The sequence below is a fragment of the Pantoea sp. ANP04 genome (assembly GCF_041982285.1).
Taxonomy (GTDB): Bacteria; Pseudomonadota; Gammaproteobacteria; order Enterobacterales; family Enterobacteriaceae; genus Pantoea; species Pantoea eucalypti.
Genome location: NZ_JAUTYS010000017.1, coordinates 1 through 56,577, shown reverse-complemented (window position 1 = coordinate 56,577; position 56,577 = coordinate 1). Strand labels below are relative to the sequence as shown.

Genomic DNA, 56,577 nt, shown 5'->3' with positions numbered 1-56,577 from the left:
CCCATTGAACAAATTACTGCGGTTGTGTCTCTGGTGCAGGTGTATCTGACGGTCTGACGCGGTGCAGATGCACATCCATCTGCGGATAAGGAATACCAATTCCTTTGCCATCCAGCGTACGCTTGAAGTTCTTCATCAGATCCCAGTAGACGTTTTGCAGGTCTCCACTGTTGCTCCAGCAGCGCACGACAAAATTCATTGAGGATGCGGCTAACTCGTTAAGCCCAATCTGGATACCCATATCTTTTAGTACACGTTCATCTGCTTCAACGACTTCCCGCAGCAGCGTCAGAACCTGATCCACATCGGCATCGTAGGAGACGCCGATAATAAATTCATTGCGGCGTACCGGCTCGCGCGAAAAGTTAACGATGTTTCCGGCAAGGATTTTACCGTTCGGCACCACCACGCGCTTGCCATCCGCTGACTTGAGCGTCGTAGAGAAGATCTGCACGTTCATGACTGTGCCCATGATGCCACCCAGATCCACAAACTCACCGGTGCGGAAGTGGCGGAAGATCACCAGCAGTACGCCGGCAGCCAGGTTTGACAGTGAATCTTTTAAGGCCAGACCCACAGCCAGACCGGCCGCACCGAGGATGGCAATAACCGAGGTGGTCTGTACGCCAATGCGACCCAGCGCCGCGATAAGTGTGAAGGCGATAATGCCGTAGCGCACCAGCGCCGACAAAAAGTCAGCAACGGTCGTATCAATATGACGTGCGCACAGCAGACGATTAACGGTGTTGGAGATGATGCGTGCAACAATCATACCCACAAAGATAATCGCGATAGCTGCGACAATGTTCACCGCATAGCTTATCAGCAGCTCCTGATTGCGTACTATCCAGTTACCTGCGTTGTTAAGCTCATCAAACATACCCGTATCCTGCATGGAACCATCCTGTAATTAAATTCCCAAGGGAAGTAACAACAGATTGTCAGAACAGCTCTGACAATCCCTGACAAAAGGGTAAACAATAAATGCCGGTGTGCCAAACCTGCATGACCTTTGACGCAAATCCGGCGAAAAAAGATCAAAAAAAAGGCCCTTTCGGGCCTTTTTTATACAGAAGACAGTTTATACCGAAACTCAATATCAGTTACAGAACGTCGACAGCGTTGAGCTCTTTGAAAGCCTGCTCCAGACGCACGACCATTGAGGCCTGGGCTGAACGCAGCCAGACGCGTGGGTCGTAGTATTTTTTGTTTGGCTTGTCGTCGCCTTCCGGGTTACCCAGCTGCGACTGCAGATAGCCTTCATTCTTTTTGTAGTACTGCAGGATGCCGTCCCAGGTTGCCCATTGGGTATCGGTATCGATGTTCATCTTGATCACGCCGTAGCTGATAGACTCTTCGATTTCTGCAGCTGAAGAACCTGAACCGCCGTGGAAAACGAAGTCCAGCGCGTTGTGCGGCAGGCCATGTTTTTCACACACGAATTTCTGCGAATCACGCAGAATGGTTGGGGTCAGTTTCACGTTACCTGGCTTGTAAACGCCGTGTACGTTGCCGAATGAAGCCGCAATGGTGAAGCGCGGGCTGATAGCATTCAGTTTTTCGTATGCGTAGTTCACATCTTCTGGCTGGGTGTAGAGAGCAGATGCGTCCATATGGCTGTTATCCACGCCATCTTCTTCACCACCGGTGCAGCCCAGTTCGATTTCCAGCGTCATGTCGAGTTTCGCCATGCGCGCCAGGTACTTGCTGCTGATTTCGATGTTCTCTTCCAGTGACTCTTCTGACAGGTCGATCATGTGAGAAGAGAACAGTGGCTTACCGTTTTTCTGGAAGTACTCTTCACCCGCGTCCAGCAGACCATCGATCCACGGCAGCAGTTTCTTCGCGCAGTGGTCAGTGTGCAGGATAACCGGCACGCCATACTGCTCTGCCATCAGGTGAACATGGTGTGCACCGGCGATAGCACCGAAGATTGCCGCGCCCTGTGGTTTGTCAGTCTTGAAGCCTTTACCGGCGATAAATGCAGCACCACCGTTAGAGAACTGGATGATGATTGGCGCTTTCACTTTCGCTGCCGCTTCCAGTGCCGCATTGATGGAGTCGGTGCCGACGCAGTTCACGGCTGGCAGTGCGAATTTGTTCTCTTTCGCAACTTTGAAGATCTTCTGTACGTCATCACCAGTGACAACGCCGGGTTTTACGAAATCAAAAATTTTAGACATGATTGTGTCCTGTTTCGTGACCGTTGTTCCCTTAAAGGAACGTCGATTTAAACGCCCAGATGGGCAAGACTTCAGACGATGCCGCGAGGCATCGCCCCCAAAGGATTACTGCTTCGCACGCTCTTCCAGCATGGCAACTGCTGGCAGTTTTTTGCCTTCCACGAACTCCAGGAACGCACCACCGCCGGTAGAGATGTAGGAAATTTTGTCTTCAATGCCGAACAGGTCGATAGCCGCTAAGGTATCGCCGCCGCCTGCAACAGAGAAGGCATCGCTGTCTGCAATCGCGTTAGCCACGATCTCGGTGCCTTTACGGAAGTTAGGGAACTCAAACACGCCCACCGGGCCATTCCACAGGATGGTTTTAGCCTCTTTCAGGATGGCAGCCATGGCCTGAGCGGTTTCATCACCGAAGTCCATAATCTCTTCGTTATCTGCTACTTCCGAAACCTTTTTCACGGTCGCTGGCGCAGTTTCAGAGAATTCTGTGCCGACGCGAGAGTCAGTTGGAACCGGGATACCGTGCTGATCGCGCAGGCCTTTAGCCGCTTCAACGAAGTCGGGTTCATACAGTGACTTGCCGACATTGTTGTCGATAGCCACGAAGGTGTTCGCAATGCCGCCGCCGACAATCACGGTGTCCGCGATTTTGACCAGAGACTGCAGCACATCAAATTTGGTAGAGACTTTAGAACCACCAACAACAGCCACCAGCGGACGCTCAGGGTTGCTCATGACCTTACCCAGCGCTTCCAGTTCTGCAGAAAGCAGCGGACCGGCACAGGCGATAGGGGCAAATTTGCCAACGCCGTGGGTAGAAGCCTGCGCGCGGTGCGCAGTACCAAACGCGTCCATCACAAATACGTCGCACAGGGCGGCATATTTTTTAGACAGCGCTTCGTCATCTTTCTTTTCGCCTTTGTTAAAGCGAACGTTTTCCAGCACAACCAGTTCGCCAGCGCCCACTTCAACGCCATCGAGGTAATCTTTTGCCAGGGTCACAGTGGTGCCGCTCAGCTTCTCTTTCAGGTAGTTAACTACCGGCAGCAGCGAGAACTCTTCGTTGTATTCACCTTCGGTCGGACGACCCAGGTGAGAGGTAACCATTACTTTCGCGCCCTGTTTCAACGCCGCTTCAATGGTTGGCAGAGAAGCACGGATACGTGCATCAGACGTCACTTTACCTTCTTTAACTGGTACGTTCAGATCGGCACGGATCAGAACGCGTTTACCAGCCAGATCCAGATCGGTCATCTTAATTACAGACATGGTGAATCCTCTCGTTGATTCTCATAAGTTTTGCCAGACGCAAACCGCGTCTTACCTGAAACCGCTTGCGGCCATCGCTAACGTCGTGTCGAGCATTCGGTTAGCAAAGCCCCATTCATTGTCACACCAGACCAGTGTCTTGATAAGGTGTTGACCGCTGACCCGCGTTTGTGTTCCGTCCACAATGGCACTGTGCGGATCATGGTTAAAATCTACTGAGACTAACGGTAATTCCGTGTAGTCAACTATACCACGAAATGCCCCTTCTGCCGCGCTTCGCAACAAGGTGTTAACGTCACATGCCGTTACCGCGTTATACACAGAAACGCTGAGATCAATGGCCGTCACGTTAATCGTCGGGACGCGAACGGCTATCGCCTCAAAGCGATCGTTGAATTTCGGAAAAATACGGGTGATGCCTGCCGCCAGACGCGTATCCACTGGAATGATGGACTGACTGGCCGCACGGGTCCGGCGCAGATCGCTGTGATAGGCGTCGATCACCTGCTGATCGTGCATCGCCGAGTGGATCGTCGTGACGGTGCCGGATTCGATACCAAACGCATCATCCAGCAGTTTAATGACCGGAATAATGCAGTTTGTGGTGCAGGACGCATTGGAGACGATGCGATCGCTGGCGGTGAGATCCTGCTGGTTAACACCGAACACGACAGTCGCGTCGAGATCGTTTCCGCCAGGATGAGAGAACAGCACTTTTTTGGCACCCGCCTGCAGATGGGCTTCGCCATCAGCCCGTGAGCCATAGACGCCGGTACAGTCCAGCACCACATCCACATCGAGTTCACGCCACGGCAAATCGGCTATGTCTGCACGGTGCAAAATGCGCAGGGTATCGCCACCCACCCACATAACATCGCGCTCCTGACGAACGTCGAAAGCAAAACGGCCATGGCTGGTATCGTATTTCAGCAGGTGCGCCATACCGGTGGCTTCAGCCAGCTCATTAATCGCGACCACGGTAATCTCTGCACGTCGGCCCGTTTCATAGAGCGCGCGCAGGACATTGCGTCCAATCCGGCCAAAACCATTTATCGCTATCCGTACCGTCATTTCTCTCCTGCCACGTCAGACTGAAAAAACGTGCCGTTAGCCTGAGCGCTTCACTGCATTTTGTACAGGAGATTCTTGCCCGGCATTGTCCGAAATCAGGGCGGCTGGCCCGACGACTGAAACGGTTCAGCCAGAATAATAGAAGGAAGGAATAACAGGAATGATTGCGATCAATCTGACTGCATAAATTTGGATCTGCGTCACAAATTTAAGCCAGAAAGTGTTATTACTGCAGGAATAAAAGAGCAAAAGGGACGAAAGGATCGCCCCTTTAATTTCACAACCAGGCGGGAGCAGACCCGCCTGGCCAGTTATTACGCCAGCAGCGCTTTCGCTTTCGCGACGACGTTGTCAACGGTAAAGCCAAACAGCTCGAACAGCTGATCTGCAGGTGCAGATTCACCGAAGCTGGTCATACCCACGATAGCGCCATTCAGGCCCGTGTATTTGAACCAGTAATCAGCGATGCCCGCTTCAATAGCAACGCGAGCGCTGACGGCTTTAGGCAGCACAGATTCACGGTATTCATCGCTCTGCTTGTCGAAAGCATCGGTTGACGGCATCGAGACCACGCGCACTTTGCGGCCTTCGCTGGTGAGTTTGTCCCAGGCACCGACAGCCAGTTCAACTTCTGAACCGGTTGCGATCAGGATCAGCTCAGGGGTGCCGTCGCAATCTTTCAGCACGTAACCACCGCGCGCCACGTTAGCCAGCTGTGCAGCATCACGTTCCTGCTGCGCCAGGTTCTGACGGGAGAAGATCAGTGCCGTTGGGCCATCCTGACGTTCGATAGCATATTTCCACGCCACCGCAGATTCTACCTGGTCACATGGACGCCACAGGCTCATGTTTGGTGTGGTGCGCAGGCTCGCCATCTGCTCAACCGGCTGATGCGTCGGGCCATCTTCACCCAGACCGATTGAGTCGTGAGTGTAGACCATGATCTGACGGATCTTCATCAGTGCCGCCATACGCGCTGCGTTACGCGCATACTCAACGAACATCAGGAAGGTAGCGGTGTATGGCAGGAAGCCGCCATGCAGTGCCAGACCATTGGCGATAGCGGTCATACCGAATTCACGCACGCCGTAATGGATGTAGTTACCCGCAGCATCTTCGTTGATTGGCTTAGAACCAGACCAGATAGTCAGGTTGCTCGGCGCCAGGTCAGCTGAGCCGCCCAGGTATTCCGGCAGAATTTTACCAAAGGCTTCGATAGCATTCTGTGACGCTTTACGGCTGGCGATCTTCGCCGGGTTCGCCTGCAGCTGTTCAACGAACTTCTGAGACTCTTCCTGCCAGTTAGCTGGCAGTTCGTTGCTCACGCGACGTTTAAATTCAGCAGCCAGCTCAGGATGGGCCTGCGCATACGCAGCGAATTTCTCATCCCATGCCGCTTCTTTCGCCTGGCCCGCTTCTTTTGCGTCCCACTCAGCGTAGATGTCTGAAGGAATAACGAACGGTGCGTGGTTCCAGCCCAGCTGTTTGCGGGTCAGTGCCACTTCGTCATCACCCAGCGGCGCGCCGTGTGAATCATGGGTGCCCGCTTTGTTCGGTGAACCGAAGCCGATAACGGTTTTGCACATCAGCAGTGAAGGCTTGTCGCTGACGCTCTTCGCTTCGTCGATCGCTTTAGCAATCGCATCTGCATCATGGCCGTCTACGCCGCGCACGACATGCCAGCCGTACGCTTCAAAGCGCTTAGCGGTGTCATCAGTGAACCAGCCATCAATGTGACCATCGATGGAAATACCGTTGTCATCATAGAAGGCAACCAGTTTGCCCAGCTTCAGCGTACCCGCCAGTGAGCAGACTTCGTGAGAAATACCTTCCATCATGCAACCATCACCCATGAAGACATAGGTGTTGTGGTCTACGATGTCATGACCCGGACGGTTAAACTGCGCGGCCAGTGTGCGTTCAGCAATGGCGAAGCCGACGGCGTTGGCGATGCCCTGCCCCAGCGGACCGGTGGTGGTTTCAACGCCCACGGTGTAGCCATATTCAGGGTGACCTGGAGTTTTTGAGTGCAGCTGGCGGAAGTTTTCCAGTTCGCTCAGTGGCAGATCGTAGCCGGTCAGGTGCAGCAGGCTGTAGATCAGCATTGAGCCGTGACCGTTAGAGAGGACGAAACGGTCGCGGTCGGCCCACAGCGGGTTGGTCGGGTTGTGGTTCAGGTAGCCGCGCCAGAGTACTTCAGCGATGTCCGCCATGCCCATTGGGGCACCCGGATGTCCCGATTTCGCTTTCTGTACTGCATCCATACTTAACGCACGAATGGCGTTGGCAAGCTCTTTACGAGAGGGCATTTTCTACTCCAGGTCGGATTAATGCTTCGCACCTTAACTGATTGTTATTAATGAGTTACCGGGCAAAACAAGGAAAAAGTTGCCCATCAATGTACATGAAAGTCAGGTCAAAAGTACATGTTGTAAAACGCTAAATGTCACCGCTTCGTATGGCTTTTTCGGCCAGGTCTGCTAGCAAAGTGCAGACTGGCACGCTATAACCAAATCGTTTATTCATCTGAGTGAGTTTCAGGTGTTTGTTTTTCTTACCTTGTTATGGATGGGATACAGCATGAAAACCAAAAAAATGGTGTTAGCACTTGGCCTGACAGCGATGCTCAGCGGCTGTCAGGGTTTAGACAATAATGCACTGATGCAATCTGGCGCGCAGGCCTATCAGGCTTATAGCCTGAGCGACGATCAGGTAAAGCAACTGAGCGATAAATCCTGTGAGCAGATGGACAAGGATAATCAGCTGGCGCCCGCTAACAGTGAGTATCAGCAGCGCCTGAATAAGATTGCAGCCGCGCTGGGCGATAATATCAATGGCGTTCCGGCGAACTATAAGGTTTATCAGACCAAAGATGTCAACGCCTGGGCGATGGCAAACGGCTGTATCCGCGTTTACAGCGGCCTGATGGATATGATGACTGACAATGAGGTGGAAGGCGTGCTGGGCCATGAGATGGGCCACGTTGCATTGGGTCATACGCGTAAAGCGATGCAGCTGGCGTATGCCACAACCGCCGCCCGCACGGCAGCCGCATCAGTTGGCGGCGTGATTGGTTCACTGTCGCAGTCGCAACTGGGTGAGATGGGTGAAAAACTGGTTAACGCACAGTTCTCTCAGACTCAGGAATCGCAGGCGGATGATTACTCCTACGATCTGATGAAGAAGCGCAACATTAATCCGGAAGGTCTGGTGACCAGCTTTGAGAAACTGGCGAAGCTTGAACAGGGACGTCAGAGCTCGATGTTTGACTCGCACCCCGCTTCTGAAGCGCGTGCCGAGCACATCCGTGAACGTATTGCGGCTGACGCGAAGAAGTAACGGCTGATGCAGGTGCATGCACGCAGCATGCGCCTGCAGTACGGATCAGGTCAGAATCACTGACCTAACGTTTGAATATCTGATCCACCATCGAACCTAAATCGAGTTTATTCTCGTGCAGCGACGCCTCATCCATATGCCCCTGAGGTGACATTTTGTCGATCAACTGCGGCAGAATAACCGCCAGCGTGCCCGCGGCGCCCTTAACGTCGGTTCCCAGCTTATCCGCCAGTGACTGTAGCTCAGCCTGACCAAATGCAGAGTGGATGTCGCTGTGTTCTACCGGCTGATTTGCCCCGGTTCCGATCCACGAACCAAACACCTCACCCAGCCCACCCTGCTGGAATTTTTGCAGCAGCACTTCAATACCGCCCTGCTCCTGCACCCAGTGCCAGACCGCCTGCAGTTGTCCGGGCAGATGCCCATCACTCTGCGCGCCCTGTAGCGATCCCGCCAGTTCATCAAGAAAGCCCATGATTGCCTCCACGTTGAGAATTGATATCAATGAGTTTAGCTGCTGATGCGCGGTTACGCCTGAGCAGTGAGCGTCGCGATAAAGGGAAACAATCCTGAGGAGGAAAACCGGATGGCGGTCGTTACTGGCACTGTGCCGCATTAGCCGGCGGCGCAAAACCTGCCAGGTTAACCCGGCAGGCTCATGACAGGATTAACCTTTGTTTGCAGCCTGAACATGCAGCATATCCAGCGCCAGCGTTGCCGCCGCCAGTGCTGTCAGATCAGCATGATCGTATCCCGGTGCCACTTCCACCAGATCCATGCCGACAATGTTCATGCCCTGCAGGCCACGGATCAGCTTGGTCGCTTTATCCGTGGTCAGGCCGCCAATCACTGGCGTGCCGGTGCCAGGCGCATGCGCCGGATCCAGACAGTCGATGTCGAAGGTCAGATAGATCGGCAGATCACCAACGGTGCGTTTCACTTCCGCGAGGATATCGTCAACGCTGCGGTCGTTGACCTGCGCCGCATCCAGCACGTTGAAGCCAAGGCTCCTGTCGAATTCGGTGCGGATACCGATCTGCACAGAATGCTGTGGATCGATCAGACCTTCTTTCGGCGCGGTAAAGAACATAGTGCCGTGGTCGAAGGTCGGGCCGTTGGAGTAAGTGTCGGTATGCGCATCGAAATGCACCAGCGCCATCTTACCGAAGTGTTTTGCATGGGCGCGCAGCAGTGGCAGCGTAACGTAGTGATCGCCGCCAAAAGTCATCATGCGCTTGCCACTGGCCAGCAGTTTTTCCGCGTGAGCCTGCAACTTGTCGGAAAGATCCTGCGAATCACCGAAGGCGTAAACCAGATCGCCACAGTCGACCACGTTCAGACGCTGACGCAGGTCGAAATCCCACGGCCAGCGGCAGCCTTCCCAGGCCAGATTGGTGGAGATCTGACGAATCGCGCCCGGACCCAGGCGGCTGCCCGGACGGCCCGATGTTGCAGCATCAAATGGCACGCCAGTGATAACCCACTCGGCGTCGCTGTCGTAAGGCTGGAAATTCAGCGGAAAACGCATGAAACCAAAGGCGTTAGAAACCAGGGAGTTGTCATACTGATTGCCAAGGGTGTTATACATAATTGCTCTCTCTATGTGCGTTAGTCAGGCCAGGCCCGCAAGCCATTAAGGTTGAGATGAAAAAAATCCCCTCCGCGTCGTTAGGCCCGACGAGGAAGGGATTGAGTGGGTCAGATTATCGGCATAGTTAACGGCAACTGCAATATGCGATTGCAGGCTGCCAGCGCCGATTATTCATCTTCTAAATAGGTGTAACCGTAGAGGCCGCTCTCAAACTCTTCCAGGAACTGCGCGCGCAGCTCTTCGTCGACATCGGATGCCTGCACCTGATTACGGAACAGCGCCATCAGCTCGTTGGGATCAAGCTGCACGTAACGCAGCATGTCCGCCACGGTATCGCCTTCATCAGAGAGCTGGACTTCCACATCGCCATTTTCGCGTGCGTAGACATCTACCGCCTCGGTGTCACCGAACAGGTTGTGCATGTTGCCCAGAATTTCCTGATAAGCACCGACCATGAAGAAGCCCAGCATTGGCGGGTTATCCAGGTCATATTGCGGCATCGGCATGGTCGTTGCGATACCGTCGCCATCCACATAGTGATCGATGGTGCCATCGGAGTCACAGGTGATGTCGAGCAGCACGGCGCGGCGCTCCGGCTTCTTGTTCAGCCCTTCCAGCGGCAGTACCGGGAACAGCTGGTCGATACCCCACGCATCCGGCATGGACTGGAACAGCGAGAAGTTAACGTAGATCTTATCTGCCATGCGCTCCTGCAGTTCGTCGATGATCGGACGGTGCGCACGGTTACTGGGATCAAGATGCTGCTGAATATAGTGGCAGATGCTCAGATAGAGCTGCTCAGCCCATGAACGCTGCTTCAGATCGTATGTACCGGAGGCGTAGCCGGTATGGATATCAGACAAATCCATCTGACTGTCGTGCAGCCATTCACGCAGCGAACGGCGGGTGCTTGGCTCATGCATCTCCTGCCAGGTTTCCCACATGCTGAGAATCGGGCGCGGCGCATCCGCATCCGGCGTTTCAGGTTCGCTGAACTCGTTACGCTCGACACCAATGATATTGGAGACCAGTACCGTGTGGTGCGCGGTCACAGCACGACCCGACTCGGTAATGACGGTCGGATGCTCGAGACCGTGCTCATCACAGGCCGCACCAATCGCCCAGATCACGTTGTTGGCATACTCATTCAGGCCATAGTTTACCGAGCAGTCAGACTGCGAGCGCGTGCCTTCGTAATCGACGCCCAGACCACCACCGACATCGAAACATTTGATGTTAACGCCCAGCTTCGCCAGTTCGACGTAGAAACGCGCCGACTCACGCACGCCGGTCGCGATGTCGCGAATGTTGGACATCTGCGAACCCAGATGGAAATGCAGCAGCTGCAGGCTGTCGATGCGACCCGCTTCGCGCATGATCTCAACCAGTTTCAGCACCTGCGTGGCGGAGAGGCCAAACTTCGATTTTTCGCCGCCGCTCGACTGCCATTTACCGGAGCCTTGCGAAGCCAGACGCGCACGGATGCCAAGACGCGGCACGACATTCAGACGCTCCGCTTCTTCCAGCACCAGCCGCACTTCCGTCATCTTCTCCAGCACCAGATAGACCTTGTGGCCCATCTTCTCGCCAATCAGTGCCAGACGAATATATTCGCGATCTTTGTAGCCGTTACAGACGATCACTGAGCGGGTCTGACCGGCATGCGCCAGCACGGCCATCAGCTCGGCTTTCGAGCCGGCTTCCAGTCCCAGCGGCTCGCCAGAGTGAATCAGCGACTCAATAACGCGTTTGTGCTGGTTAACTTTAATCGGGTAAACCAGGAAGTAGTCGCCTTTGTAGCCGTAAGATTCGCGCGCACGTTTAAACGCGGCGTTAATCGAGCGCAGACGGTGTTGCAGAATCTGTGGGAAGCAGAACAAGGCGGGGAGACGCTGGCCCTGTGCTTCGCGCTCTTTAACCAGGCGGGCTAAGTCGACGCGCACATCCGGACGATCCGGATCGGGGCAGACACTGATGTGGCCCAGTTCGTTAACGTCATAATAGTTGTTGCCCCACCAGGCGATGTTGTACGTACGCAACATTTTGCTCGCATCCTGATCGTTCATTGCCACCTCCTGCATGGAGCGGAGTGCACCCTGTTCGCCAGCTGACGAACCTTTGATATTCTTCATGTCGTCAGACATCGCGAACCTCAATTTTCCGTTGAAAGATAGAACTGCTAACCGGCTTTATGGCCGCTAATCTGAAAACCTGTTGCCACATTAAACACAATGTCCTGTTCACCTGACGTTGCCGTCAGCGCGATTCACGCATGAGAGTTAAGTGTAAAACACCCTGGCCATCTCCGTTTAAACAGAGAACATTTAGTTATGTATTGACCATGGATAACCTGCGTCGTTCCGCTACGCGGGCGCAGAGAAGAGACCAAACCAGCAGAACAGAGATAAAGATTAGCCGGCGCCTGTGTCGGTAAAATTACCGCATCGGACATAGTGTCGGCAGGACAAAGAAACAGATGGGAGGCAGGAGAGAGCCAGTGCAGCGCCGCAGCGCAAGGAACCGGAAGAAGAAAAAGCGTGGTTCATTACTTGTATCACCTCCGCATATGCCAGGGGCACATGGAAAACAACCTGGGTGAAAGCCAGACCAGAGTCTGACAGGCGCGACGCAAACAGTGGCGTCATCCTTGCTGCTGCTATCGAAGCAGCGGCGTTTTATACAGTTTACAGCGCTAAAATGCAAAAAGATTATCCGGGAATTGCGTGCAGTGTCAGCAAATTATGCCGATAACGGTTACAGGTTAAGCGCTTAAACAGAAAAAGGGCTGGTAATTGGTTTATCCTCTATCCTAAAATAGCCGTCCAGATGGTTTTCCATCTAAACAGGTTACTATCCAGGCGGTGTCAGCCTGCTGTGCTGATACTACCTCACTGCTCGCGGCTTTGCCTGAAGGGGCGTCAGGTCAGACAACCTCACTGGCGCTATGCAGTCGTACTCAAACCATATTTAAGGTAAAGAACAGAATGGCTAAACACCTTTTTACGTCCGAGTCCGTATCAGAAGGACATCCCGATAAAATCGCCGACCAGATCTCCGATGCTGTGCTGGATGCGATCCTCGAACAGGATCCTAAAGCGCGCGTGGCCTGCGAAACTTACGTTAAAACCGGAATGGTTCTGGTTGGCGGTGAAATCACCACCAGCGCCTGGGTCGATATTGAAGAGATCACCCGTCAGACCGTACGTGACATCGGCTATGTTCATTCCGATATGGGCTTTGATGCCAACTCCTGCGCGGTATTAAGCGCCATTGGCAAACAGTCTCAGGATATTAATCAGGGCGTTGACCGCACCGATCCGCTGGAACAGGGCGCGGGTGATCAGGGTCTGATGTTCGGCTATGCCACCAACGAAACTGACGTGCTGATGCCTGCGCCGGTGACCTACGCGCACCGTCTGGTTCAGCGTCAGGCTGAAGTACGTAAAAACGGGACCCTGCCGTGGCTGCGTCCGGATGCCAAAAGCCAGGTCACTTTCCAGTATGACGATGGCAAAATCGTTGGCATTGATGCAGTCGTTCTGTCTACCCAGCACGCTGAATCCATCAGTCAGAAAGATCTGCAGGAAGCGGTGATGGAAGAGATCATCAAACCGGTTCTGCCAACAGAATGGCTGAGTGCCTCGACTAAATATCACATTAACCCAACCGGTCGCTTTGTGATTGGCGGTCCGATGGGCGATTGCGGTCTGACCGGCCGTAAAATCATCGTCGACACCTACGGCGGTATGGCACGTCACGGTGGCGGTGCGTTCTCGGGTAAAGATCCTTCTAAAGTTGACCGCTCTGCCGCCTATGCAGCGCGTTACGTGGCAAAAAACATCGTGGCGGCGGGTCTGGCTGACCGTTGTGAAATTCAGGTCTCCTACGCTATTGGCGTGGCTGAACCGACCTCCATCATGGTGGAAACCTTCGGCACCGAGAAAATCTCAACTGAACAGTTGACGCTGCTGGTACGCGAGTTCTTCGACCTGCGTCCATACGGTCTGATTCAGATGCTGGACCTGCTGCACCCAATCTATAAAGAGACCGCAGCTTACGGTCACTTTGGTCGCGAACATTTCCCATGGGAAAAAACCGACAAAGCTGCCCTGCTGCGTGAAGCAGCTGGCCTGTAAGGTTAGCGGCTGCTGATAAAAACCCTGCCCCGGTGGCAGGGTTTTTTATCGCCCGATCAGCCCCATTGCTCACCAGAGAATGCTTGCCTCCGCCCGGCACCGGAATACGATAACCCTGCTGTTTATTCCAGACATCTGAAGACGAAAAAAACGAACCTGAATGACATCCTCTTTACTCTGCAGCAAATTTTCAGTTCTCAGCTACACTTCCTTTCGCTTTTTCTGACGACAAAATGTTAACGATTACAAATCGAAATGCTTTGTATATCTGACATTTAAGAATTAACGCACGTAGTTATTATGCTGAAAATGCGTTATTTTCAGCGTCGTCTGATAGCCACTAAATAGAGCATTGTCAGAAACTTAATGAGTGCTATACCTCACTGGTTAATTAATCTTTCCGGGAAAAATATGCTGAATTTCAGGGTTTCAGCGTGTGTAAGCGATTACACTGATGTGATCAGGCTCACTTTTTTCCCGCAAATGGTTTTTTAACATTGATAAAAACAATGATGGATAAACCTGGAGGCTACAATGCCTGGCAATACACACAAAAGCAGAACTTCAAATAAGGCGATGACCTTATTTGTCTGCTTTCTGGCGGCCCTTGCGGGACTGCTGTTCGGTCTGGATATCGGCGTTATCGCCGGTGCTCTGCCGTTTATCGCAAAGGACTTTAACGTCACCCCTCATCAGCAGGAGTGGATCGTCAGTTCCATGATGTTTGGTGCGGCGGTCGGTGCTATCGGCAGCGGCTGGATGTCATCCCGCCTGGGCCGTAAGAAAAGCCTGATGGCTGGTGCGATTCTGTTCGTGATCGGTTCACTCTGGTCAGCAATGTCGCCAAACCCGGAAATGCTGATCAGCGCCCGCGTTCTGCTGGGTCTGGCTGTCGGTATCGCCTCTTATACCGCCCCGCTTTATCTTTCTGAGATCGCACCGGAAAAAATTCGCGGCAGTATGATTTCGCTTTACCAGCTGATGATTACTATCGGTATTCTGGGTGCTTACCTGACCGATACCGCATTCAGCTTTACCGGCAACTGGCGCTGGATGCTGGGTATCATCACGATTCCGGCACTGCTGCTGCTGGTCGGTGTTTTCTTCCTGCCAAACAGCCCGCGCTGGCTGGCGGCGCGAGGCAACTTCCGCGATGCACAACGTGTACTGGATCGTCTGCGTGACACCAGCGAGCAGGCAAAACGTGAGCTGGAAGAGATTCGTGAGAGCCTGAAGGTCAAGCAGTCTGGCTGGGGTCTGTTCACCAGCAGCAGCCACTTCCGTCGCGCGGTCTATCTCGGCATCCTGTTGCAGGTGATGCAGCAGTTTACCGGCATGAACGTCATCATGTACTACGCGCCAAAAATCTTTGAAATCGCAGGCTTCACTAACACCACCCAGCAGATGTGGGGCACGGTGATTGTGGGTCTGGTCAACGTTCTGGCCACCTTTATTGCTATTGGTCTGGTGGATCGCTGGGGTCGTAAACCTACGCTGATTCTGGGCTTTATGGTGATGGCAGCCGGTATGGGCGTGCTGGGTACAATGCTGCACTTCGGTATTCACTCTGCAGGCGCACAGTACTTTGCGATCGGTATGCTGCTGATGTTTATCGTTGGCTTTGCCATGTCAGCCGGTCCGTTGATCTGGGTACTCTGTTCCGAAATTCAGCCGCTGAAAGGCCGCGACTTCGGTATCACTGTCTCTACGACCACCAACTGGATCGCAAACATGATCGTGGGTGCAACCTTCCTGACCATGCTGAATACGCTGGGCAATGCGAACACCTTCTGGGTCTACGCGGCGCTTAACCTGTTCTTCATTCTGCTGACGCTGATGCTGATTCCTGAGACCAAAAACGTCTCGCTGGAGCACATTGAACGTAATCTGATGGCAGGTAAGAAACTGCGCGACATCGGTTCACGCGACTAACGTTACGTCGTAAAAATCGCGGTAATAAAAAGGCGGGGTTTCCAGAGAAACCCCGCCTTTTTTATAGGTTCAGACAGAGACTATGCAGCGGTGACGTGCGTGACCGGCAGCGGCCGCCGTATACAGCAGAGCGCCAGAGCCATAATAAAAATGGTGGCAGTCTGATTATAAGGCAGTACCGAATCGGTCAGTCCGCAGATAAACAATCCCAGCATCGGCAGCGCAACACCGCGCAGATCGCACTTCTTCAGCACGCCTGCCAGCACGGTCAGATAGAGCAGCGCCAGCGACAGCGCACCCAGCCAGCCCTGCAGTGTCGTCACTTCCAGAAACTCGTTGTGCATGTTGTATTTAACGTTGGTATAGCCCTCAGTATTGTGAGGATAGTGCGCCGTGATGAACTGTCGGGCCTCGGTGGTGCGCGCATCCGGCGTCGCAAAACCGCCATGATGCTCAATAAAATTCATCGCCCCGCCCCAGATAGCCACACGTGCGCCCAGGGAGGTTGAGCTGTTTGAGCCATAGTTCTCGATATCCTGCACACCCTCCACCCAGCGGTTACTGGTCATCAGGATCAGCACCGCCAGCACGCCCACCAGCAAAGCACTAATCCGCCAGTTGGTCAGCAACGACAGCCGATAAGTCTGCACCAGGAACAGCAATCCTGCGGCAATCAGCGCAATCAGGGTCACCCGTGTACCGCACAGGTAGAGCAAGGCAAAGGTCACCGCCAGCGCAACGACATCAGCCACCTTCCAGTACGAGTGCGTCTCAAAGCGGCTCAGCCATAGCCAGGCACAGTAGATAAAAAGAATCATGTAGGAGGACATCGAGGCCGCTTCGGTGGTGAGTTTGATGCGGATATTTTCGGTATAAAGATGCTCGTGAATACCAAAGCCCAGCGTAATCAACAGTCCCACCAGAATTAACACTTTTCCGATGCGCAGCGTGGTAGCAGAGACCCGATGACCATAAATCGCCAGACTGAGCAGCACAAAGGCGCCCAGTAACAGTCGCTTCGCCCCCAGCAGATAGTTGCCGATATTGGTGATGGCATCTTTTGAGGGCGCGGTTTCGATCCCTTTAGCGTGTATCGCCCAGAAGAGACGGATCAGGGCAAAAATAATCAGTACAGCAAACAGGGCGATATAAAAACCGTTCTCTTTAAAGTCCTCTCGCCTGCGCACCAGGCCATACAACACGGAGGCAACGGAGAGATAAGAGACCAGATAGAATATTTTTTGCGGCAGGCCGGTAACAAACATATTCAGTGACAGCGCCAGACAGAGCGCAATAACTGAAAAATTAACCATTAACGTTAATCCATCGCGACTGGTTCTATTCGTCATGCTTAACCTCAGTTAGGCGGTTAAACACACTCATCAGGTGCTTCATATAATTTTCCTCATAAAAACCGGTAATGCTCGCTTTAATAACCTGATGATCAGGAAAGTGAAAATCCCCGCTCATGGTGTTGAGAATAGCGGCCAGTGCCATGCTGTCATTAGTGGGATAGAGCTGACCATTGAGACCATTCTGAATAATTTCTGACGGGCCGCTGATGCAGTCGGAGGAGACGCAGTAGACGCCACGCGATATCGCCTCCAGCAGAATCAGCGGGAAGCCTTCGAAGTTAGAGGTCATCACCAGGCAGGTGACCTGTTTAATATGGCGGCTGACATACGCCCAGGCGTTCTCCTGCCAGCCATGCCAGGTAATGCGATCCTGAATCCCGAGTTCCGCCACGTAGTGCTGACAGCGCGTCAGATCTTCGCCGTCCCCCACGATCTCCAGCGTCCAGGGCGTATCGAGTTTCTGCAAGGCATCAAACAGGTCTTTGAGCTGTTTCTGTCGCTGAAAATGGACGCGACCAATATAGAGAAACTTCAGCGCCTGCGGTCTGCCGATAACCTCATCATTGCGCCTGATGGGGTTATAGATGACATCAACGTCAGAGGCATGGGCGCCTAACTCAACCAGTTGCGCTTTGATCTCATTACTGATAGCAAAATGGTGATCGGCCCGCAGCAGATAATGTGGGCGATATCGTTCGCGCGGTGGCAGGTGCATCCAGCTTGAAAGCACGATTTTGCGGCCTGAAAGCGTAATAGCCCGACGCGTCATCAGACAGGGAATGGTGTTGAGGGTCAGAACATGATCGGGTTGATAGCGACGAAAGAAAGCAGCCATTCTCAGCGTGTGAATAAGATTTTTAATTTTCTTATTCCGCAGCGTGCAGACGCTCTCTGCCAGTACGGCATTGGCGGTCCAGGCACGGGAGTGGCTCTCCTCTCCGCTGTTAATAATAAACAGCCCCGCTTCCGTTCCGGCTTCCGCATTCAGGGCGGTGATCAACTGACAGGTCACATTTTCCATACCACCGCGACCGGCCATCAAATCCGTCACCAGCACAATCCGTTGTTTCCTGACGTTATCATTATTTTTCATTGCTTTATCCATGCTCTGTGCCGTTCGCTTTTCATCCATTCACTCGCCAGTGAATGTCTGCAATAGAATATTCTAAAAAAGGCCATAACTATATTTAATCCAGCAATTTCAGCCGATGGGCTTCGCCATTCCCCACCATCGGCAGGACGGCGTATTGCTTATCCGGAGACAGCTGGCGAAGTATAGACTCTGCGCGGCCCTGTTTACGGCTAACGTTGAGTTCCTGCGCGGCGGCGATTATTCTGAGCACCATGAAAACACCTCGTCTCCCCATTGCCCTGCAGCAGGCCGTTATGCGCTCACTGCGTCAGTCGCTTGAGCGCGCAAATCAGGTACTGAAAACCGCTTATCCGGAACCGAAACTGCTCTATCAGCAACGCGGAACGGCGGCGGGCACCGCCTGGCTGACTGCCTGGGAGATCCGCATCAATCCGGTGCTGCTGCTGGAAAATCAGCAGGCATTTATCGATGAAGTGGTGCCGCACGAGCTGGCGCATCTGCTGGTCTGGAAGCAGTTTGGTCGCGTCGCACCCCACGGCAAAGAGTGGAAGTGGATGATGGAGAATGTGCTGGGCGTTCCGGCACGACGCACCCATCAGTTTGAGATCGCCTCCGTGCGCAGCAACACTTTCGCTTACCGCTGTCAGTGCCAGCAACATCAGCTGACGGTGCGCCGCCACAATCGGGTGCTGCGCAAAGAGAGTGAATATCGCTGTGTGCACTGTGGCAGCCTGCTGGTCGCAGGCGAGTTTATCGCCTCCTGAGAACACTCCCCATTCCGCCCTATTCCACATTCTGTTAACCTGCCGCCCTTTTTCGTATTAGGTAGAAGCTGGAATATGTCTCGCATTTTAAGTCTGGCGGTTGCACTGCTGTTTGTCCCCGCCGCTGACGCCCTCAACCTGAATAACTATCATCAGAATAACTTTCAGCAGGCCAAAACCTTTGCGGCGGCGATCAATGCCGATGCGCCAGGTTCGTTTTATTGCGGCTGTAAAATTCAGTGGCAGGGAAAAAAAGGCACGCCCGATCTCAGCAGCTGTGGTTACCAGGTGCGCAAAAATGCGAACCGCGCTGCACGTATTGAGTGGGAACATGTGATGCCGGCATGGGAATTCGGTCATCAGCGCCAGTGCTGGCAGGAGGGAGGCCGCAAAAACTGCAGTAAAGATCCCGACTATCGCCGCATTGAAACTGACCTGCACAATCTGGAACCTGCGGTGGGTGAAGTGAATGGCGACCGTGGCAACTTCGCCTACAGTCAATGGAACGGCAGCGAGAAGCAGTACGGCCAGTGTGAGATGAAGATCGATTTTAAACTCAAACAGGCAGAGCCACCCGCTCGTGCGCGTGGCGCCATTGCCCGCACCTATTTCTACATGCGCGACCAGTATCATCTGCGCATTTCGCGCCAGCAGACGCAGCTGTTTACCGCCTGGGACAGGCTCTATCCCGTCACCCAATGGGAGTGCGAACGCGACCAGCGCATTGCAAAGGTTCAGGGCAATCACAATCCTTATGTGCAGCAGGCTTGCCAGCGCTAAAATCCCTGCCCTACACTAGCTCTTTTTTCCATGACGCCGCTGCAGCGCGGCGTCCGGTCTCAGGAATCTTATGCGCATACCTCGCATCTATCACGCCGAACCCCTGGACATCGGCAGTGAAATTACCCTGGATGAAGATGCATCCAATCATGTAGGCCGCGTGCTCCGGATGACGGCAGGTCAGCGTCTGGAACTCTTTGATGGCACTAATCTGACTTTTGCAGCAGAGATCACGCATGTTGATAAAAAGCGTGTAAAAGTATCCGTCACAGAGAGCCAGCCGGACGATCGCGATTCGCCTTTACATCTGCATTTAGGTCAGGTGATGTCGCGCGGTGAAAAAATGGAATTCACTATCCAGAAATCGATCGAACTGGGCGTGAATATCATTACACCCTTGTTTTCCGAGCGCTGTGGCGTAAAGCTTGATGCTGAGCGTCTGGCGAAAAAAATCCAGCAGTGGCAGAAAATTGCGATTGCCGCCTGCGAGCAGTGCGGACGTAATCGCGTGCCGGAGATTCGTGAAGCGATGACACTGGAAGCCTGGTGTGCGGAAGCTGACAGCGGTTTAAAGCTCAACCTGCATCCCCGCGCCAGTCACAGCATCAACACGCTGCCACAGCCTGTTGAGCGGGTACGACTGCTGATTGGTCCTGAAGGCGGTTTGTCTGCGGACGAAATTGCGATGACGGCGCAGCACGATTTTACTGACATTTTGCTTGGCCCACGGGTATTACGCACCGAAACTACCGCGCTGACGGCCATTACGGCACTTCAGGTGAGGTTTGGCGACCTGGGTTAAGCGATACTTTCAGCGGTCCTGACTCATCGGCCCACTGCAGACCGAACCAGACGAGGCGGTCAATGCCGCCTCACCGAGGAGATAATAATGATTAAACTTGGCATCGTGATGGACCCTATTTCGTCCATCAATATTAAAAAAGACTCCAGCTTCGCCATGCTGCTGGAAGCACAGCGCCGTGGTTACGAAATTCACTACATGGAGATGCACGATCTCTCCATGCGTGGTGGCGTGGCGTCTGCCCGCACCCGCCTGCTGACCGTTGAGCAGAACCCTGAGAACTGGTTCCAGTTCGGCAGCGAGCAGGTGATCCCGCTGGCTGATCTGAACGTGGTGCTGATGCGTAAAGATCCGCCATTCGATACCGAGTTCATCTATGCGACCTACATTCTGGAGCGTGCTGAAGAGCTGGGTACGCTGATCGTGAATAAGCCGCAGAGCCTGCGCGACTGTAACGAAAAGCTCTACACCGCCTGGTTCGCCGAGTTTACGCCGGACACCCTGGTCACCCGCAGCAAAGCGCAGCTGCGTGATTTCTGGCAGGAGCATGGTGATATCATCATGAAGCCGCTGGATGGTATGGGCGGTGCGTCTATTTTCCGCGTGAAGAAAGACGATCCTAACTTTGGCGTGATTACCGAAACCCTGACCGAGCATGAGAGTCGTTTCTGCATGGCGCAGAACTACATTGCGGCAATCAAAGAGGGTGACAAACGCGTGCTGGTGGTGGATGGCGAGCCGGTGCCTTACTGCCTGGCACGTATTCCGCAGGGCGGTGAAACGCGTGGCAACCTCGCGGCTGGTGGGCGTGGTGAAGCACGTGCGTTAAGCGAAAGCGACTGGGAAATTGCACGTCGTGTTGGCCCGACGCTGAAAGCAAAAGGACTGATTTTTGTCGGTCTGGACATCATCGGTGATAAACTGACAGAAGTTAACGTGACCAGCCCAACCTGCATACGTGAAATTGAGGCTGCGTTCCCGATCTCCATCACCGGCATGTTGATGGATGCCATTGAGAAACGCCTGGGCTGAGCAAAACGCCGGGGCGAGGCTCCGTGATCAACCCAATACCGGTGCGGTCGTCGCGTGCCGGTTATTTTTTTGGTACATCGTGTGACAATGAATTTACAACATCACTTTTTGATTGCCATGCCTTCATTGCAGGATCCTTTCTTCAAACGTTCCGTAGTCTATGTCTGTGAACATAACGAAGAGGGTGCAATGGGACTGATCATTAATAAACCCATGGAAAACCTGACGGTTGAAGGCATTCTGAAGAAGCTGAAAATCTCTGCTGAAGATCGCGATCCGTCGATCAAGCTGGATAAACCGGTGTTTACCGGCGGGCCGCTGGCAGAAGATCGTGGCTTTATCCTGCACTCAGCCCAACGCACGTTTACCTCCAGCATTCGTGTGTCCGATAACACGATCATCACCACGTCCCGTGACGTGCTGGAGTCCATCGGCACGGCGTCTCAGCCCACCAATGTGCTGGTCGCGCTGGGTTACTGTGCCTGGGAAAAAGATCAGCTGGAGAATGAGCTGATGGAAAATGCCTGGCTGACGACGCCAGCTAACAGCAACATCCTGTTCCAGACGCCGATTTCAGAGCGCTGGCGCGAAGCGGCGCGCAGTATTGGCGTCGATATTCACAACATGGCCAGCGACGCCGGACACGCCTGATGTCAACTCAAACTCTGTTAGGTTTCGATTTCGGCACCAAAAGTATTGGTGTCGCCGTAGGGCAGCAACTCACTGGCAGCGCCCGACCGCTGACCGCCCTGAAAGCGCAGGATGGCATTCCGGACTGGCTGGTGATCGAAAAGCTGCTGAAAGAGTGGCAGCCCGATTTCGTGGTCGTCGGCTTACCGCTCAATATGGATGGCACTGAGCAGCCGTTAACTGACCGCGCGCGTAAATTTGCTAACCGTCTGCACGGTCGCTTTGGCATTCGTGTAGAGCTTCAGGATGAACGACTCAGCACGGTAGAAGCGCGTGCTGGCCTGTTTGAACGTGGTGGTTATCGCGCGCTCAATAAAGGGTCGGTTGATTCACAGTCTGCTGCCATCATTTTGCAGGACTGGTTCGAAAACCATTACTGACCTTCCGGCTTAATCAGCCCGTCAGCCTGACGCGCCAGCCTGCTCTGCTCAAACGTCTGCATACCGGCCTGTGCGCCGGTCTGTAGCATTGCCGGGATCTGGTGCATCTTGCCTTCCCTGATCAGATTCGTGATGCCAGGCGTGGCAATCAGTAGCTCAAACAGTCCAATGCGCGACCCGGCAGCAGACGGCACCAGTTTCTGTGCAATCACCGCTTTCAGGCTGCCTGCCAGTTGAGTGCGCACCAGATGCTTCTCCTCCGCCGGGAAGACATCCACCAGCCGATCTACCGCCTGTGCTGCGCCACGTGTGTGCAGCGTTGCCAGCACCAGATGGCCGGTCTCTGCCGCCGTTAGCGCCTGTCTGATTGTGTCGCTGTCGCGCAGTTCGCCCAGCAGAATGACGTCAGGATCTTCACGCAGTGCCGCCTTTATCCCCTGGGCGAACGAACTGCAGTGCAGGCCGATTTCGCGCTGCTGAATCAGCGACTGCTGGCTGTGGTGAATAAATTCAATCGGGTCTTCCAGCGTAATGATATGGCGCGCCTGCTGTCCGTTCAGCGCATCGACCAGCGCCGCCAGCGTGGTAGATTTACCGCTGCCCGTGGCACCGGTCACCAGAATCAGCCCATCCTGCTGCGTCAGTAACGTCGGCACAATAGCAGGCAGTTGCAGGCTCTCCAGCGTCGGGCACACAGAGGCAATAATGCGCAGCGCCAGTGACAGGCCGTTACGCTGCTTAAACAGGTTTGCGCGCAGACGCTGGCCGCAGGCCAGGCTCAGGGCGAAATCGAGCTGCCCTGTGCTCGCCAGTTCCTGACACTGCGGGTCACTGAGCCAGCGGGCCATAAACTGCGCCATCCAGTCAGCAGAGAGCACCGCCTGCTGTGGAATCGCCTCCAGCCGTCCCTGCCGTCGCCAGTAGGGCAAATGTCCGCTGCAAAGGTGCAGATCGACGGCATTATGCTTTACACTAAGCTCCACCATTTCATCCAGATTCATAATTTCTCCTGACTATGACCTCAATCCAGCAGAACCTACAGCAAGTGCGGCAGCGAATCGCCGCCGCTGCCGCGCAGTGCGGCCGCGCACCAGAAGAAATTACCCTGCTTGCAGTCAGTAAAACCAAACCTGCGAGCGCGGTCGAAGAAGCCTTTGCCGCAGGCCAGATTGGCTTTGGTGAAAATTACGTTCAGGAAGGGGTTGAAAAGGTCCAGGCACTGGCCGCACATCCTGAGCTGGAGTGGCACTTCATCGGCCCGCTGCAGTCCAACAAAAGCCGTCTGGTGGCAGAAAATTTCGCCTGGTGTCACACCATTGACCGCCAGCGTATTGCGCAGCGGCTCAGCGATCAGCGGCCCGCCTCGCTGCCACCGCTGAATGTGTTAATTCAGGTAAATATCAGTGACGAGAACAGCAAATCTGGCATCATGCTGGAGGCCGTTTCCGGGCTGGCGGAGCAGATTGCTGCGCTGCCGCAACTGCGGCTGCGGGGATTGATGGCGATTCCGGCTGCGGAGAGCGATTATCAGCGTCAGCTGGCAGTGTGTCAGCAGATGGCGGAAGCCTTCCGGCAGTTGCAACAGCAGTATTCGGATATTGATACGCTTTCACTGGGAATGAGCGATGACATGGAGGCGGCAATCGCCGCAGGCAGTACGATGGTGCGTATCGGCACCGCCATTTTTGGCGCACGAGATTATGCGCACAACTCACAACAATAATAGAGGAACTTCATGTTAACACTGACGTTTTTAGTAAAAACGCTGATCGATCTCTACGTCATGGTGCTGCTGTTACGCATCTGGATGCAGTGGTCCCGCTGCGATTTTTACAATCCAGTGGCACAGTTTGTCGTTAAAGTGACACAGCCGGTTGTTAAGCCACTGCGCCGCATACTGCCGGCTCTGGGGCCGATTGATACTGCTTCACTGCTGCTGGCCTTTGTGCTGACCACGCTGAAATACCCGATTTTATTGCTAATCCAGGTGGGTGTGTTCTCGGTCGATCCGACTAATCTGCTGGTCGGTCTGCTGTCGCTGGTCAAATCCGCCGGCTATCTGGTCTTCTGGGTCATCATCGTACGCTCTCTGATGAGCTGGATTAGCCAGGGTCGGGGTCCTGTCGATTATCTGCTGGTGCAGTTAACCGAGCCGATGATGGCACCGATTCGCCGTATTCTGCCTGCGATGGGCGGCATCGATTTCTCAGCGATGATCGTCATCCTGGTGCTGTATGCCCTGAACTTTCTCGGCATGGACCTGTTCCCGGGTCTCTGGTATCTGCTGTAAATGAATCAAACTGGAACTGTTATGCAAAAAGTTGTCCTCGCAACCGGCAATCCCGGCAAAGTGCGTGAGCTGGCGGAGTTACTCTCCGCCTTTGGTCTGGATATCGTCGCGCAGACTGACCTTGGGGTTGAATCGGCGGATGAGACCGGCCTGACCTTTATTGAGAACGCGATTCTCAAGGCGCGTCACGCGGCACAGATCACCGGATTACCGGCCATTGCCGATGACTCCGGCCTGGCCGTGGATGCGCTGGGCGGCGCGCCTGGCATCTACTCTGCGCGCTACGCCGGTGAAGAGGCCAGCGATCAGCAGAACCTGGAGAAGCTGCTGCAGGCGCTGGAAAATGTGCCTGACGGTCAGCGCCAGGCGCAGTTTCACTGCGTGCTGGTCTATCTGCGTCATGCGGAAGACCCGACCCCGCTGGTGTTCCACGGCAGCTGGCAGGGTGAGATTACCCGCTCCGCCTCTGGCACCGGTGGCTTTGGTTACGACCCGATTTTCTTTGTCCCGGCGCTGGGTAAAACAGCGGCCGAGCTGAGTAAAGCGGAAAAAGGTGCAGCTTCTCACCGGGGTAAAGCATTGACGCTGTTGCTGGAAGCCATGCGTAATGCCTAATCTGCCGCCGTTAAGTCTCTATATCCACATTCCGTGGTGCGTACAGAAATGTCCCTACTGTGATTTTAACTCCCATGCGCTAAAAGATGAGGTGCCGCACGTTGAATACGTACAGCACCTGCTGCGCGATCTGGAGATCGACCTGCCGCTGATCGGTGACCGTGAAGTGCGCACGATCTTCATCGGTGGCGGCACGCCCAGCCTGCTGAGCAGCAGCGCGATGCAGATGCTGATGGATGGTGTGCGGGCGCGTCTGACGCTCTCCCCTGATGCCGAAGTGACCATGGAAGCCAATCCGGGCACCGTGGAAGCGGACCGGTTCAGTGCCTATCAGCGCGCCGGTATTAACCGTATTTCGATTGGCGTGCAAAGTTTCAGCCCGCAAAAGCTGCAGCGTCTTGGCCGCATTCATGGCCCGGAAGAGGCCGTCCGCGCCGCTGAACTGGCGGAGTCTCTGTCGCTGCGCAGCTTTAACCTCGACCTGATGCATGGCCTGCCCGATCAGTCGCTGGAAGAGGCGCTTGATGATTTACGTCAGGCGATTGCGCTGAATCCGCCGCATCTCTCCTGGTATCAGCTCACTATCGAACCCAACACCCTGTTTGGCTCACGCCCGCCGGTGCTGCCGGATGATGATGCGCTGTGGGATATTTTCGAACAGGGCGATCAGTTGCTGCAGGCGGCCGGTTATCAGCAGTATGAGACCTCCGCCTACGCGAAGCCGGGTTATCGCTGTGAACACAACCTCAACTACTGGCGCTTCGGCGACTATCTGGGAATTGGATGTGGCGCGCACGGCAAGCTGACGCAGCCAGATGGCCGCATTGTTCGCACGGTGAAAACCCGTCATCCGCGTGGGTTTATGCAGGGCAACTATCGCGAAAAGCAGTACGACGTTGCCGATAGCGACAAGCCGTTTGAATATTTTATGAACCGCTTTCGCCTGCTGGAGGCCGCGCCGCGTGACGAATTCAGCCGCTACACCGGCTTGTCAGAGCAGGTGATTCGTCCACAGATGGATGCCGCGATTGCCGCCGGTTACGTGATAGAAACCGCTGAGCAGTGGCAGATTACGGAGAAAGGAAAACTCTTCCTGAACTCGCTGCTGGAGCTGTTTTTAGCGGAAGAATAGGCGAGGAAGGGTAAAAAAATCGCCTCAGCCCGGCAGGCTGAGGCGATTTTTATTTTTTCAGTGCGCCAGTAAGCTGTTTACGCTGATCTTCCAGCGAAATAACGCGATTACACACCTCGTGACCGAAGTTCTGGAAATCCTGCTCCTGTTTGCTCCACTCAGCCTGAATCGACTGCTGCAAACCGCCAAGATTCCCCATAATCGCCTGCAGCGGATTACTTCCGCCGCTGCCCTGCTTACTGCCCATCTCATTCAGGCTATCCTGCATCACGCCGCCCAGCGTCGACTGCACCAGCCTTTCACCTTCGGCGCGCACCTGATCAATCGCCTGATGGTGGAACGTCAGCCCGTCTTCACGGTGTTCAATAATGCGATTCATCTGCTGTTTCAGCTGGCCATTCAGTGTGGTCAGGCGATTGCGCACGTTGCTGTCGGTGCCCAGTTTCTCAACGATGACCCGATCCAGTGCCGCCCGCCCTTTCTCCAGACGTGACGTCGCCCCGCTGTCGATCCACGGCAGATCGCGACGCAGCGCGTTCTGATAGTCGATCGCTTTCTGGCGCTCAGCATTATCCAGCGTGACCTTCTGTCCATTGAACTGCACGTCGCCCTGCGGCGAGATTTCCATATTGCCGTTGGCACCGACCACCTGCACACTCTGTGGTCTGATGACCACATCGTCCTGAGGCTTAACGCTGCATTCATAGGCTGCCTGAGCCTGAGTTGCTGCTACCAGCAGCACAGCAAGAAGCGTTTTACGCATCATATCTACTCCCTAAGATCGGGTCTGAAACCCTTTGATCGGGCCTCAGCCCGACACGGTGTGACGACTTAGTCCCACCAGACGTCAAAGAGTTCAGTCATCTGCACGTCCTGCAGCTTGCGATCTTCCAGCCATTTGCGAACCAGCGCACGATGTTCATCAGTACATTTGCCGGTTTTCTGCAGGCAAACCAGACCTTCCCACACCATGTAACCGCTGCCATCGAAAGCCAGACCGTTAGGATCGATCGCTTCGTTGATGAACTGGTTCAGCGTCTCATCAATTTCGCTTTCGCTGGTGCCTTCCGGGAAACGCCAGGCAACCGAGAAGCCCAGTTCCTGAAACTCATCGATGTGCAGTTTTTTACGTAAACGGCGGCTGCGTTGTGTGGCCATTATTTCACCCTCTCAAACATTAAATCCCATACGCCGTGGCCTAAACGCTGCCCGCGCTGCTCAAACTTGGTCAGTGGACGCGTCTCAGGACGCGGCACGTAATTGTGTTGTTCTGACTGGTTGCGGTAGCCAGAAATGCTGTTCATCACTTCCAGCATATGTTCCGCGTAGGCTTCCCAGTCGGTCGCCATGTGGAAAACGCCGCCCAGCTTCAGTTTACGCATCACCAGCTCGGCGAAAGGCACCTGAACGATACGGCGTTTATTGTGGCGCGCTTTATGCCATGGATCGGGGAAGAAAAGCTGAACCATACGCAGTGAGTTATCCGGAATCATCTTCTCCAGCACTTCCACCCCGTCATGACACATTACCCGCAGGTTCTGCACATCGGCTTCTTTCGCGGAAGCCAGACAGGCACCTACGCCTGGCGCATGCACTTCAATACCCAGGAAGTTCTGATGCGGCGTGTTCTGCGCCATAGTGACCAGCGAGGCACCCATGCCAAAGCCAATCTCCAGCGTCACCGGGGCTTCGCGGCCAAACAATGCGGGCAGATCGACAGGCTCCGGCTGATATTCCACCCCCATGATCGGCCACAGGGTGTCCAGCGCCTGCTGCTGGCCTTTTGTTAAGCGACCCTGGCGGCGCACAAAGCTACGGATCCGGCGCAATGGCCGCCCGTTCTCATCAAATTCTGGGGTGATGACGTCATTAATCATGTAAAAGCCTGCTGGTTAGCCTGTTCCGGGAAACGGGCATTATGCAAAGTTCATAAGCAGAAGCAAGCCTTTGCAATCTTCCGGTTTACACCCAGGTGCGCATGTGCTGGAATTCCTGCCTGAGTGTAGAGTAAACACGGAAAATTTCCTTCTTATGATGCAAGCGCCGCAGTTCGCGCAACAGGTGCTGGACTGGTATCAGCGCTTTGGTCGCAAAACCCTGCCGTGGCAGCTGGAGAAAACGCCTTATAAGGTGTGGCTCTCTGAAGTGATGCTACAGCAAACCCAGGTTGCCACTGTAATCCCCTATTTTGAACGCTTTATGGCGCGCTTCCCCACGGTTACCGATCTGGCTGCGGCACCGCTCGATGAGGTGCTGCACCTCTGGACCGGGCTCGGCTACTACGCCCGTGCGCGTAATCTGCATAAAGCCGCAAAGCAGATTGTTGAAGTGCATCAGGGCGAGTTCCCACGTAATTTTGATGATGTCTCTGCCCTGCCCGGCGTTGGCCGCTCCACGGCCGGCGCGATTCTGTCGCTGTCACTGGGCCAGCACTTCCCGATTCTGGATGGCAACGTCAAGCGTGTGCTGGCTCGCTGCTATGCCATTGGCGGCTGGCCGGGTAAAAAAGAGGTCGAAAAACGTCTCTGGCAGATCAGTGAAGAGGTCACCCCTGCCGAGGGCGTCAGCCAGTTTAATCAGGCAATGATGGATCTGGGTGCTCTCGTCTGTACCCGTTCGAAGCCGAAGTGTGAAATCTGTCCGCTTAACAGCGGCTGTGAGGCGTACGCCAGCAGCAGCTGGGCGAGCTATCCCGGCAAGAAACCTAAGCAGGTGCTGCCGGAACGCAGCGGCTGGTTCCTGATGATGCAGGATGGCGATGATGTCTGGCTGGAGCAGCGTCCGCCTGTGGGCCTGTGGGGCGGTCTGTTCTGCTTCCCGCAGTTCACCACCGAAACGGCGCTCACCGACTGGCTGACGGCGCGTGGCATCCATGCAAAACCGCAGCAGCTAACCGCGTTTCGTCACACCTTCAGCCATTTCCATCTTGATATCGTGCCAATGTGGCTGTCATGGCCTTCTGCCGGGGCGGCGATGGATGAAGCAGGCGGTCTCTGGTATAACTTAGCGCTGCCACCATCTGTGGGATTAGCTGCACCCGTTGAGCGCCTGTTACACGAGCTGCGCCATCCCCGACAACTGGCTTTGGACAGTTGTGAGATTAATGAGGAAGAGTAATGAGCCGCACCATTTTTTGTACTTTTTTACAGCGCGACGCGGAAGGTCAGGATTTTCAGCTCTATCCGGGCGACCTGGGTAAGCGTATTTACAACGACATCTCCAAAGAAGCCTGGCAGAAGTGGATGGCGAAACAGACCATGTTGATCAACGAGAAAAAGCTCAACATGATGAATCCCGAAGATCGTAAAGTGCTGGAGAAGGAGATGATCAATTTCCTGTTCGAAGGTAAAGACGTTCATATCGAAGGCTATACACCGCCAGAAGCGTAAACATTCCGGGCCTCATCACTGAGGCCGGTTATCCAGGTCAGGCTTGCATTCCCAATGAATAAAAAATTAATCGCCCTGCTGGTGATAGCACCACTTCTGGTTTCCTGCTCCGGGTCAAAGAAGCAGCAGACCCACGAGGAGTGGGTAAAAGACACCAACGCCTTTGATATTCTGATGGGGCAGTTTGCTCATAATATTGAGAATATCTGGGGTATCAATGAGGTCCTGATCGCCGGACCAAAAGATTACGTCAAATACAGCGACAACTATTACACCCGCAGCCACATCAACTTTGAAAGCGGTAAGCTGACCATCGAGACGATTTCTGGCACCGATCCGATGGCCAGTCTGCGTCAGGCGATCGTGACCACGCTTTTGATTGGTGAAGATCCGGGTAATGTCGATCTCTATTCTGACGCCAACGACATCGAGATCAGTAAAGAGCCGCTGCTCTATGGTCAGGTGCTGGATAACACCGGTCAGCCGATTCGCTGGCAGGGCCGCGCGGAAGCTTTTGCTGACTATCTGATCCAGAATAAGTTGATGCGTCGCACTTCGGGTCTGCATGTGATTTACAGCATTTCGATTCCGATGGTGCCGAACCACCTGGACAAACGTGCGCACAAATACCTGCCGATGGTGCGTAAAGCTTCCGAACAGTATGGTGTCGATGCCTCATTGATCCTGGCGATTATGCAGACCGAGTCGAGCTTTAACCCCTACGCCGTAAGCCACTCTGATGCGCTGGGTCTGATGCAGGTGGTGCAGCACACCGCCGGTGTTGACGTCTTCCGCATGAAGGGTAAATGGGGCAAGCCGAGTCGCAGTTATCTGCTGGATCCAGAGAACAATATTGATGCCGGTACGGCTTATCTGTCGCTGTTGCAGCGCAGCTATCTGGGCGGCATTCAGGATCCGGTATCACGCCGCTATGCGGTGATCACCGCCTATAACGGTGGTGCAGGCAGCGTGTTGCGCGTCTTCTCCAGCGATAAAGATCGGGCGTTTTCGATGATCAACGGTATGTCATCCAGCAAGGTTTACTCGACCCTGGCGAACCAGCACCCATCGGCGGAGTCGCGTCGTTATCTGTATAAGGTGAGTACTGCGCAGAAGAGTTATCGGGGATTCTGATCGGCCCGCTGAAGCGGGGTTGTTGTTCGCTGCGCGAACGGGGCTTGAGTACGGAGCTGAAGCTGGTGTTTGTTCGCTGCGCGAACGGGCGCTGAGAAGGTTTCGTTCGCCTGGCAGCGAGCTGGCACTGAGCGGGTTCCGACCGCCTGGCCGATGGTTCGCTGCGCGAACAGGCGCTGAGAAGGTTTCGTTCGCCTGGCATGCTGGGCAGTTTCAGTCACGCCTCTGCAGGCGACCAACAAGGGGGCGCCAGTCGCCGCGCCCCCTTGACCCCGGGCTCCGGCCTGCTTCACCGCCGCTTCGCGATCCCTTCGCTTCTTCAGGTTTTCTCACGGACCGTCGGGACGCGCCATCCCTGGCGCGAACCCGCCTCTTCGCGACATCCCTGTCGCTCGTCCTGAAATCCCTCATCCGCTCAGCGGTTCTGACGGCCTCCCTTTCCCCGCTTTTATCTCTTCTTTAAATGTTGATTCATTGTCGCTGAAAGTTTTCAAAATTAGCTTTGCTTTCGGTCCATCAGACAGCGCCGCACCACAGAAAGCAAAAAGAAATCGCAGGCAGGGGTTTTACCAGAGGCGTCCGAAGCGCTGAGGAACAACCGGAGGCCAGGATGAGCCGACAGGACGTCGGCGAAAGGACGGAACGAGCCAGGGATGGCGAGTCCGGACGGTCCTCGGGCCGCAGGGCGTGACGAAGGCACCCCGCAAAGCGGGGCGCGCAGGCAGCCGGACGCCGGGATTGTTAAGGGGCGGGCGTACGCCCCTTTACACGTCCGCCTGCTCAGGCGAACTGAAACTCCCCCACGCCTGGCGGACGGAACCCGCTCAGCGTCAGTATGCTGGCAGGCGAACGAAAAATTCTCAGCGCCCGTTCGCGCAGCGAACAAAAAGGCCCGGCGGGCCGCTACCCGCCTCTGCCCCCGCTCAGATCAGCGCTCCACTATCATATTCGCCACCAGATACTTCTGTCCCTGGTCATCCTCTTCGGTATAAACACCCTGCAGCTCCGGCGAGAAGCCCGGCAGCAGGTTAAGCCCCTCTTCCAGCGCCAGGAAATAACGCTGCACCGCGCCACCCCACACTTCACCTGGCACAACGCACAGCACGCCAGGAGGATAAGGCAGCGCGCCTTCAGCAGCGACACGCCCGGCTGCATCGGCAATGGGGACCAGCTCCACTTCGCCGCGAATATAAGCCTGATGCGCATCCTGCGGATTGACCCTCACTGGCGGGAACTCCGCAGCGCGGAACATCAGACGCTGCAGATCCTTAACGTTGTGACTGACGTAGAGATCGTGCATCTCCTGACAGAGGCGACGCAGAGTATAGCCGGCATAGCGTTGCGCATTCTTGCGATAAATCGTCGGCAGCACTTCGGCCAGCGGCGCATCCTCTTTTACATGCTGCTCAAACTGCGCCAGCATCGCCACCAGATTCGCCATCTTCTCCGGACTCTCAGCCGGGGTCAGCAGGAACAGGATCGAGTTGAGATCGCACTTCTCCGGCACAATGCCGTTCTCACGCAGGTAGTTCGCCAGTATGGTCGCGGGGATCCCAAAATCACTGTATTCGCCGCTGGCAGCATCGATGCCCGGCGTGGTTAGCAATAGCTTGCAGGGATCGACCCGATATTGATCGCGGGCGTAACCCGCAAAGCCGTGCCACTTCGACTGGGGTTCAAAGCTGAAATAGCGCAGATCGCGGGCGATCGTTTCAGTGGGCGCATCCTGCCAGCGCTGACCCTCTACCGTCTCCGGCACAAACGGCAGGATCATTTCACAGCGGTCCAGGATCGCTTTACGTGCATCAATGCCCACCATGACGCACTCATCCCACATGCGACGCCCCGCTTCGCCCTGATGAATTCTGGCGTTGATATCCAGCGCGGCAAACAGCGGATAGAACGGGCTGGTTGATGCATGCAGCATAAAAGCGTTATTCAGTCGCTTGTGCGGACAGAAACGCCGCTGTCCGCGAATGTGATTATCTTTTTTGTGGATCTGCGAGGTTTGTGAAAAACCTGCCAGCTGCTTATGCACGGACTGCGTGACAAAGATGCCGGGATCGTTCTCATTCAGCTCTAGCGTCAGCGGCGAACAGCCCTCCATCAGGGGAATGAACTGCTCATAGCCGAGCCACGCGGAATCAAACAGGATGTAATCACACAGATGACCAATACGATCTACGACCTGACGTGCGTTGTAAACCGTACCGTCGTAGGTGCCCAGCTGGATGATCGCCAGACGGAAAGGCCGCGCCTCTTCCGCCCGCTGCGGATCCACTGCCGCGATCTGCCCGCGCAGATAAGCCTCATCGAAACAGTGCGCGTCAATGCCGCCGATAAAACCGAAGGGGTTACGTGCCGCTTCAAGATAAACCGGGGTCGCGCCCGCCTGAATCAATGCGCCATGATGATTAGACTTATGATTGTTGCGGTCAAACAGCACCAGATCGCCGCGGGTCAGCAGCGCATTGGTCACTACTTTATTGGCGCTGGAGGTGCCGTTAAGCACAAAGTAAGTTTTGTCGGCGTTAAATACCTTTGCTGCATACTTCTGCGCATCTTTGGCTGAGCCTTCGTGGATCAGCAGATCGCCCAGTTTGACGTCGGCGTTGCACATATCAGAACGGAAAACATTCTCGCCGTAAAAGTCATAAAACTGTTTACCCGCCGGATGCTTTTTAAAAAACGCGCCGCCCTGATGGCCGGGACAGGCAAAGGTGCTGTTCTGCATGTCGACATAGCGGGTCAGCGTCTCGAAAAAGGGTGGCAATAGCTCAGCTTCATACGCCTGCGCAGCCGCTTCCAGCGCTATCCACTCCTGCGGCTCGCCATTCAGCTCACCGCTGACGCCGGGCAGGTGCATCACCTCTTCTTCAAACGCATTTGCGACAAACACCGGCAGATTAAAGCCGGTATGCCGCAGCAGCGCCAGTACACCGCTGCGGGTATCTGCCAGCGAAACGACAACCGCTGCCACATCAGTAAAGTCGGTGTTATCCAGCGTCACTACGTCACGCGAGGTGTTCAGGGTCAGACTGGGCGCGACAGCGGCGCTGGCAGCAATTTTCAGTGGAGTCATAACAGAATCCCTAACGTCAGGGAGGAAGTGCCTGAGGCACAATCATGGGGACAGCGCCCCGGCGAATTATTAACAGAAAGGCATTACGCAGCCCATGGAGAAAAGCCCCACAACCGCGGCCTGGCTGGCCTCACCGCATGAGAAATAACGAAGCGTTCGGCAATGTGGAAAACACGATGTGCGCCGGAGAAAGCGAACGGTAATCCGGGCGAGTGCGCGGTGAACCGGACATGGCGACGTCCTCTGTGATGAAGAAGCAGGGTCAAAAAGTGGCGGTCATAATGTCATCTTTTTTATACGTGGACAACCCGACCCGGACAATTATTCAGTCACCCTGCAAAAATGTAACAACATGATTTTTATAGCCTATTTATCATAAAAAATTCACAATTCGACTAATTATCTGAATTATATGCAAATTTATGCATCAGCCTCTACACTCCTGTCAGCACGCTTTTCTGCGCCAGCCACCCGCTTCACCTGGCGAGGCGGCCATTGCCCTACCGCATTACTGCTGTCAGGCGTAAACTGATCCCTCTTTCCCACTCTGCCGGAGGCTGCATGTTCAAGGCACTGGTCATTGAAAATGACGAACAAGGTTACCGTTCCCTGCTGAAAGATCTCCCCGAATCTCAACTGCCCGACCACGATGTCACACTCGACGTCAGCTACTCATCCCTGAACTACAAAGATGCCCTGGCTATCTGCAACAAAGGCCCGATAGTGCGCCAGTTCCCGATGGTGCCAGGTATCGACTTTGTGGGGCGTGTGACCGCCAGCCGCCATCCCGACTGGAAAGAGGATGATGTGGCGCTGCTGACGGGCTGGGGCGTGGGCGAAAAACAGTGGGGTGGCCTGGCGCAGAAAGCCAGCGTCAGCGGCGACTGGCTGGTCCGTGTGCCCGCAGCGCTGAGTCCGCTGCAAACCATGGCCATCGGTACAGCGGGGCTGACCGCGATGCTCTGTGTGATGGCGCTCGAAAAACAGGGCATCACACCGGAACGCGGACCGGTGCTGGTGACCGGGGCCAGTGGCGGCGTCGGCAGCTACAGCGTCAGCCTGCTGGCGCGTCTGGGCTATGAAGTAGTTGCGTCGAGCGGACGCACCAGCGACCCTGCATATCTGATCGAGACGCTGGGCGCGGCATCGGTCATTGACCGTGAAGCGCTTTCCCAGCCTGGCAAACCGCTGGCAAAAGAGCGCTGGGCCGCCGCGATAGACAGCGTCGGCAGTCATACTCTGGCCAATGTGCTGGCCGCTACGCAGCGTGACGGCGCGGTTGCCGCCTGCGGTATGGCGCAGGGACTCGATCTGCCAGCCAGCGTTGCACCCTTTATTCTTCGTGGTGTTACGCTGGCCGGGGTCGATAGCGTGATGTGTCCGAAGCCACTTCGTGAGCAGGCGTGGCAGCGACTCGGCGAGCTGATGGATAGTGAACGGCTCAATAAGCTGAGCCGGGTCATTCCGCTGAGTGAAGCCAGAGAAGGTGCGCAGGCATTGCTGGAGGGCAATGTGCAGGGCCGCCTTATTGTCGACTGCCGCTAACGCTTTTAAAGGCGCGTGAATCGCGCCTTTATCGATCGGCTCGCTGCAGCCGTTTGATCAGCCCTTCCAGCGCGAACTGCGTGCCCTGCTCCATCACCGATTTTGGATCGCCGCTAAACTGGTGGCACTCCGCCTCATCCCTTCCGTCGGGCAAGACCCAGCCAAACCAGATAGTGCCTGCCGGTGTGCCATCCTCGCCGCCGTCCGGTCCGGCATAGCCGGTGATTGAAAGTCCTACCGGTTCACCAGAGCGGGCGCAGGCTCCCTGCACCATCTCCCTCGCTGTTTTCTCGCTCACCGCCGTGTGCTGTTTCAGCGTGTCTGGATGTACCCCCAGCAGACGCGTTTTGGCATTTTCACTGTAGGTTACGAAGCCGCTGGTATAGAAGTCACCGCTGTTTTCCACAGCGGCCAGCGTCATGCTGATCAGTCCGGCGGTACAGGATTCGGCGGTCGCCAGATGAAGTCCGGAGGAGAGTAAAATATTACCCAGTTGCTCAGCGGTTTGATCTAATGATTTTGCCATTATGGTCTCCTTAAGGCTGCCCGGAACTCCAGGTATAGCGCAAAATCAGCGATTCAAAGCGCGCAACACAATGTTTTTAAAGCGAAACGGTCTAGATACGCAGCTGGATATGCGGCTGTCCACTTTCGGCATGTGCCACTACCTGAAGATCGGCCTGGTACCAGCGCGTCAGCGTCGCTTCCGTCATTACCGCCTGCGGCGAGCCTTGTGCCACCAGTTGGCCTGCGTGCAGCAGCAGTATGCGATCGGCCCACAATGAAGCCTGATTAAGGTCATGTAACACGGTACAGACGGTGAGATCTCCGGCGCGCGTCAGCTGGCGTAGTAAACGCAAGGTTTGCTGCTGCCAGAAGAGATCCAGCGCCGAGGTCGGCTCATCCAGAAACAGCCAGCCGCGTGGTCTTCCCTCCAGCCAGAGCTGTGCCAGCACCCGCGCCAGCTGCACCCGTTGTTGTTCACCGCCGGAGAGCTGGCGGTAATCGCGCTGCGCCAGCCCTTCACAACCGGTCAGCCGCATGACCTCAGCCACAATTTGCGTCGTCTGCGCTTCCGGCCAGGGCGCACGGCCCATCGCCACGACCGACTGCGCTGACTGTGCAAAGGTCAGGTTGTTCTGCTGGCGCATCACTGCCCGACGTCGTGCCAGCTGCTCACGCGGCCATGTCGTCAGCCGTCGGTCGCCCAGCCAGCACTCGCCCCGATCGGGCGACAGAAATCCCGTCAGCATCCGCAGTAGCGTCGATTTACCTGCGCCGTTGGGACCAATCAGCGCCACCAGCTCTCCACCTGACAGCGTGACGTCGAGATTATCGATAACGGTTTTGTCGCCGTGCGCGAGACACAATCCCCTGGCCTGTAAAATTTCCATCACTCCAGCCCTCGCTGTTGACGCAGAATCAGCCAGAGAAACCACGGACCGCCAATCAGGCTGGTCAGTAGCCCGACTGGCATCTCGGCCGGAACCACCAGAGTGCGCGCCAGCGTATCGGCCAGCAGCAGCAGAATAGCCCCCGCCAGTGCTGAGCCGGGCAGCAGCCAGCGATGATCGCCGCCAAGGCAAAAACGCATCACGTGTGGCACCACCAGTCCGACGAAGCCGATCACGCCGCTGACCGAGACCGCTGTACCGACAAGCAGCGCGCTGAGGATCAGCAGCTGATGCTGAGTACGCTTCACATCAATCCCCATGTAGTGCGCATCCTCTTCGCCCGCCTGCAGCAGGTTAAGGTGGCGGGCGCGAGTCTGTAGCAGCAGCAAGGCTGGCAGAATCAGCAGCAGGCAAATCAGCAGTGCGGGCCACTGTGTCTGGCTAAGGCTTCCCATGCCCCACAGCGACAGCTGGCGCAGCTGCTGATCGTTGCTCAGCCATGACAGCACGCCTACCGCCGCACCGCACAACGCATTAATCGCAATACCGACCAGCAACAACCGCGAAAGATTGCCGCGCGCCAGCCGACTGAAACTGAAGAGCAGCAGTGTCACCAGCAGACTGCCGATAAACGCAGCGATCATCGGTAGCCACAATGCCAGTGGTGCCGGCAACGCCAACGGAATAATGATTGCCAGTGCCACCGCCAGTCCCGCCCCGCTGCTGATCCCCAGCAGACCGGGATCGGCCAGTGGGTTACGAAAAACACCCTGCATCACCGCGCCAGAGACTGCCAGCGCCATGCCCATCACCACCGCCAGTAGCACGCGCGGCAGGCGGATATCCAGCCAGATCTGCCAGATAAGATCGCTAAGCGGTGCCTGCCATAGCGCCCGCACTGAAAGCGACATCGCCCCCAGATTTGCCGCCAGCACCATCGCCGCCAGCAGGAAGATCAGCATCAGCAACAGGCCACGCAGCGCATTATCCTTAATCATAGTTCAGCGATTCCGCCGCCTGACGCAATTTCACGATTGCCCGCGGTGTATCAAGGCCAAACCCCAGCAGTGCCATGGTGTCGATCACCAGCAGACGGTGCTGCTGCCCGGCAGGTGTCAGCGTCAGACCCGGTAACTGCCACAGCTGCGCTTCGCCGCCCAGCGTTTTCAAGCCATCCTCGCCGATTACCACCAGATCCGGCGCGGCGGCGATCACCCCTTCCTGCGACAGTGCCTGATAGTGCGGCACCGAGCCCATAGCATTCTCCAGCCCGGCGCTGCGAATGGCGCCATCGGCCGCAGTCTGATTTCCAGCCGCCATCGATTTCATGCCGCTGTTCGCCATGATGTAGAGCACTTTTACCGGCAGCGGTTGCTGCGGCAACTGGCGAATCTGCTGCGTCATTTGCCGTGCCAGAGCCTGAGCTTCGCTTTCACGCTGCAGCGCCTGACCCACAGTGATAATTTTCTGCGGGATCGCCTGCAGGCTGCTGTCGCCGCTGACCGTGACCACCCTGACGCCCGCGCGGGCAATCTGTTGCAGTACCAGCGACGGCTGCGCCTGCTCGCTGGCGATCACCAGCGTTGGTTTCAGTGCCAGAATGCCTTCGGCGTTGAGCTGGCGCATATAACCCACGTCCGGCAGTCGGGTGGCCTGCGCCGGGCGCAGACTGGTGCTGTCGCGCGCCACTAGCTGTGACTGGGCATCCAGCGCATAGATAATCTGGGTGACGTCTCCGCCAATCGACACCACCCGGTCCGCCGCCAGTGATGGCAGCGTCATGAGCAGCCATAACAACATCACTCTTTTCATGCCGCCGCTCCCGGCGTGTGGAGTGCGCCAATCTGCTCGCGCCAGCTTGACTGCTCTGGCGTACCCTCCGTGCGCTGACCGTAGAGCTGGGCGATCTGTGTGCCGTCGGCGGCGAACAGTTCCAGGCTGGTAACAAAGCCATCGCCCGTTGGCTTGCGTGTTACCCAGCTTTCGCTGATCTGATCAGCCATCAGATGCAGTGTGAACTGCGGATTGAAGATGTTGAGCCAGTTTTCCACTGGCTGCAGCTTCTCTACCCTGCCGGTGAAAATCTGAGTACAGCCACGGTTGCCGACAAAAATCATAATTTCATTGCCCGCCTGCTGTGCCATCTGTAGCAGGCGCTCAAGCGCATCGTTACCGGTCTGCCTGGCGAGATCGTCACCCACCGCGCGAAATGCCTGCGGTCGTGACACCTGATGGCGCTTAAGCAACGCGAAAAATTGATGAACATCGGTCATGGCGCGCCATTCACGGTCGATGGCGGTGGCATCAACCGCCTCAGTCAGGGGAGCTGCAGCAGCCGGCTCGACCACAAGCGGCGTCGCCGCGGCGTCGGTAAAGTCGGCAATCAGCGTCTGCCACGCTGCCATGTTGGTCTGCTCCGTGACGTAAACTTTCAGCACCGCATCGCCATGACGATCAAAGATCTGAATACTGTGACGAACGCCCTGCCCGGTTGGCTCCTGCAGAGCAAAGGCGCTGCACCACTGACCGACGAACAGGCGCAGATCGAGTGCACGGGGATTAAGCACCAGGCCACCATGTGCGCCAATCTGCACATTGTGGTATTCACCCAGATGTTCATGTACCGCATAAGCGTTACGCGTAATGTTTTTGGTTTCGCCGACTGCGCCAAGTGCCTTCAGCAACGCCGGAAAATCGCGTTTCAGCGCCACGGCATCAACGCCGATGCGCGCTTCACACAATTCCGCTTCGCTGATGCCGTTCAGCGCAGCCAGGTCGCGGGCATATTTCTTCGGTTGTTCACCTTTAAGGGCAAGATAGTGCTGATAAATCGGGTTCATGACTCAGGCTCTCTTAGTAATGCCCTGCATCAGCGCAGGGCGACGGCTATCAAAAATCGACGTTAACACCTAACTGGAAAGTACGGCCCGGCATCACGGCCAGTGCCTGATCGTTGCGCTCCTGCTGAGTGGCGCTGGTCAGTTCACGACTGCTGAGGTAATCCCAGTATTTGCGATCGGTTATGTTGTAAAGCCCGCCACTCAGCCTGACGTTATGTGCGACGCGCCAGTAAGCGGTCATATCCACCATGCCATAACCTGGTACCCGCATGTAATCGGTGCTGGAGTCGGCCAGGCTGCTGCCGTTGTTAGCGAAGCTTTCGCGGTTAGTCGCGCTGGCTTGCTTACCTTTGACAAAGGTAGCGGTAACGGCGGCCCCGTAGCCACGCGCCTCATCATCCCAGGCGAGTCCGACAATCGCTTTCATCGGAGCAACACTCTCCAGATCGATGTAGCGGTCACCAAGGTAGCGTGACTTTGCCGCGCCCTGCGTGTAACCCAACGCCAGATTGGCGCTCAGACCCTCGACCTCATTGAACCAGCTACCGAAGTTCACTTTACTGCTGATTTCAGCCCCGTAGATGTAGGCTTTATCGCGGTTCTCCGCCTGATAGGTGGTGTAAATGTTGGCGGGCACATTAACGAACTGACCCGGATTAGCCGCCCGGCTGTAACGTGTAAAGGCAATAAAGTTTTTATAGTCGTTATAAAAAGCGGCAGCGTTAAGCGTGACGCCTTTTGCCACCTCTCCTTTTACACCCCACTCGTAGTTGTTGCTGGTTTCGGTTTTCAGGTCTGCATTACCAATCAGCGCATACTGTGCGGTGCCGGCATAGCTGGAGCCAAGGTTCCATGAGCCATAGAGCTGGGTATCGTTGGGGAACTGCGCGCCACGGGTATATTGCAGATAAGTCATCAGCTTCGGTGTCAGATCGAACTGGAAGGCGATCGACGGCAATATCTGGGTGTCGCTGTTTGGCGATCCGTAGAGCGCTGAAACTTCGCTGGCGTCAAGCACGCTACTGTTCGTGGTCAGCGTCGCCACATCACGTGGTCGGGTGTTCTGATAGGCCACGCGCGCGCCCGGCACGATAGCCGCCCGATGTCCGTCAGCATCGAAGCTGATAGTATCCTGCAGATAACCGCCCACGCTGTAGCTGCGGCTGTTAGCCTGCGGCTGCATAATCGCAGTAAAAGCACTGGCTGGCGGTGACTGACGGAAAGGTCGCTCAGTATCCACCAGACGCGCATTCAGCCCGGCACTCAGTTCATGTCGCCCGACGCTTTTAAGCGCTCGGGTGTCAAAACCGTAGCTGTCGCTGTTGTAATCGGAATAGACGGTTTGCCTGGCGGTGGCACTCGACGGCATTAGGGTGTTGTCATGCGCCTGGGTCTGCTGCCAGTAAACGCGGGTCGTCAGGCTGTCGATCAGGTCATTGTAAGGGGTGTACTCATCCGCCAGGCTGATGCCCCAGCGGCGGGTATCACTCTGCTGCTGTGCCGTTCCCCAGACGGTATTGCCGGAAGTGCTCCAGCTGTCGTAATGGCTGTGGTGAGTTTTGTGATAGTAATCGACCGTTGCGCTGAGCTTGTGAGCATCATTGGGCTGCCAGATGCCGGAAGTCATAAAGGCATCGGAGTGCCAGTTGGCCGGATAAGCATCGAGCGTATCGCTGTTGTTACGGGTCTGCTGTCCGTCACGACGGCTGTAAACAAAAATGCCACTCAGCGTGTCATCGCCTGCTGCTGCAGTCATGCCGTTGTGCCAGCTGCGGCTGGCGGAGTCGTAGTCACTTTGATAGCCGAAAAAGGTCGGCTTGCCGGAGTACAGATAGTCGTCCGGGGATTTGTTACGGAACGAGACGTTGCCGCCAATTGAGGTGTTCGACTGATCCACTGCTGTGGCGCCCTTCTCAATCTCAATACGCCCAAACATATAAGGATCGATGTAATCGCGGCCAATGCCAAAGCTGTCGAGACCAGCGCGTCCTACATAGCTGCGGCCAGTGGCCTGCGGCAACGGAATGCCGTCCACATCCAGACCGACGCGGTTGCTCTCGAGGCCTCGAATGTTGTAGCCGGTATAACCAGCCCGATCAAAACCGCTCTTACCGGCTGATGAACCGCCACTAGTACCGGTGGCACTGATCAGCGGTTCATAGCGCATAATCGATCCAAAGTCAGTGGCACCACGCTGTTGCAGATCGCTGGCAGAGAGCGAGGTTTTACTGCCTGCCGTTTTCTTAATTTCCGGCGCCGTCACCGTCATTACCTGTTCGGTATTGCTGTCAGAGCGGTCAGAAAGGGCTAGCGTGGCAGATTCACTGCCCGCAGCATAAGTGCAGGTGGTATTGATGAAGGTGGCGAGCAACGCCAGTTGAGTCAGACGCGGTTGCGTCAATCTCCGAAAACGTGGTGACATAGGCGCGAATTACCTGATTAATTGTTAGTATTCGCTCACTTGTTTGCTGGCAACAGTAAAACGGCTCCGCATAAAAGCCGTGAAAAGTCAGAACATCATGCTGGTGTAGTAATTATCGACTTAAATTTAATGCAACTGATAATCATTATCAATCTTATTTACATTTGGATATAAACCACAGCGCACAAATTGTTCACCCGAATGCATTGGCATTTATCAACACGTAAAGGAATAGAGTTATGGCACAAAAACCTGTGGTTGTTATTCACTACTGTATGCAATGCAACTGGCTGATGCGGTCAGCGTGGATGGCACAGGAACTTCTGCATACTTTCGCTGAGGATCTGGCGGAAGTAACCCTGAAACCAGGTACCGGTGGTATCTTTGAAATTACGCTGGATGAGCACCTGCTGTGGGAACGCAAGCGTGATGGTGGCTTCCCGGATGCGACCACGCTAAAACAGCGCGTACGCGACATCTGTTTCCCGGATCGTACCCTGGGCCACATCGACAAAAACAAAGCCGAAATCAGCTGATTAACTGTGAGTGATTTTTTCAGCCGCGTCGTGCAGCGCCTTAATCAGCGTCTGCAGCGCGGTTTCTGAGATATCTTCCTGCGCCAGCCGCTGGTTCAGCGCGACCTTCAGCCCATAAATCGCCTGCTCTACAGCAGGAATGCTGCGGTTATTGACCAGAATCGCCAGCGTAGAGAGCCGCGTGATCAGGCTGGAGACCGTTTCCAGGTTCTCTGCCAGTTGCGCCTCTCCCGTTGCGGTCAGACGATAGGCTTTGCGCGCTGTCTGCGCATCCACCACCTCAATCGCCTCCATCTCTTCAAGCAGCGTCAGATTGGGGTAAATGATCCCCGGACTAGGCGAATACTCTCCCTTCGACAGCACCTCAACCGACTTGATCAGTTCATAGCCGTGCGCCGCATTCTGCGCCAGGAAATGGAGCATCAGCAGGCGGATCTCACTTGCTTCCAGCATCTTTTCGCGTCGTTTGCGTCGTCCGCCGCAGCCGCCTGCGCGCGTACTCTGATCGTCAGATGAGGTGGAATTCGGATGCTGTTTCATGGCCTGCCCTGCGGGAAAAAGTCGGATTGATGGTAGTCCGCCGTCTGGCAAAACTCAATTGGCAGAGCCGCTTACTTCTGGTGCCAGTAGGCCACCGCCCGCACAAAATCACTGCTGAGGCCGCGCTGCACCGTGAAGTAGTCAGCCAGCGCTTTCACAAACTCACCTTCGCCAGTCAGCCAGATAAAGTAATCTTCCGCCGGAAGTGTGAGCTGATCCAGCCGGGCAATCAGCTGGCTGAGCTGTGCTTTCTGCATCTGACCGCTGCCCAACCAGTTTGTCGTTACGCCAGTCGTATCCGATAAATAGCCGTGGCCCGTCGCGTCATCGGTAAAGGCATAGAGATGCAAAGACTGGGCACTTGCGTCACGCTGACGACGCGCAAACGCTGGCAGCCCGGTTTCATCACAGACGTAAAGCTGAAATGCATAATCGGTCGGCACCACCAGCGAACCGCGTGGCCCACCGATAATTAATTTATCGCCCACCTGTGCCTGCGTTGCCCAGTCACTCGCCACGCCCTGCTGGTGAATATAGAAATCCAGGGTCAGAGAAGAGGCACCATCGAATTCAAGCGGCGTGTAGTCGCGCGCCTGCGGACGCAAACCTTCGGGCCAGACAATGCCCGCGTCGGTCATCTGCGGCAGAGCCAGTGTTTCACCTTCAGCGGAAGGGAAAAATACCTTGATGTGGTCATCAAAGCCTGGCGATGTAAAGCCCGCCAGATCGCTGCCGCTGAACCGTATGCGCCAGAATTTACCGGCAATGTTAGTTTTACTGGCGACCTGAATATGACGGAAACGCAGTTCATTACGGACGCGCTGGGGTAAACGCTGATTAGCTGATGCAGTCAAAATATCTCTCCTCAAGCTATGCCCGTGATTCAGGGGCATGCGCACTGTCATGAAAATTTCATGGAATAACAATCATTCTCATCTCAAGCCGGGAGATTAGCTATGATATATCTTAAGCACAAGAACGAAAAATGCGATCGGACTTGTTAAGATATATTTTACAGAGATGCAGGTGTGCGTATCGCAGGCGTGAAGCGACCCTGACAAGCGTTCAGAGAGAGGTATTTGCGGGTTTTTTAAGGCAGGCAGAGAAGGTTAAATCTGACCGACTCCTGACGAGCCGGTCATGTTGCGCCGCCGGGTCTGGCAGCGTATCAGCATTTACAGCGTGTCGTTAAATCCGGAGAGGGAAGCGTTACTGCTGGTGTGTTCCGGCAGCTCACCGTCACCCAGAATTTCATGCTGGGAGGCCTGAGAGTGCGGATGCAGTCCGGCAGGCGGTGAGAAAGGCTCAGCCTGCTGCGCCATTGCCATAACAGGCAATGCCAGAATCAGTGAAATCATTAAGCGTCGCATAATTATCTTCGTTTTTCGTTTTGGCCGGAAAAGGCCTGAAATGCAGATGAATGTTCCAGCCCCATCACGGATGCACGATGATTCCGGTATGACAGGGTTTCGGAAGAGGATTTTACGCCAGAACGGCGAGTTAGTTTATAGAATCGTGCGGTTTGTCACAGTTTACCGCACAAAATATGCATTAACGGGGCCGGGAATCACTCGCCCTGCCCTGCTGGCTACGCCTGCATCACCGGAATTGAAAATACGCCGCTCAGCCAGTCAGGCTTGCAATGTGCAAAGTCGAGACGCAGCAGGTCTTTGCCAGGACGCCGCGCTACACCCAGTGCTGGCAGATGTTGATAATAAATATCCTCAATAAAACGCGTCAGTTGTTCCGGTCTGCCGCTCCAGCGAATCGACGCATAGAGGCCCGCCGCTTCACTCCAACTGCTGGTGTGGTCACTCAGCAGATCGGCATATTGCGGCTCCAGCGCCTGAAACAGGCTGATATTCTGCTGGTCAGCCGAACTCTGGCCGGGGCCATACTGAAAGCCTAACCAGCCCTGCGCAACATGGCTGCCAGCAAGCGCGACCAGTTGCCGCGCCTGATCAGCCACCTGGTGATCGCGATCGGCAAAATAATCACCGAACTTACACTCCCACTCCTGCGTCTCTCCTCGCAGATGCAGCTCTTCTTCGCGTTCCACCAGCGTGGCGCGCTCTGCCAGCGACCGCACCAGAATGCGGCCATGGAAATTTTTCACCGGCAAATGGGGAATACGCCGAAACGCGCCCGGCGTCAGCGCAAAGTGGCCTTTGAATACCCGGGTAAAGTTTTGCTGGTTATCAAAACCAAAACGCACGGCGATATCGATCAGCGTCATGCGTGTCAGACGTAGCGCCATAGCCGCCATCGTCAGACGCCGTTTGCGGGTATACGCCGCCAGCGTCTGTCCGGTCATCTCCTTGAACATGCGCTGCATGTGCCATTTCGAATAACCTGATTTCAGCGTAATTTGATCGATATTGATATCGTCGGTGAGATGGGCTTCAATCCACTCGACCAGATCGTTGATGTGCTTTTTTTTAATGGCCTGACTGAGCATGATGGCGATTTACGACGCGGGTTAAGACTGAGGTTTTAATGAAAAAAGGATAACAAATATGGCGAATCAGTGTAAGGAAAGGGTAAGCCGTGCACGTCCGTTCGGGGCAATTCCGCATTAATTGCTTAGGTTACTAACTAAAAAAGGCTGACTGCCGTCAGCCTTTTGATTCCTGATAAAAACTGCGCCTGATAACGGTGAGGCGGAGTCTGCGACAATTAATGACTACGCATACCCGCTGCCGTCATCATCATGCGGAACAGCGAGGCGACCACGCCCAGCGCCAGTACGCTGGCGGCATAGATAAACACCAGCCACATTACCCGTTTCCACCACGGCGCTTTCGTCTCTTCACTGTGATTGTGGTCTTTCATGCTGCTGAGGCTTTTCATATCAATGATATCCTTCATCTGCTTTGATTTTTCCACGGAACACGTAGTAGCTCCAGAAGGTGTAACCCAGAATCATCGGGATAATCAGCAGGCTACCCACCAGCATAAAGGCCTGGCTCTGCGGTGGCGATGCGGCATCCCAGATGGTTACGGATGGCGGAATAATGTTGGGCCACACACTGATGCCCAGACCGGAGAAGCCCAGGAAGACCAGCGCCAGCGTCAGCAGGAACGGTGAATAGTGCGCCTCACGCTTAATGGCGCGCACAATGCCCCATGAACAGAGCAGCACCAGCACCGGAACCGGCAGGAACAGGAACAGGTTTGGCTTGCTGAACCAGCGATGTGCGATGTCCTGATGCGTAAACGGCGTCCACAGGCTGACAATACCAATAATCACTAACAGCGCGATGACCAGTGGCGTCGCCAGCGCGGACATCTTACGGTGCAGCTCATTCTCGGTCTTCATAATAAGCCAGGTGCAGCCCAGCAGCGCATAGGCCACCACCAGACCCACGCCGCAGAACAGCGGGAACGGTGCCAGCCAGTCCAGTGCGGAACCGGCGAAACGGCGTCCCTCAACCGGAATGCCATCCAGAAACGCGCCGACTGCGACGCCCTGACTGAAGGTCGCTAAAACAGACCCGGCAATAAAGGATTTGTCCCAGAATGCCCGATGACCTTCAACCGCCTTGAAGCGGAATTCAAAGGCGACACCCCGAAAAATCAGGCCAATCAGCATGGCGGTCAGCGGAATCGACAGCGCATCGGTAATCACCGCGTAAGCCAGCGGGAATGCCCCGAACAGGCCTGCGCCTCCCAGAACCAGCCAGGTTTCATTACCATCCCAGACGGGTGCGACGGTGTTAACCATCATGTCGCGCTCGCCGGCATCTTTATTGAACGGGAACAGCAGACCAATACCCAGGTCAAAACCATCCATCACGATATACATCAGGGTTGCGAAGACGATAATCACAAACCAGATAACGGAATAATCGATCATCTTAGTGGTCTCCATCCTTAAAGGTGGCAGCGGAAAGCGGACGCGCTGGCGTTTTCTTCTGACCCGGTCCACCTTCTTCGGTGATATGACCTTCGCCGACAACCGGTCCCTGCTTAATCAGGCGCATCATGTAGTGGTATCCCACACCGAACACCGAGCTGTAGACCAGAATAAAGGCCAGCAGGCTGATGCTCATATGCATATCGCCATGTGCCGAGACCGCATCAATGGTGCGCTGCACGCCATACACCACCCACGGCTGACGACCGATTTCAGTGGTAAACCAGCCCGCCAGAATCGCAATCAGACCCGATGGCCCCATTAACAGAGCAAACCACAGGAAAGGACGCGACTCGTAAAGACGGCCTTTGAAACGCAGCCACAGGCTGACCACGCCCAGCGTAATCATCAGCAGCCCCAGCGCCACCATCACGCGGAATGACCAGAAGATCACCGTAGAATTAGGGCGGTCCTCTTTCGGGAACGACTTCAGCGCCGGAACCTGTTTATCCAGACTGTGCGTCAGAATCAGGCTGCCAAGGTAAGGCACTTCCAGCGCATATTTGGTACGCTCCTGTTCCATATCGGGAATACCAAACAGGATCAGCGGCGTGGCCTCACCCGGTGGGTTTTCCCAGTGTCCTTCAATCGCCGCGATTTTGGCTGGCTGATGCTCAAGGGTGTTCAGACCGTGTGCATCCCCAATCATCGCCTGAATCGGCGCAACGATCAGCGCCATCCACAACGCCATGGAGAACATCTTACGGATAGCAGGATTGTTATTCCCTTTCAGCAAATGCCAGGCCGCTGACGATCCCACAAAAAAGGCACTCGCCAGGAACGCCGCCACTGACATATGGAAAAGGCGATAAGGGAAAGAGGGATTGAAGACGATTTTCAACCAGTCCTGCGGCACCACAATGCCATTCTCGATGATGAAGCCCTGAGGCGTCTGCATCCAGCTGTTGGAGGCAAGAATCCAGAAGGTCGAAATCAGTGTTCCCAGAGCAACCATGCAGGTGGCGAAGAAGTGCAGACCCGGCCCCACGCGATTCCAGCCAAACAGCATCACGCCCAGGAAGCCTGCTTCCAGGAAGAACGCCGTCAGCACTTCATAAGTCAGCAGCGGGCCGGTGATACTCCCGGCAAACGCAGAGAAGCCGCTCCAGTTCGTCCCGAACTGGTAAGCCATGACCAGCCCTGATACCACACCCATACCGAAGTTAACGGCAAAGATTTTCGACCAGAAGTGGTAGAGATCGCGATAGGTTTGATCGCGTGTTTTAAGCCACATACCTTCAAGTACTGCCAGGAAGCTGGCGAGACCGATGGTGATGGCGGGAAAGATAATATGGAAGGATACAGTAAATGCGAACTGAATCCTGGCCAGATGAAAGGCATCTAATCCGAACATTGCTTACCTCTTTGCCACATAGAACACCATGTATTTACTTATAATTAACAACTTAAGCCTGATGCGCTGACTTCTCTGCGCTTATTGAAATTCCCGCCGCAAATTTAGAGCTATTTGCGACGAGGAAAAAGAAACAGTGGGGTTAATGAAAACTATAACAGTCTTTATTGATTTTGGTCATTGTTTTTGGCGGGAAATTTTTATTTAAAAATAAGGCCGAAAGGTTAATCAGAGGGTGCGTATGTGTCGTTAATGTTACGTATTTTCTCACTTTAAAAGTCGAACGCGCGAAAGCAATGCCTGCACGTAAAGTATCGTCAACGGCCTGTTTTCAGGCACTTTTTTGCTATAAAAATCGGAGTTATTTAAGGTTATAAGTGAGAAGCAAAGATCTAAATACCATTATATTTTAAGAGGTTAAACCCTTAAACCCACATCTCTGCCGGTTTGTTTTCTTTTTTGTTTAATGCTTACTAATCCTGAGGTGAGTATGGATAAAATAAAGTAGGAAACACGAAGTTAAACACACATTAAGATGTTAAATAAATGAGTCAAAAAACGCCTCACTATTAACAGCGCTCAACACACTCTCCTATATTGCGACCCGAAGATTGATAAAACGACTTAATAATCAGCAACAGGACGAAAAGCCTGAAGGATCTATTTCCATTGCTATCGCATGGCTGCGGCATCAGAGAGGCAGTAAACAAAAGTGGGCTCAGAAATTTTCAGGTAAAAATATCGATGCCGTCACATTCTGACGGCTGAGACGGGGTAGCTTTACTCTGCTGCAGATTTTTCGCGCTGCGCCAGAATCCGGCCCAGGTTTAGTTCCAGCCAGTCTGCCAGGCCCACAACCTGCTCACCGACTTCACGTCCAAGCGGGGTCAGGCGATATTCCACGTGCGGAGGCACCACATCGTAAGCAATTCGCTGCACGAAGCCATCTTCTTCCAGGTAACGCAGATTCTGAGCCAGCATTCGCTCACTGACGCCCCCGACGGTGCGGCGCAATTCACTGAAGCGCAGCGTTTGATCCTGAAGGGCCAGCAGAATCAATACACTCCAGCGACTGGTCACGCGTTTCAGCACATCACGCGACGGACAATTAACGTTAAGTAATTCACCGCGACTAAATTTTTCACTCAATTTATCAGACATTTAATCAGCACACCTTAACTAACATTTCTGTAAGTACTTACTAAAAATTAGTTTATATCTTAGTCTGGATTTCAACAACAGCCACAGGAGTCATAGCATGATTGCAATAACAGGTGCCACCGGCCAGCTGGGCCGTTTCGTTATCGAAGCTTTACTGAAAAAAGTGCCGGCAGAAGAGATCGTCGCTGCTGTCCGTACACCCGCCAAAGCGGCCGATCTTGCGGCGCAGGGCATCACGGTCCGACAGGCCGACTACAGTCAGCCAGAAACGCTCAGGGCCGCTTTTGCAGGCGTCGATAAACTGTTACTGATCTCCGGCAGTGAGGTGGGTCAGCGTGAAGCGCAGCATAAAGCCGTTATTGAAGCGGCACAGGCGGCGGGCGTAGGCTTCATCGCCTATACCAGCCTGCTGCATGCGGACACCTCACCACTGGGCTTAGGCGTTGAACATCGCGCCACAGAAGCGCTGCTGAAAGCCTCCGGCATCCCCTTCGCCCTGCTGCGTAATGGCTGGTACACCGAAAACTATGCCGCCAGCATTCCACCTGCGCTGGCGCATCATGCATTTATCGGCGCGGCGGGTGAAGGTCGCATCGCGTCTGCAGCCCGTCAGGATTACGCTGAAGCGGCGGCTGAAGTCATGTCCCGTGAGGATCAGGCGGGCAAAGTGTATGAACTGGCAGGCGACGACAGCTACACGCTGGCGCAGTTTGCTGCAGAGATTGCCGCGCAGAGTGGTGAGAAGGTTGATTACGTCAATCTGTCTCAGGCTGATTTTGCCGCCGCGCTTAAGGGTGCTGGCCTGCCAGAGGGTCTGGCGGAGATGCTGGCAGACTCGGATGCCGGTGCAGAGAAAGGCGGTTTGTACAATGACTCCCGCCAGCTGAGCAAACTGATTGGTCGCCCGACCACGCCCTGGCAGACAGTCGTTCGCGCGGCGCTGGCGAACACCTGATTCTGCTGTCAACGAGCGGGCAACCAGGCCCGCTTAGTTCCCTGCTCCTTTCTGCGCGGCGTTCCGTTACGTATGCCATTTTCTGCACCCTTTTCGGCCCGGCTATCTTTTACAAAATGTGAATAAACGCCAGTTTTCTTCAGTTTGAATTTTTTTATCCATTCCGTTAAGAGATTCATCTGAAATGTATTTTTTGTGAACACTGCTATATTTGGTTGAATTGTCTGGGATTTATCAAAAAACCTCGATTAATAGACAATTTTTATTACGTTCATAGATATTCTGCATTGTTGTTCCGCTGAATGAGAGGTCTATAATTTGTCTTTTGTGCAACCACGACCGCTCAGGAGGCCGTTATTAATACCCATCGCCAGCAACAAAATGCACTTGAAGAGGTTCGTGCCGGGGCGGAAGTTGAGTATCAATACGATCCCCATGAACTGAAACTGGAACGCATGCAGGATTCTGAGCCCGAGCCGGAGTTGATTGAAGGCTTACCGGCTCCGGATGCACTCACCCCTGCCGATCGTTATCTGGAACTGTTTGAACATGTCCAGATGTCGCGGATTTTCGAGGATAGCAAAACCTTCCCCGACTGTTCGCCTAAGTACGATCCGCTGGATGTGCTGATGCGCTATCGTCGACAGAAACGCAGCAGTGATTTCGACCTGTCGCGTTTTGTCGCCGATCATTTTTATCTGCCTGGCGTAAACGAAAGCTTTTATGTCTCTAACCCGGATAAAACCCTCAACGAGCATATTGATGACCTGTGGCCGGTTCTGACCAAAATGCCGCAACAGCATATGCCGCACTCATCACTGCTGCCATTGCCGAAACCTTATGTCGTGCCAGGGGGACGCTTTGGCGAAACGTATTACTGGGACTCCTACTTCACCATGCTCGGCCTGGCAGAATCAGGCCGCGATGATCTGCTCCGTCACATGGCGGACAACTTTGCCTGGCTGATCGATAACTACGGTCATGTGCCAAACGGCAATCGTACCTACTATCTCAGCCGTTCTCAGCCGCCCGTGTTTGCACTGATGGTAGAGCTGTTCGAAGAAGATGGCGTGCGCGGTGCGAAACGCTATCAGGAACAGCTGATGAAGGAGTATCAGTTCTGGATGGATGGCGCGGGTTCACTGATGCCGAACCAGGCTTATCGTCACGTAGTGCGGATGCCAAACGGCTCCCTGCTGAACCGCTACTGGGATGATCGCGATACGCCGCGTGATGAGTCGTGGATGGAAGATGTTGAAACCGCCCGCGAATCTAAACGTCCGGCCAGCGAAGTCTATCGTGATCTGCGTGCTGGCGCGGAGTCAGGGTGGGATTACTCATCTCGCTGGCTGCGAAATCCGAAACGCCTGTCGAGCATCCGAACGACTCAGTTTATCCCCATCGATCTGAACGCATTCCTGTACAAGCTGGAGCTGATGATCGCGACCCTGTCGCACGCCAAAGGTGAAGAGCTGACGGCGCTGGCGTGGCAGAAAAAGGCGGAAGCGCGTAAACGTGCGATTACCCGTTATCTGTGGGACAGCACCGCCGGTGTGTTCCGCGACTATGACTGGCGTCGTGAGCGTTTCGGTGCCTTTACCGTAGCTTCAGTGGTTCCGCTGTTTGTGGGCCTGGCGACGCCGCATCAGGCGCATCTGCAGGCGATCTCGTTGCGTCATCTGCTGCTGAGCAACGGCGGTCTGCTGACCTCAATGGTCGAAAGCGGGGAGCAGTGGGATCGGCCTAACGGCTGGGCACCCATGCAGTGGATGGCAATTGTTGGCCTGAATAACTATGGCGAAGAGACGCTGGCAACAGAAGTGGCTGTGAACTGGCTGAATACGGTCAATAACTTCTATCAGTTGCATCACAAGCTGGTAGAGAAATATGACATCAGCGGTGAGCGTGCGCGTCCTGGCGGCGGCGGTGAATATCCGTTACAGGATGGCTTTGGCTGGACTAACGGCGTGACGCGTAAGCTGATGACGATGTATGGACATTTAATGGCTGACTGAATATCACCAGCCTGAAAAGCACTAACGCAAAAAGCCGGGAATCCCCGGCTTTTTCATGCGCGCTATTCAGCACTACTTCTTCGCTTCCACGCCCGGCTGTGACGCACGCTGCAGAAACTGCTGAGTGATCTCTGGCAGGTTCTGCAGCAGCCACTCAGCCATCGCCACTTCCTGGTCACGGATCTCGTTAAGTATGCGTACGCCCTGCGTATCACCTACCTGCTCTGCCGCAGCAATCAGGCTGGTGTAGCTGGCGATCTCAGCATTCTCGAAGACATAACCACTGATAGCGCCCTTCACGACTTCATCCGAATTGAACATACCGCCAACAGCCTGACCGGCCGCCGCCATTTTGCCCATCGCATCTTTCATCACAGAGTGATCGATACCGTGAGTGTCGAGCAGCTGCTCCAGCAGTGTCAGCTGATGTTTAGTCTCTTCCAGATGCTGCGCCAGACGCTGTTCCAGCGCCGGATAGTGCTCAAGACGGCCAGCCATCTTGCTCAGCATACTTTCAGCCTGCTTTTCCATGGCATGCGCATCGCGCAGCCAGTCATGATAATGTTCTATCGCAGTCATGTATTACTCCTTAAGAGACGGTAATAGACTCGGCTACCTGGGTGAGTTTCTCATCCGTTTGCTTCTCTTCGTTCAGAGTAGCTTCCAGTAGCTCTGCCGCTTTGGTGTAACCCAGCTTCAGTGCCAGCGCATGCAGAGTGCCGTAGGTCGCGATCTCATAGTGCTCAACTTTCTGTGCAGCACCAATCAGCCCCTGATCGCGAATCTCACCTTTTTCAACCGAGTCGATAATTTCCTGTGCTTCTTCAACCAGACCTTCAAGCGCATGACATTTCATTCTTTTAATTTTGACTTCAGGTGTCACTTCCACCAGCTCGTCGAGTCGTTCAATCTGCGCACGGGTCTCTTCCAGATGCTGATTAAACGCAGCGATAAGATTTTCGTCACTGGCTGCACGCGCCATTTTAGGTAATGCACGGGTTATCTGTTTCTCAGCGCTGTAAACATCGGATAGGTCATGGATGAACAGGTCGTTTAACGTTTTCACTGTCATAAGATAGCCTCATTGTTTAAAACGCTGCGTCGGTAATAACGCAACGCCAGTCATATCGTTGACACCTGAAAAGTCTAGTGGAGATTTTTAATATCGCACGCTGCGTCAGTATGAATTTAAGACAAAAGTGGCATGTAAAATGCATTTTCCTTTTTACAGCAGACATTTAGCCGGGGAATGTTTTTATGTTTGCGGCTTCGCTAGCTGCATCGTAATTTGTACAAAGTAATAAAACACTGTATACATTTTTTCAGATTAACTGCATAAAAAAAGAACCAGTCAAAACTTAGTTGTACACGGTTTTATTAAATCGTATAGCTTTAACCTATCGGAAATAAAAAACCGGAAGAGTAAACTCTTCCGGTTCAATTAACAGCTCCCGCTATTGCCAATGATGGAGCAATGACATAATTCAGGGAGTAATTATCTTCGCGAGGAACTAAACAGATTCAAAATGCCCGGCTAACAGAGTAACCCTGCCGTCACAGCAGTGTTAAAGACTTTCAGCTCCGGCGGCTAACCTTACCTCCTTTGCGCCCCGCTTCAATGGCACGTTCAGGATCGTTCTTAAAGTTACCGCCGCTTTTCTGGCCTCCTTTGCGTCCTGCTTCAGCAGCACGCTCTTTGTCGGCCGCAAAATTCCCGGCCCCACCGCGATATTGAGTCATATGCGTCCTCTTTGAATATTAAAAATTGGAATTTGCACAGTTAACACTTCATCAGGCCGATTCAGCAACATAAATGTAGTCAGAAAAACGGACCAATCAAGTGAGATAAATAAAAAACCCGTCACAGTTCTGGTTTATTGCTCGTACTACCCTCAACCGGATTGATAGCGGATTTCAACCAATGCTCCTTTCTATTGATAAAAGAGCCGCGGCATGAAAAAGCTTTATAACTAAAATCGCCGCGCCCTATTAATCGATCATTTTCAAAAAATGTCCAATTGAAAAAAATATAAGCGAAGCGGTAAGTGGATAGTTTAATCAATATCAGGTAGTGAATATGATCAACAAACGATCAATTTCACTAAGCGAAGCGATAAATAGGATTTTAACTTCCCCTTCTTATCGTTGGAAATAAGCGAAGCGTAAACCTTGATCACGATAGCTGAAAACAGCCGAAATTGATCATTAAATGATCAATTATCCTGATTTGAATAAATTTTTAATTTGAAAGAGACTCGGATTTAAGGCGGATATTGCACTTTAACCGAAGCGGTAAGACTTACATATTCTGGCAGTGAAAATTGAATTTTCAGAATAGTACTAAAAGTGATTTTTGCAGCGATACGCGGAAATTGCACACGCAGGCGCAAAACAAAGTACAAAATGTTGTGGGTGAGATTAGGCAGTAACTGAAGATAAAGTCTTTCAACAGGAGCTGGCAAAGCCTATGCCGGGTTAATCGGAGTCAGAGTGGATCCGGGAAAGCGTGATCAAACGCCACGCCGCGCTTGCCGTTTTTCTTAATGCGGTACATCGCTTCATCTGCGCGCGCAAGGGCAGTATCAAAATCATCTCTTCCCTGTACCTGTGACACCCCGACAGAAGCCCCAATCAGGGCGTGACCATTTGCCATATCAAATGGGGCAAGCACCGCGTCCAGGCAGGCATGGGCCAGTTGTCTGACCTGCGGATGGTCAATCGCAAACGGCAATAACAGCACGAACTCATCACCGCCGAGCCGGCCAATCATCACTTCTGTCGGCGCGAGTTCGGTAAACCGATGGCTTAGCTGGATCAGCACTTCATCACCGCTGCGATGACCCAGGGTGTCGTTGACGTGTTTGAAGTTATCCAGATCGATAAAGACAACGCAGAGTGGCCCCTGCGCTTTCAGCTCACAGAAATAGTTCTGCAAAGCATGGCGATTGTTAAGCATCGTCAGGGGATCGTGAAGCGCCAGCAGGGCAAGCTGCTCTTCATATTGCTTCTCTTTGGTCATGTCGATATGCGTGCCAATGACTTTGACAGGCTCGCCATGGGCATTCCACTCGCTGACCCGCCCCCGATCCAGCACCCACGTAATACTGCCGTTTTTGGCAATCATGCGGTGAAGTGCTTCGTAGTAAGGCGCTTTCCCGGCGATGTGATCGTTAAAAGCCTGCAAAACCTCATCGGCATCCTCGGGATGCAGACTCTCCTTCCAGGATTCGAAATTGGCGTCGGTCTCTTTCGGCTGGAACCCGAGCATCGCTCCCCAGCGCCGGTTGAAGATCACCAGCTTGCCACTGGGAATATCAAGCTGCCACAGGAACAGTCCGGTACCATCGAGCGCCGCGTTAAGCTTTGTACGGGCGTCATGCGCTATACGCTTCAGACGCGCATTATGCTTTTTCAGGTTCTGTATCTGCAGACGCAGCGCTTCTTCTGACATGACCGTGACGGAGCTGGAAAAAGGGCTATTGTGCCTGTCAGGTTGATTCTGTAAAGGGTGCCTTATAAAACACGATTAGCCCCGGTCAATTGCAGGCTGGACAGGATTTCAGGCGGCAACGCTCTTGCAATGCAGCACAGAGCCGGGACAGCAAAGTGATTTCGACGTGAAATCTATTTGTATTGCTACTGAATTAAGAGCCGGAATGGGCGGTTAGAGACCAAATTCGGATTGTTCGGGAAGGTATGGAGTCAGGTGGACCGGATTAGCGCTACAAACGCAAAAACCCGCCAGAGGCGGGTTATTTAAAGATGGTGCCCGAACCCGGACAAAAATGCCGGGAGCATTTTTGCATCGCGTGCCAGCGCGACCCGGAGGGCGAGCCACAG

Annotated in this window: 54 protein-coding genes; 20 read left to right on the top strand and 34 right to left on the bottom strand. The window is 54.4% G+C overall.

The annotated features are described in order from the left end of the window. Positions 1–13 precede the first annotated feature (13 nt). The 5 genes from mscS to tkt all read right to left on the bottom strand — a co-directional run bounded on the left by mscS (position 14) and on the right by tkt (position 6,832). On the bottom strand, positions 14–895 hold the full coding sequence (gene mscS, locus Q7C21_RS19740; protein WP_003852840.1) for a small-conductance mechanosensitive channel MscS: 882 nt from the start codon (positions 893–895) through the stop codon (positions 14–16). A gap of 208 nt (positions 896–1,103) precedes the next feature. Further along, complete coding sequence (gene fbaA, locus Q7C21_RS19735) at positions 1,104–2,183, bottom strand: class II fructose-bisphosphate aldolase (RefSeq protein ID WP_003852838.1); 1,080 nt, start codon at positions 2,181–2,183, stop codon at positions 1,104–1,106. Between the two features lie 105 nt (positions 2,184–2,288). Next, complete coding sequence (gene pgk / locus Q7C21_RS19730) at positions 2,289–3,452, bottom strand: phosphoglycerate kinase (RefSeq protein WP_003853361.1); 1,164 nt, start codon at positions 3,450–3,452, stop codon at positions 2,289–2,291. A 51-nt stretch (positions 3,453–3,503) separates the two neighbouring features. Next, positions 3,504–4,523, bottom strand: a complete 1,020-nt coding sequence (gene epd, locus Q7C21_RS19725) for an erythrose-4-phosphate dehydrogenase (RefSeq protein WP_192378100.1) — start codon at positions 4,521–4,523, stop codon at positions 3,504–3,506. A 314-nt stretch (positions 4,524–4,837) separates the two neighbouring features. Then, positions 4,838–6,832, bottom strand: coding sequence for a transketolase (gene tkt, locus Q7C21_RS19720; RefSeq protein ID WP_008925680.1), 1,995 nt, complete (start codon positions 6,830–6,832; stop codon positions 4,838–4,840). A 271-nt stretch (positions 6,833–7,103) separates the two neighbouring features. On the opposite strand from tkt, the gene Q7C21_RS19715 reads away from it, so the two are divergent. After that, positions 7,104–7,862, top strand: a complete 759-nt coding sequence (locus tag Q7C21_RS19715; protein ID WP_003853364.1) for a M48 family metallopeptidase — start codon at positions 7,104–7,106, stop codon at positions 7,860–7,862. Positions 7,863–7,926: 64 nt separating this feature from the next. On the opposite strand, the gene Q7C21_RS19710 is transcribed toward Q7C21_RS19715, so the two are convergent. The 3 genes from Q7C21_RS19710 to speA form a co-directional block, all read right to left on the bottom strand. Beyond that, on the bottom strand, positions 7,927–8,337 hold the full coding sequence (locus Q7C21_RS19710) for a YidB family protein (protein WP_008925681.1): 411 nt from the start codon (positions 8,335–8,337) through the stop codon (positions 7,927–7,929). 192 nt (positions 8,338–8,529) lie between these two features. Continuing rightward, positions 8,530–9,450, bottom strand: a complete 921-nt coding sequence (speB, locus tag Q7C21_RS19705; protein WP_003853366.1) for an agmatinase — start codon at positions 9,448–9,450, stop codon at positions 8,530–8,532. A gap of 170 nt (positions 9,451–9,620) precedes the next feature. Next, positions 9,621–11,597, bottom strand: a complete 1,977-nt coding sequence (gene speA / locus Q7C21_RS19700; RefSeq protein ID WP_039660728.1) for a biosynthetic arginine decarboxylase — start codon at positions 11,595–11,597, stop codon at positions 9,621–9,623. Positions 11,598–12,437: 840 nt separating this feature from the next. Here speA and metK point away from each other — a divergent pair. Both metK and Q7C21_RS19690 read left to right on the top strand, forming a co-directional pair. Beyond that, the gene (gene metK / locus Q7C21_RS19695; RefSeq protein ID WP_003853369.1) at positions 12,438–13,589 is read left to right on the top strand and encodes a methionine adenosyltransferase; all 1,152 of its coding nucleotides are present in this window, start codon (positions 12,438–12,440) and stop codon (positions 13,587–13,589) included. 534 nt (positions 13,590–14,123) lie between these two features. Then, positions 14,124–15,521 (top strand): sugar porter family MFS transporter, encoded by a 1,398-nt coding sequence (locus tag Q7C21_RS19690; RefSeq protein WP_078804938.1) that lies wholly within the window; start codon positions 14,124–14,126, stop codon positions 15,519–15,521. An 80-nt stretch (positions 15,522–15,601) separates the two neighbouring features. Here the strand turns inward: Q7C21_RS19690 and Q7C21_RS19685 are convergent, their stop codons facing one another. From Q7C21_RS19685 to Q7C21_RS19675, 3 genes are read right to left on the bottom strand one after another with little or no spacing between them, the layout of a single operon-like run. Continuing rightward, positions 15,602–16,834: an O-antigen ligase gene (locus Q7C21_RS19685; protein ID WP_192378099.1), complete on the bottom strand. Its 1,233-nt coding sequence runs from the start codon at positions 16,832–16,834 to the stop codon at positions 15,602–15,604. Positions 16,835–16,859: 25 nt separating this feature from the next. Continuing rightward, the gene (locus tag Q7C21_RS19680; RefSeq protein ID WP_375151045.1) at positions 16,860–18,008 is read right to left on the bottom strand and encodes a glycosyltransferase; all 1,149 of its coding nucleotides are present in this window, start codon (positions 18,006–18,008) and stop codon (positions 16,860–16,862) included. Between the two features lie 55 nt (positions 18,009–18,063). Continuing rightward, entirely contained in the window at positions 18,064–18,222 is a 159-nt protein-coding gene (locus tag Q7C21_RS19675; RefSeq protein WP_003853375.1) for a hypothetical protein, read from the bottom strand. Here Q7C21_RS19675 and Q7C21_RS19670 point away from each other — a divergent pair. The 6 genes from Q7C21_RS19670 (at position 18,221) to ruvX (ending at position 22,417) form a co-directional block, all read left to right on the top strand. Next, positions 18,221–18,733: a SprT family zinc-dependent metalloprotease gene (locus Q7C21_RS19670; protein WP_078804940.1), complete on the top strand. Its 513-nt coding sequence runs from the start codon at positions 18,221–18,223 to the stop codon at positions 18,731–18,733. The genes Q7C21_RS19675 and Q7C21_RS19670 overlap by 2 nt on opposite strands. 75 nt (positions 18,734–18,808) lie before the next feature. Next, positions 18,809–19,513 carry a deoxyribonuclease I gene (endA, locus tag Q7C21_RS19665; RefSeq protein WP_008925684.1) on the top strand — a complete coding sequence of 235 codons (705 nt, stop codon included), beginning with the start codon at positions 18,809–18,811 and terminating at the stop codon, positions 19,511–19,513. A gap of 70 nt (positions 19,514–19,583) precedes the next feature. Continuing rightward, positions 19,584–20,315 carry a 16S rRNA (uracil(1498)-N(3))-methyltransferase gene (gene rsmE, locus Q7C21_RS19660; RefSeq protein ID WP_375151044.1) on the top strand — a complete coding sequence of 244 codons (732 nt, stop codon included), beginning with the start codon at positions 19,584–19,586 and terminating at the stop codon, positions 20,313–20,315. A gap of 87 nt (positions 20,316–20,402) precedes the next feature. Next, positions 20,403–21,347 carry a glutathione synthase gene (gene gshB / locus Q7C21_RS19655; RefSeq protein ID WP_003853383.1) on the top strand — a complete coding sequence of 315 codons (945 nt, stop codon included), beginning with the start codon at positions 20,403–20,405 and terminating at the stop codon, positions 21,345–21,347. Positions 21,348–21,434: 87 nt separating this feature from the next. Next, entirely contained in the window at positions 21,435–21,998 is a 564-nt protein-coding gene (locus Q7C21_RS19650) for a YqgE/AlgH family protein (RefSeq protein WP_033762926.1), read from the top strand. Then, entirely contained in the window at positions 21,998–22,417 is a 420-nt protein-coding gene (ruvX, locus tag Q7C21_RS19645) for a Holliday junction resolvase RuvX (protein ID WP_003853387.1), read from the top strand. Before Q7C21_RS19650 ends, ruvX begins: the two co-directional genes overlap by 1 nt. On the opposite strand, the gene Q7C21_RS19640 is transcribed toward ruvX, so the two are convergent. Then, a complete protein-coding gene (locus tag Q7C21_RS19640) occupies positions 22,411–23,418 on the bottom strand; it encodes a type IV pilus twitching motility protein PilT (RefSeq protein WP_003853390.1) in 1,008 nt (335 codons plus the stop codon). The genes ruvX and Q7C21_RS19640 overlap by 7 nt on opposite strands. Positions 23,419–23,432: 14 nt before the next feature. Between Q7C21_RS19640 and Q7C21_RS19635 the strand changes: the two genes are divergently transcribed. Genes Q7C21_RS19635 through hemW form a run of 4 tightly spaced genes read left to right on the top strand, consistent with a single transcriptional unit; the run spans position 23,433 to position 26,454 of the window. Continuing rightward, positions 23,433–24,140, top strand: coding sequence for a YggS family pyridoxal phosphate-dependent enzyme (locus Q7C21_RS19635; protein WP_008925687.1), 708 nt, complete (start codon positions 23,433–23,435; stop codon positions 24,138–24,140). A gap of 12 nt (positions 24,141–24,152) precedes the next feature. Beyond that, on the top strand, positions 24,153–24,707 hold the full coding sequence (locus Q7C21_RS19630) for a YggT family protein (protein WP_003853395.1): 555 nt from the start codon (positions 24,153–24,155) through the stop codon (positions 24,705–24,707). A gap of 21 nt (positions 24,708–24,728) precedes the next feature. Next, positions 24,729–25,322, top strand: coding sequence for an XTP/dITP diphosphatase (locus Q7C21_RS19625; RefSeq protein ID WP_003853397.1), 594 nt, complete (start codon positions 24,729–24,731; stop codon positions 25,320–25,322). Beyond that, positions 25,315–26,454 carry a radical SAM family heme chaperone HemW gene (gene hemW / locus Q7C21_RS19620; protein ID WP_140034089.1) on the top strand — a complete coding sequence of 380 codons (1,140 nt, stop codon included), beginning with the start codon at positions 25,315–25,317 and terminating at the stop codon, positions 26,452–26,454. The genes Q7C21_RS19625 and hemW overlap by 8 nt, the downstream gene beginning before the upstream one ends. Before the next feature lie 49 nt (positions 26,455–26,503). Here hemW and Q7C21_RS19615 read toward each other — a convergent pair whose 3' ends face one another. The 3 genes from Q7C21_RS19615 to trmB all read right to left on the bottom strand — a co-directional run bounded on the left by Q7C21_RS19615 (position 26,504) and on the right by trmB (position 28,331). Beyond that, the gene (locus tag Q7C21_RS19615) at positions 26,504–27,220 is read right to left on the bottom strand and encodes a DUF2884 domain-containing protein (protein WP_003853402.1); all 717 of its coding nucleotides are present in this window, start codon (positions 27,218–27,220) and stop codon (positions 26,504–26,506) included. Positions 27,221–27,285: 65 nt separating this feature from the next. Beyond that, positions 27,286–27,612: a YggL family protein gene (locus tag Q7C21_RS19610; protein ID WP_375151043.1), complete on the bottom strand. Its 327-nt coding sequence runs from the start codon at positions 27,610–27,612 to the stop codon at positions 27,286–27,288. After that, entirely contained in the window at positions 27,612–28,331 is a 720-nt protein-coding gene (gene trmB / locus Q7C21_RS19605; protein ID WP_375151042.1) for a tRNA (guanosine(46)-N7)-methyltransferase TrmB, read from the bottom strand. Before trmB ends, Q7C21_RS19610 begins: the two co-directional genes overlap by 1 nt. A gap of 154 nt (positions 28,332–28,485) precedes the next feature. Between trmB and mutY the strand changes: the two genes are divergently transcribed. The 3 genes from mutY to mltC are packed head-to-tail and all read left to right on the top strand — an operon-like array spanning position 28,486 to position 30,977. Then, positions 28,486–29,571 carry an A/G-specific adenine glycosylase gene (mutY, locus tag Q7C21_RS19600; RefSeq protein ID WP_003853407.1) on the top strand — a complete coding sequence of 362 codons (1,086 nt, stop codon included), beginning with the start codon at positions 28,486–28,488 and terminating at the stop codon, positions 29,569–29,571. Further along, entirely contained in the window at positions 29,571–29,843 is a 273-nt protein-coding gene (locus Q7C21_RS19595; protein WP_003853409.1) for an oxidative damage protection protein, read from the top strand. The genes mutY and Q7C21_RS19595 overlap by 1 nt, the downstream gene beginning before the upstream one ends. A 54-nt stretch (positions 29,844–29,897) precedes the next feature. Continuing rightward, entirely contained in the window at positions 29,898–30,977 is a 1,080-nt protein-coding gene (gene mltC, locus Q7C21_RS19590; RefSeq protein WP_003853410.1) for a membrane-bound lytic murein transglycosylase MltC, read from the top strand. Positions 30,978–31,905: 928 nt separating this feature from the next. Here the strand turns inward: mltC and Q7C21_RS19585 are convergent. Next, positions 31,906–34,059, bottom strand: coding sequence for an ornithine decarboxylase (locus tag Q7C21_RS19585; protein WP_140034090.1), 2,154 nt, complete (start codon positions 34,057–34,059; stop codon positions 31,906–31,908). A gap of 561 nt (positions 34,060–34,620) precedes the next feature. On the opposite strand from Q7C21_RS19585, the gene Q7C21_RS19580 reads away from it, so the two are divergent. Further along, complete coding sequence (locus Q7C21_RS19580) at positions 34,621–35,604, top strand: MDR family oxidoreductase (protein WP_039659320.1); 984 nt, start codon at positions 34,621–34,623, stop codon at positions 35,602–35,604. Between the two features lie 28 nt (positions 35,605–35,632). Here Q7C21_RS19580 and Q7C21_RS19575 read toward each other — a convergent pair whose 3' ends face one another. From Q7C21_RS19575 to Q7C21_RS19550, 6 genes are all read right to left on the bottom strand, one after another. Then, positions 35,633–36,130 (bottom strand): CinA family protein, encoded by a 498-nt coding sequence (locus tag Q7C21_RS19575; protein WP_039659321.1) that lies wholly within the window; start codon positions 36,128–36,130, stop codon positions 35,633–35,635. Between the two features lie 91 nt (positions 36,131–36,221). Continuing rightward, the gene (locus Q7C21_RS19570; RefSeq protein ID WP_082040832.1) at positions 36,222–36,998 is read right to left on the bottom strand and encodes a heme ABC transporter ATP-binding protein; all 777 of its coding nucleotides are present in this window, start codon (positions 36,996–36,998) and stop codon (positions 36,222–36,224) included. Beyond that, positions 36,998–37,996 carry an iron ABC transporter permease gene (locus tag Q7C21_RS19565; RefSeq protein ID WP_039659324.1) on the bottom strand — a complete coding sequence of 333 codons (999 nt, stop codon included), beginning with the start codon at positions 37,994–37,996 and terminating at the stop codon, positions 36,998–37,000. The genes Q7C21_RS19570 and Q7C21_RS19565 overlap by 1 nt, the downstream gene beginning before the upstream one ends. Continuing rightward, positions 37,989–38,810, bottom strand: coding sequence for a hemin ABC transporter substrate-binding protein (locus Q7C21_RS19560; protein WP_375151041.1), 822 nt, complete (start codon positions 38,808–38,810; stop codon positions 37,989–37,991). Before Q7C21_RS19560 ends, Q7C21_RS19565 begins: the two co-directional genes overlap by 8 nt. Then, positions 38,807–39,838 (bottom strand): hemin-degrading factor, encoded by a 1,032-nt coding sequence (locus Q7C21_RS19555; RefSeq protein WP_375151040.1) that lies wholly within the window; start codon positions 39,836–39,838, stop codon positions 38,807–38,809. Before Q7C21_RS19555 ends, Q7C21_RS19560 begins: the two co-directional genes overlap by 4 nt. Before the next feature lie 49 nt (positions 39,839–39,887). Beyond that, on the bottom strand, positions 39,888–42,260 hold the full coding sequence (locus Q7C21_RS19550; RefSeq protein WP_008925696.1) for a TonB-dependent receptor domain-containing protein: 2,373 nt from the start codon (positions 42,258–42,260) through the stop codon (positions 39,888–39,890). A 239-nt stretch (positions 42,261–42,499) separates the two neighbouring features. Here Q7C21_RS19550 and Q7C21_RS19545 point away from each other — a divergent pair, with 239 nt between their 5' ends. Beyond that, complete coding sequence (locus Q7C21_RS19545) at positions 42,500–42,796, top strand: SelT/SelW/SelH family protein (RefSeq protein ID WP_004571230.1); 297 nt, start codon at positions 42,500–42,502, stop codon at positions 42,794–42,796. Here the strand turns inward: Q7C21_RS19545 and Q7C21_RS19540 are convergent, their stop codons facing one another. The 8 genes from Q7C21_RS19540 to Q7C21_RS19505 all read right to left on the bottom strand — a co-directional run bounded on the left by Q7C21_RS19540 (position 42,797) and on the right by Q7C21_RS19505 (position 49,767). Further along, on the bottom strand, positions 42,797–43,336 hold the full coding sequence (locus tag Q7C21_RS19540; RefSeq protein ID WP_004571231.1) for a PadR family transcriptional regulator: 540 nt from the start codon (positions 43,334–43,336) through the stop codon (positions 42,797–42,799). 71 nt (positions 43,337–43,407) lie between these two features. Then, the gene (locus tag Q7C21_RS19535; protein WP_004571232.1) at positions 43,408–44,190 is read right to left on the bottom strand and encodes a siderophore-interacting protein; all 783 of its coding nucleotides are present in this window, start codon (positions 44,188–44,190) and stop codon (positions 43,408–43,410) included. A gap of 321 nt (positions 44,191–44,511) precedes the next feature. Then, a complete protein-coding gene (locus Q7C21_RS19530; RefSeq protein WP_004571233.1) occupies positions 44,512–44,706 on the bottom strand; it encodes a hypothetical protein in 195 nt (64 codons plus the stop codon). Positions 44,707–44,924: 218 nt separating this feature from the next. Next, positions 44,925–45,794 carry a helix-turn-helix domain-containing protein gene (locus Q7C21_RS19525; RefSeq protein WP_004571234.1) on the bottom strand — a complete coding sequence of 290 codons (870 nt, stop codon included), beginning with the start codon at positions 45,792–45,794 and terminating at the stop codon, positions 44,925–44,927. A gap of 218 nt (positions 45,795–46,012) precedes the next feature. After that, entirely contained in the window at positions 46,013–46,186 is a 174-nt protein-coding gene (locus tag Q7C21_RS19520) for a DUF2474 domain-containing protein (RefSeq protein WP_004571235.1), read from the bottom strand. Position 46,187: 1 nt separating this feature from the next. Further along, entirely contained in the window at positions 46,188–47,192 is a 1,005-nt protein-coding gene (gene cydB, locus Q7C21_RS19515; RefSeq protein ID WP_008925697.1) for a cytochrome d ubiquinol oxidase subunit II, read from the bottom strand. 1 nt (position 47,193) lies between these two features. Further along, the gene (locus Q7C21_RS19510) at positions 47,194–48,606 is read right to left on the bottom strand and encodes a cytochrome ubiquinol oxidase subunit I (protein WP_008925698.1); all 1,413 of its coding nucleotides are present in this window, start codon (positions 48,604–48,606) and stop codon (positions 47,194–47,196) included. A 780-nt stretch (positions 48,607–49,386) separates the two neighbouring features. Continuing rightward, positions 49,387–49,767, bottom strand: a complete 381-nt coding sequence (locus Q7C21_RS19505; RefSeq protein WP_004571237.1) for a helix-turn-helix domain-containing protein — start codon at positions 49,765–49,767, stop codon at positions 49,387–49,389. A 97-nt stretch (positions 49,768–49,864) separates the two neighbouring features. Here Q7C21_RS19505 and Q7C21_RS19500 point away from each other — a divergent pair, with 97 nt between their 5' ends. Beyond that, positions 49,865–50,722 (top strand): SDR family oxidoreductase, encoded by an 858-nt coding sequence (locus Q7C21_RS19500; protein WP_105099896.1) that lies wholly within the window; start codon positions 49,865–49,867, stop codon positions 50,720–50,722. Positions 50,723–51,078: 356 nt separating this feature from the next. Continuing rightward, entirely contained in the window at positions 51,079–52,737 is a 1,659-nt protein-coding gene (treF, locus tag Q7C21_RS19495; RefSeq protein WP_050540840.1) for an alpha,alpha-trehalase TreF, read from the top strand. Between the two features lie 72 nt (positions 52,738–52,809). Here treF and Q7C21_RS19490 read toward each other — a convergent pair whose 3' ends face one another. The 4 genes from Q7C21_RS19490 to Q7C21_RS19475 form a co-directional block, all read right to left on the bottom strand. Continuing rightward, positions 52,810–53,316 carry a ferritin-like domain-containing protein gene (locus Q7C21_RS19490; protein WP_004571240.1) on the bottom strand — a complete coding sequence of 169 codons (507 nt, stop codon included), beginning with the start codon at positions 53,314–53,316 and terminating at the stop codon, positions 52,810–52,812. 10 nt (positions 53,317–53,326) lie between these two features. After that, entirely contained in the window at positions 53,327–53,809 is a 483-nt protein-coding gene (locus tag Q7C21_RS19485) for a ferritin-like domain-containing protein (RefSeq protein WP_004571241.1), read from the bottom strand. A 503-nt stretch (positions 53,810–54,312) separates the two neighbouring features. Next, positions 54,313–54,477 (bottom strand): general stress protein, encoded by a 165-nt coding sequence (locus Q7C21_RS19480; RefSeq protein ID WP_004571242.1) that lies wholly within the window; start codon positions 54,475–54,477, stop codon positions 54,313–54,315. A gap of 745 nt (positions 54,478–55,222) precedes the next feature. Beyond that, positions 55,223–56,188: a sensor domain-containing diguanylate cyclase gene (locus Q7C21_RS19475; protein WP_008925701.1), complete on the bottom strand. Its 966-nt coding sequence runs from the start codon at positions 56,186–56,188 to the stop codon at positions 55,223–55,225. Positions 56,189–56,577: the final 389 nt, after the last annotated feature.

Excerpts from the sequence above, each read along its gene's own strand:
- mscS (WP_003852840.1), bottom strand. The coding sequence starts at position 895 with ATGCAGGATACGGGTATGTTTGATGAGCTTAACAACGCAGGTAACTGG.
- fbaA (WP_003852838.1), bottom strand. The coding sequence starts at position 2,183 with ATGTCTAAAATTTTTGATTTCGTAAAACCCGGCGTTGTCACTGGTGAT.
- pgk (WP_003853361.1), bottom strand. The coding sequence starts at position 3,452 with ATGTCTGTAATTAAGATGACCGATCTGGATCTGGCTGGTAAACGCGTT.
- epd (WP_192378100.1), bottom strand. The coding sequence starts at position 4,523 with ATGACGGTACGGATAGCGATAAATGGTTTTGGCCGGATTGGACGCAAT.
- tkt (WP_008925680.1), bottom strand. The coding sequence starts at position 6,832 with ATGCCCTCTCGTAAAGAGCTTGCCAACGCCATTCGTGCGTTAAGTATG.
- Q7C21_RS19715 (WP_003853364.1), top strand. The coding sequence starts at position 7,104 with ATGAAAACCAAAAAAATGGTGTTAGCACTTGGCCTGACAGCGATGCTC.
- Q7C21_RS19710 (WP_008925681.1), bottom strand. The coding sequence starts at position 8,337 with ATGGGCTTTCTTGATGAACTGGCGGGATCGCTACAGGGCGCGCAGAGT.
- speB (WP_003853366.1), bottom strand. The coding sequence starts at position 9,450 with ATGTATAACACCCTTGGCAATCAGTATGACAACTCCCTGGTTTCTAAC.
- speA (WP_039660728.1), bottom strand. The coding sequence starts at position 11,597 with ATGTCTGACGACATGAAGAATATCAAAGGTTCGTCAGCTGGCGAACAG.
- metK (WP_003853369.1), top strand. The coding sequence starts at position 12,438 with ATGGCTAAACACCTTTTTACGTCCGAGTCCGTATCAGAAGGACATCCC.
- Q7C21_RS19690 (WP_078804938.1), top strand. The coding sequence starts at position 14,124 with ATGCCTGGCAATACACACAAAAGCAGAACTTCAAATAAGGCGATGACC.
- Q7C21_RS19685 (WP_192378099.1), bottom strand. The coding sequence starts at position 16,834 with ATGGTTAATTTTTCAGTTATTGCGCTCTGTCTGGCGCTGTCACTGAAT.
- Q7C21_RS19680 (WP_375151045.1), bottom strand. The coding sequence starts at position 18,008 with ATGGATGAAAAGCGAACGGCACAGAGCATGGATAAAGCAATGAAAAAT.
- Q7C21_RS19670 (WP_078804940.1), top strand. The coding sequence starts at position 18,221 with ATGAAAACACCTCGTCTCCCCATTGCCCTGCAGCAGGCCGTTATGCGC.
- Q7C21_RS19675 (WP_003853375.1), bottom strand. The coding sequence starts at position 18,222 with ATGGTGCTCAGAATAATCGCCGCCGCGCAGGAACTCAACGTTAGCCGT.
- endA (WP_008925684.1), top strand. The coding sequence starts at position 18,809 with ATGTCTCGCATTTTAAGTCTGGCGGTTGCACTGCTGTTTGTCCCCGCC.
- rsmE (WP_375151044.1), top strand. The coding sequence starts at position 19,584 with ATGCGCATACCTCGCATCTATCACGCCGAACCCCTGGACATCGGCAGT.
- gshB (WP_003853383.1), top strand. The coding sequence starts at position 20,403 with ATGATTAAACTTGGCATCGTGATGGACCCTATTTCGTCCATCAATATT.
- Q7C21_RS19650 (WP_033762926.1), top strand. The coding sequence starts at position 21,435 with ATGAATTTACAACATCACTTTTTGATTGCCATGCCTTCATTGCAGGAT.
- ruvX (WP_003853387.1), top strand. The coding sequence starts at position 21,998 with ATGTCAACTCAAACTCTGTTAGGTTTCGATTTCGGCACCAAAAGTATT.
- Q7C21_RS19640 (WP_003853390.1), bottom strand. The coding sequence starts at position 23,418 with ATGAATCTGGATGAAATGGTGGAGCTTAGTGTAAAGCATAATGCCGTC.
- Q7C21_RS19635 (WP_008925687.1), top strand. The coding sequence starts at position 23,433 with ATGACCTCAATCCAGCAGAACCTACAGCAAGTGCGGCAGCGAATCGCC.
- Q7C21_RS19630 (WP_003853395.1), top strand. The coding sequence starts at position 24,153 with ATGTTAACACTGACGTTTTTAGTAAAAACGCTGATCGATCTCTACGTC.
- Q7C21_RS19625 (WP_003853397.1), top strand. The coding sequence starts at position 24,729 with ATGCAAAAAGTTGTCCTCGCAACCGGCAATCCCGGCAAAGTGCGTGAG.
- hemW (WP_140034089.1), top strand. The coding sequence starts at position 25,315 with ATGCCTAATCTGCCGCCGTTAAGTCTCTATATCCACATTCCGTGGTGC.
- Q7C21_RS19615 (WP_003853402.1), bottom strand. The coding sequence starts at position 27,220 with ATGATGCGTAAAACGCTTCTTGCTGTGCTGCTGGTAGCAGCAACTCAG.
- Q7C21_RS19610 (WP_375151043.1), bottom strand. The coding sequence starts at position 27,612 with ATGGCCACACAACGCAGCCGCCGTTTACGTAAAAAACTGCACATCGAT.
- trmB (WP_375151042.1), bottom strand. The coding sequence starts at position 28,331 with ATGATTAATGACGTCATCACCCCAGAATTTGATGAGAACGGGCGGCCA.
- mutY (WP_003853407.1), top strand. The coding sequence starts at position 28,486 with ATGATGCAAGCGCCGCAGTTCGCGCAACAGGTGCTGGACTGGTATCAG.
- Q7C21_RS19595 (WP_003853409.1), top strand. The coding sequence starts at position 29,571 with ATGAGCCGCACCATTTTTTGTACTTTTTTACAGCGCGACGCGGAAGGT.
- mltC (WP_003853410.1), top strand. The coding sequence starts at position 29,898 with ATGAATAAAAAATTAATCGCCCTGCTGGTGATAGCACCACTTCTGGTT.
- Q7C21_RS19585 (WP_140034090.1), bottom strand. The coding sequence starts at position 34,059 with ATGACTCCACTGAAAATTGCTGCCAGCGCCGCTGTCGCGCCCAGTCTG.
- Q7C21_RS19580 (WP_039659320.1), top strand. The coding sequence starts at position 34,621 with ATGTTCAAGGCACTGGTCATTGAAAATGACGAACAAGGTTACCGTTCC.
- Q7C21_RS19575 (WP_039659321.1), bottom strand. The coding sequence starts at position 36,130 with ATGGCAAAATCATTAGATCAAACCGCTGAGCAACTGGGTAATATTTTA.
- Q7C21_RS19570 (WP_082040832.1), bottom strand. The coding sequence starts at position 36,998 with ATGGAAATTTTACAGGCCAGGGGATTGTGTCTCGCGCACGGCGACAAA.
- Q7C21_RS19565 (WP_039659324.1), bottom strand. The coding sequence starts at position 37,996 with ATGATTAAGGATAATGCGCTGCGTGGCCTGTTGCTGATGCTGATCTTC.
- Q7C21_RS19560 (WP_375151041.1), bottom strand. The coding sequence starts at position 38,810 with ATGAAAAGAGTGATGTTGTTATGGCTGCTCATGACGCTGCCATCACTG.
- Q7C21_RS19555 (WP_375151040.1), bottom strand. The coding sequence starts at position 39,838 with ATGAACCCGATTTATCAGCACTATCTTGCCCTTAAAGGTGAACAACCG.
- Q7C21_RS19550 (WP_008925696.1), bottom strand. The coding sequence starts at position 42,260 with ATGTCACCACGTTTTCGGAGATTGACGCAACCGCGTCTGACTCAACTG.
- Q7C21_RS19545 (WP_004571230.1), top strand. The coding sequence starts at position 42,500 with ATGGCACAAAAACCTGTGGTTGTTATTCACTACTGTATGCAATGCAAC.
- Q7C21_RS19540 (WP_004571231.1), bottom strand. The coding sequence starts at position 43,336 with ATGAAACAGCATCCGAATTCCACCTCATCTGACGATCAGAGTACGCGC.
- Q7C21_RS19530 (WP_004571233.1), bottom strand. The coding sequence starts at position 44,706 with ATGCGACGCTTAATGATTTCACTGATTCTGGCATTGCCTGTTATGGCA.
- Q7C21_RS19525 (WP_004571234.1), bottom strand. The coding sequence starts at position 45,794 with ATGCTCAGTCAGGCCATTAAAAAAAAGCACATCAACGATCTGGTCGAG.
- Q7C21_RS19520 (WP_004571235.1), bottom strand. The coding sequence starts at position 46,186 with ATGAAAAGCCTCAGCAGCATGAAAGACCACAATCACAGTGAAGAGACG.
- cydB (WP_008925697.1), bottom strand. The coding sequence starts at position 47,192 with ATGATCGATTATTCCGTTATCTGGTTTGTGATTATCGTCTTCGCAACC.
- Q7C21_RS19510 (WP_008925698.1), bottom strand. The coding sequence starts at position 48,606 with ATGTTCGGATTAGATGCCTTTCATCTGGCCAGGATTCAGTTCGCATTT.
- Q7C21_RS19505 (WP_004571237.1), bottom strand. The coding sequence starts at position 49,767 with ATGTCTGATAAATTGAGTGAAAAATTTAGTCGCGGTGAATTACTTAAC.
- Q7C21_RS19500 (WP_105099896.1), top strand. The coding sequence starts at position 49,865 with ATGATTGCAATAACAGGTGCCACCGGCCAGCTGGGCCGTTTCGTTATC.
- Q7C21_RS19490 (WP_004571240.1), bottom strand. The coding sequence starts at position 53,316 with ATGACTGCGATAGAACATTATCATGACTGGCTGCGCGATGCGCATGCC.
- Q7C21_RS19485 (WP_004571241.1), bottom strand. The coding sequence starts at position 53,809 with ATGACAGTGAAAACGTTAAACGACCTGTTCATCCATGACCTATCCGAT.
- Q7C21_RS19480 (WP_004571242.1), bottom strand. The coding sequence starts at position 54,477 with ATGACTCAATATCGCGGTGGGGCCGGGAATTTTGCGGCCGACAAAGAG.
- Q7C21_RS19475 (WP_008925701.1), bottom strand. The coding sequence starts at position 56,188 with ATGTCAGAAGAAGCGCTGCGTCTGCAGATACAGAACCTGAAAAAGCAT.